The sequence below is a fragment of the Acetobacter sp. DsW_059 genome, from assembly GCF_002153695.1.
Classification (GTDB): Bacteria; Pseudomonadota; Alphaproteobacteria; order Acetobacterales; family Acetobacteraceae; genus Acetobacter; species Acetobacter thailandicus.
Genome location: NZ_JOPI01000005.1, coordinates 1 through 48,296, shown reverse-complemented (window position 1 = coordinate 48,296; position 48,296 = coordinate 1). Strand labels below are relative to the sequence as shown.

Below are 48,296 nucleotides of genomic sequence, written 5' to 3'. Positions count from 1 at the left end.
GCCGTGAAAGGGCGGTGTCCTAGGCCTCTAGACGAACGGGACTGGAGGCGTGAGTGCTCATCTATAGGTGTTTTTTTTTATGGTCAAGGTCTTATTTAAAAAAAGTGTTTTTTTGTCAGACCTGCAATGTTTTTGAATAAGAGAGAGAGACAGATGACAAAATTCATTAGCCCTTCATCTGCGGGAATTTTGTGTAAAGGCTTTGCTTTTTTATTGTTTGGTGGTGTTTTTGCTGCCGGTGATGTGCTGGCTCAGCCTGCCAGTGCGGCCTCTGCTCCTGTGGCGGCCAGGCCTTATCGCCAGTGTAACCTGACCGCCGGGCAACAGTCATTTTGTGGCGGGCTTTATTCCGGCACAGCCATCATCCGCTCTCAGGGAGCATACAGGAAATGTGACCTGAGCGTGGGGCAGGTGTCATTTTGTGGCGGGCCTTATACAGGCAGGGCCGTTATTCGTGAGCAGGGTATTTATCGTGAGTGTGACCTGAGCGTGGGGCAAAGGCTGTTTTGTCGTGCACCTTATACAGGTTACACGGTTACAGCCTCTGCGCCCTGAAGGTGCTTTAAAGAATATGCCGCCCAAACAGGCTGGCGGTCAGGTCGGTCAGCAGGTGCGCTGTTTTGCCTCTGACATCCAGAAAAGGGTTAAGCTCTGCCAGGTCGAGCGAGGTAACCAGCCCGCTGTCATGCAGAATTTCCATAATCAGATGGGCTTCGCGAAAAGTGATGCCACCGGGCACTACGGTGCCACCGCCTGGTGCGATTTCGGGGTCAAGAAAGTCAACATCCAGGCTGACATGTAAGCGTCCGCCGGCATGTTCCACCCGTTCAAGAAAATGGGTCAGTGGCCTGATCACACCGCTCTCATCCAGGGTGCGCATGTCAAAAACAGTGACACCAATATCACGTGCGTGGCGTTTCTCTTCCGGGTCAACGGAGCGGATGCCCATCATGTACATATTATGGGGGCCAACCGGTGCAGCAAGGGGAGGGAGCCCCTCAAACCCTGTCTGTCCGGTAAAATAGGCAACAGGTGTACCGTGCAGATTACCGCTGGTGGTGGTGTGCAGTGTGTGCAGGTCTGTATGCGCATCAAGCCAGAGCACAAACTGAGGCTGATTAAGCTCAGCAGCATGTTGCGCTATGCCTGCCACAGTGCCGGCAGACATGGAGTGGTCACCGCCCATAAAAACAGGCACATCGCATGTACGGGCCATCTGCAGGGCATGGCGGGTCAGGCTGCTGGTCCAGGCAACCATGTCGGGCAGATGATGCACAGCCGGGTTGGTGTGGTTAACGTTCTGGTACTGGTCGGGCTGGGCATCTCCCAGGTCAGTGACATCCCAGCCAAGCTGGCGCAGTGTGTCAGGCAGTCCGGCTGTGCGCAGGGCGGCAGGGCCCATAATACAGCCCTTACGGGAGGCACCGGTTTGCACGGGCACACCCAGAATATGGCATGTTTTCATAACTATTTTATCCCTTCGCACTATAGGGGTGAGGGGGGAGGCCGGGCTCCTTTGCGTGTCAGTGCACGCGCGTGGCTCTCTTGTTACTCTGGATTGTTTTACACGGGCAAGAGTTCGCGCTTCTGTATGTCTGAACTTTCAGGAGGGATGGGTATTTTCGTGTATAACCGTATGATTATTAATTAAAAAACAAATAATTCTTTAAAAAAATTATGATTTGACTAAATATAAATAAACTTATTCATATTTTTTATTGTGAGAGCGGTAAGGCATATGACCTCAGAAACTGTGTCATCTTCTGACGATTATGAAAAAACCATTGAGAATTATGATAATTTTTATCATAAACTACGTCAGCGTTATGATGGGCTAAGCCCGCGCCTGCGTCAGTTTGCTGATTTTGTTGTCAGCCACCCGGAAGAATTTGCCATGGGTACGGCTAAAGTCCTGTCTGAAACAGCGGGCGTGCAGCCTTCGACAATTGTAAGATTTGCACACGCTCTGGGCTTTGAAAGTTTTTCTGAGTTACATTCTGTTTTTAAAAAGTATTTTTTCCAGCGCAGCCTGCAGCATGAAGCCTGGGCAGCAGCGCTCAGGCGCTCAGATGGTCAGCCCGCGCGTGCTGGTAACCTGCTTGACGGGTTTTGCCGGGCGGCAGGTTTGTCACTCGATGCCGTGTGCAGGGAAACCCGGCCTGAACGGCTCGAGGCGGCAGCTGATATCCTGGCATCGGCCAGAGTGATTTATATTCTGGGGCTTAAAGAAAGCATGCCTGTGGCACGCCTGGTTGCATATTATTTTTCCGTCAGAGGGATAGCACATTGTCTGATCGGCCTCGAAAGCGGAATGGAGTATGATGCTATACGCCGTGCAGGCCCGGAAGATGCGGCTGTCGTGCTCTCTTTCTCGCCATATTTTGAGCAGACGACGGAGCTGAGCCAGCGGCTTGAAAGCTATGGGGTGAGCATGGTTGCGTTTACTGACAGGGCTGCCAGCCCCGTTATCCCTAAAACCGGTTTATGGTTCGAGTGCCGTGAAGCAGACCATCGGGGGTTTCGTTTTCATGCTTCCGCATTTTTACTGGGTGCGGTGTTAGCCTGTGCCGTGTCGGAGCGGCGGCGCCCCACGCCCGTCAGGCAGGAGGCACCATGACGGCCTGCCCCCCCGTACAGGGGGCAGGAGCGTGCTTGTAGCTTAATTTTTTACAGTCAGCCCGCGTGAAACCAGCATTGGCCCGATGTCAGGGTCTTTGCCGTAGAAGGCTTTAAACATGGGCTCATAATCCTGTGTATGACCGCGTGAGAGGATCATATCACGGAAGCGCTGCCCGTTTTCACGTGTCAGGCCACCATGTTTTACAAACCAGTCATAGCTGTCATCACACAGCATCTGCGTCCACAGATAGGCATAATACCCAGCTGAGTACCCGTTGCTCCAGATATGCAGGAAGTAGCTTGAACGATAACGCGGCGGGATATCCGTCGTGTTGAGGCCCATTTTGCTCAGAGCATTTTTCTCAAACACATCAACGTCCTGCCTGGGGGCGGAGGCATTCAGGCTGTGCCAGTCCAGGTCAAGTTCAGCAGCGGAGACGATTTCGCCCATTCTGTAACCGGCATCGAAAGAAGAGGATTCTTTCAGGCGTTTTACCAGGTCAGCAGGCATAGGCGCGCCGGTTTTATAATTAACGGCATAATGTGCCAGCACGGTTGGCTCCAGCGACCAGTGCTCATTGAACTGCGACGGGAACTCAACAAAGTCACGGGCTACCGCTGTGCCTGAAAGAATAGGGTAGGTCTGTGCCGCAAACAGCCCATGCAGTGCATGGCCAAATTCGTGGAACATGGTGACAACATCATCATAAGAGATGAGGGCAGGCTGACCTTTTTCAGGTTTTGCAAAATTGCCGACGTTATAAATAACTGGTTTTGTGCCCAGCAGTTTTGACTGGCCAACAAAATTCGACATCCATGCGCCGCCGTTTTTGTTGTCACGCTGGAAGTAGTCAAAATACATCAGCCCCAGTGGTGAGTTGTCTTTGTCAAACACTTCAAAGACCATCACATCAGGGTTATAAACCGGAATGTCGGTGCGGCGTTTAAAGGTGATGCCATAGAGCTTGTTAGCGGCAAAGAACACACCGTCAGTCAGCACGCGGTTCAGCTCAAAATAAGGCTTCAGCTGGCTCTCATCGAGGTGGAATTTCTCTTTACGCAGCCTGTCTGCATAATAAGACCAGTCCCATGGCTGGAGAGCAAAGCTGTCTTTGCCGTCTTTTTTGTTCTGCTGGTCAATAAAAGCCTGAAGGTCGGTGACTTCCTGTTTCTGCTTGGCAGCCAGGGCAGGCAGCATTTTGCTAATGAACTGATGGATCTGAGCTGGTGTGCTGGCCATCTGATCAGAAAGGATGTAGCTGGCATAGTCAGAATAACCAAACAGAGCCGCTTTCCGGGCGCGCAGCTGTGCAATGGTGGCAATAGTGTCGCGGGTGTCGTTTGCACCACCCTGCTCAGCGCGGGTCCATGAATGTTCAAACAATGCCTGACGTGTGGCGCGGTCATCCATAGAAGAGAAAATCGGCTGCTGTGTAGTGTTTTGCAGCGCGATAAGCCATTTACCATTCAGGTTGCGGCCGGCTGCTGCTGTTGCGGCCTGGTTCAGCGCGGCGTCATCAAGGCCAGCCAGAGCGGCTTTATCGGGCACAATAAGAGCTGCGGCTTTTGTGGCAGCCAGCAGTTTTTGCTGAAACTGTGTTTCGAGTTTTGAAAGCTGTGTGTTGAGTGCGCGCAGCTTTGCTTTTTCTTCATCAGTCAGTTTTGCACCTGAATGAATAAAAGCCTGGTAGTAAATGTTAATGACCTGTTTTTGTTCGGCATTCAGCCCCAGAGCATCCTGGCGGGCATGCAGAAACTGTACACGGGCAAACAAAGCGGGGTTCATATAAATGGCATCAGCGTGCGCTGAGAGCAGCGGTGCAATCGCTTCCTGCACTTTGTCCAGAGCCGGGTTGGTGTTTGCACTGTAAACACCATTGAAGGTTTCCTGCACACGGTCGAGCAGGCGGCCTGAGCGCTCGAGTGCAACAATGGTGTTGTCAAACGTTGCTGACTCAGGGTTCGTGGCAATTTTGTTAATTTCTGCGGCCTGCTCACTCATGCCCTGCATAAAAGCGGGCTGGTAGTCACTGTCTTTGATCTGGTCAAAGCGTGGAGCGTGATAAGGCAGAGTGCTTTCTGTCGCAAACGGATTGGTTGCGGGCAGTGCGTCAGCCAGCGCATGGGTGCTGCTGCCGGCAAGGCAGGTGGCTGTTGTCAGAGCATAAAGCCATGAGCGATTCTTAAGCATTATAACGTCCCGGCAGTATCTGTGCTTCAGCCAGAAGGCGAAAGCACATCAGGGTTGCAATGCATTCTGAGTTATGGGGCAGCGTGCGGGGTGTCAAGTAAAGTGCGGAGCCCCGAAAGGGGGAAGATTGGTAAAAAAAGCACAGTTGCTTGATTTTCTAAGGTTTTTTATGTGGCAGGGTGTGGCATATTTTTGTTGCCAATAAGCAACAATGAGGTCTTATATTTACAATAATGTCATTAAATTAATTTACTGTAATAAATAAAGTCAGCATGCTGATACCCGACCGGAATCGCTCTGTGCCGTGGATGCAGGATTCGTGCTGAAATGAATAAAACTGATGTAAAACGAATAAATTTATCCCGTTATTCTTTAATACTGTTGTCTGCTTTGCCTGCTCTGATGCCGTGGTGCTGGTCTGATATGGCCGAAGCTCAGAGCGAAGAGCGCCCGGCATCAGAGGTCCGGAGTCCGAAGAAGGCGGTGCAGCATAAAAAAGTCTATGCCAGTAAGGGGCATACGCAGCCACAGGGAGCTGCTCAGTCTGCCGCGGCTGCGGTTTCGTCCGGGGCGGAGGTTCCGTCTTCTGTCGTCAGGAAAGTGCAGCAGGATACTGTTCTTTCCGGCAGGAAGGAGACCGTCACGGTCACAGGTTCGCGCCTGCAAAAGGGGCGCCTGACCGACAATATGGCGTCAATGACACTTGGCGAAGATCAGATCAGGCATCGGGGCTACACCAATATTGGTATGGCCCTGATGACTGAAAACCCGAATTACAGCACACCGGCTAACAGCCCTGTGGGGGCAGCAGGAGGTGCTTTCGGTGCCGGGCAGACTTATGGTGATTTGCTGGGGCTGGGAGCTCAGCGCACGCTGACGCTGGTGAATGGCCGGCGTTTTGTATCATCCTCTACGGCTTCGCAGTTTAGTGCGGTACAGGGCTCCCCGGTTGACCTGGCAAACATCCCCACTTTGCTGATTAAAAAAGTTGATGTGGTCGTGGGTTCCGGCGGGCCGGTTTATGGGTCTGACGCTATTGCGGGTGTGCAGAACTTTATTCTGGATGATGATTATAAAGGCGTGAACCTGACCGGGCAGACCGGCTTTAGCCAGAAGGGTGATGGTATAGATTATCGTCTGGCGGGTAAGGCCGGTACTCATTTTGACCATGAGCGCGGCACAGTTGTGTTTGATGTTGAGTATAATCAGACCTTTGGCATGACAAATGCTGACAGGGCACGATGGGCCGGTACAAGCGATAAAAAACTGCAATATACGCGTAATCAGGCGGGTAACGGTTATGATCTGAGCCGCGGCAGCCGCGAGTATCTGCCGTTTACGCAAACCGGTGTGCCTGGCATGCTGGGTAATTATGGCGATTATCCTAACTATCAGGGAGTTGCGACGGGAAGCTCGATTACCAGCCAGGCCGGGCAGCCTCTTATTTTTAGTCAGGATGGCAGGTCGCTTGTGCCGCTCAGGCCCGGTACCCCGACGGGGGATGGATTTACGGCTGTCGGTAAAAAGGGGGAGATGAATGGTTTCCCGATAGGTAACTATGGAAATCTCTTAAATGACCAGCAGCGTCTGAACCTGACAACGCTCGGGCATTATGATTTTACCAGGCATCTGCGTTTTACTTATGAGGCCTGGTACGTCCACTCTTCAGTCGCGAATACGGCTTCGCAGCCTTATTACAACACTCAGATGTTCGATGATGTGTTTGACGGCCCCGGCCAGCCTAATGGCGCGATGGAGCTCAGCACGGATAATCCGTTTCTGACCTTCTGAGGTGAGAGAGATCCTCAGACAAAACCTGGCAAATGCTGGCTTGCCGACGGATAAATTCTACCTCTCCCGTGCCAGCACAGATTATTATAAAGGCAAATATACAACGACGACTGACCTGTTCCGGTTTGTGGGTGGCCTGCAGGGTGACTTTAATGCAGGTCACAGGCACTTTGACTGGAAGGGGAGTTTTGAATATGGCCAGTATCGTTCGCGCACAAAGCAGACAGAACTTCTTTTACAGAACTATCTTAATGCCCTGAACGCGCAGGTTGATGGCGCGGGTAATATTGTCTGTGCACCAGATTATACTAATGCAGCTTATCCGGCCTTTAGTCAGACCTGTGCGCCCCTTAATCCGTTTGGTTATGACCAGGCCTCCGGCGCAGCACGTGATTATATTCAGACCAGTGCGACGGCACGGTCTGTGAACCAGCAATGGGACCTGAATGCTGATGTGCGCAGCACAGTAATGAAGCTGCCAGCCGGTGACTGGACTTATGACTTTGGTTACGAACATCGCTTTGAGGAGACCAGCTTTAATCCTGGCGGATATTACCGCGGGCAGGAGATGGCAGACGGTACATACCAGTCATATGGGGCTAAAGTGGCAATGCAGAATGTGCAGGGCTCTTACCATACCAACGAGGTCTTTGCTGAAACACTCATCCCGCTTGTGTCGCCTCTTATGCATGTAAGGGGGGTTTATTCTCTTACGGCAACCGGTTCGGCCCGTTATGTCAATAACAGCATGACCGGTGGTTTCTGGGCCTATTCAGGCGGCGGCAGCTATGCGCCTGTGCGTGACATTGTGTTTCATGGAAACTATACGACTTCGTTTCGTGCCCCTTCAGTCTCTGAGTTGTTTCAGCCAATGGGAACAATTTATAGCAAAGGGACAGACCCGTGCGATGTCACCGCCATTAATTCGGGGCCTAACCCTGTGCAACGGCGTATGAACTGCACGAAAGCCGGTGTGCCTAAGGATTTTCAGTCAAATTTTAATAAATTTTCTGTCAGAGGGCAGTCTGGCGGAAACAAAAATCTTAAAAATGAAGAAGCTTCACAGTTTACTGTTGGTACATCTGTTCAGCCGCGCTGGGTCAGAGGGTTAAGTATTGGAGTTGATGTGTATGATGTGCGTGTAAAAAAGCAGATTGAATCACTCAGCCTGGAACAGATACTGGCAGCATGCTATGATTCTGCTTCTTATCCTGATAATAAATATTGCAATAGTTTTAGCAGAAACTCTGATTTTCAGATTAAAAATGGTTTTACTGCGGGTAACTACAATATTGGCACGCAGCATACACGTGCTATGCAGGTGCATGCCACGTATTACCTGCCTTTATCAAAACTTGGTCTGTCAGAAAATGCCGGTGCAGTGCAGACGACTGTGAATTATGCGCACAATATACGTCATACAGGTCAGATTTTAACCACACGCTATCAGTATCTGGGTGATTCATCTGATTTGCGGGATAATTTTACAGCCAGCTTTAACTATATGCGCGGGCCACTCTTCGCTCAGTGGCAGATGCAGTATTATGGTAAAGCCAAATATAAGCTCCAGGTGCCTGGAGGGCTCTACCCGCATAATACTATGAAACAGTATTTCACGTTTAATTTCACAACGGGATATACCTTCGCCAGGCATTACAATGTTAATTTTGTCATGAATAACGTGTTTAACGCCCGCCCTCAATATCCTTACCAGGGGGACACCAGTCGCTACTGGAATGCGATTCTGGGGCGCAACTTTCAGGTGCAGGCCGGGGTTGAGTTCTGATCTGATATCGAAATGACTTATCGTAAGAATGTGCATTTCAGCCAGTTTCTGGCTGTGATCGGGGTGTAACTGTGGCGTAAATGCAGCAGTGTTGCGAAGAAAAAAAGACATGTGCTGATTCTGCATCGACAACTGAGGCGATAATTTCATAATCGAAACCGTCTAACGAAGTTCATGAAGTTGTCATAATTTCCTGTTGCAGAGGTCTTTCTTCCATATGATTCAGATACCCCACCGAAAGTCACAGGTGCGGCGGTCGTTCAGACTGTTGTATGTCTTGCCGGTTTTCTCAGCCGGCTTTTCCCTCTCAGCCTCGTTCGCTTATGCACAAACAACTGGTGGAGCCGATACAACTGCGGCCGTTCATCATGTGAAGAAAAAAGCAACGCGTGCACGTAACGCCAGCACTGCTAAGGCATCATCTGCTCATCAGACCGCAGCGACCTCTGCCGGTCAGTCTAAGCAGGTTGCTACCAGCAAATCAGCAGTACGCGTCACCAATGCGAAAACGCTTGATCAGGCAACTGTTGCCGGTAGCACCGAAGCTGTAACTGTGACAGGTTCGTTCCTTAAGCAGGCGCGTCAGTTCAGCGCGAACCCTGTGCAGACCATTACTGCTAAAGAAATTCAGCAGACCGGTGTGACAAACGTTGGTGACTTCCTTCAGCGTATGCCATCAGTTGGTTCAGGCGGCACTGGCAACGCAGATACCAATGGTGGTGCGGGTATGTCCTGTACTGACATCCGTAACCTTGGTGGTAACCGTGTGCTGGTTCTGGTTGATGGCAAGCGTGTCACACAGAGCTCAACAGGCGTTGGTCAGTGCGTTGACATGAACTCCATCCCGGTGATGGCGATCAGCTCAATCGAAATTCTTAAAGATGGTGGTTCAGAGCTTTATGGTGCTGACGCAGTCTCCGGCGTTATCAACATTAAAATGAAGCATGACGTCAATACCGGTGGTGTGACCATGCGTGGCAGCCTCACGCAATATGGTGATAACCGTCAGTTTATGGCATCAGCTTATAAAGGCTGGAACTTCGACCATAACCGCGGCAACGTGACTATTTTTGGTCAGTTCAGCCATCAGGACGGTGTGAAGCAGTGGAACCGCAAATGGGCGCGTAACCCACAGGTTTCTAACACTTCCAGCGGTTCGCAGAGTTATGGTTCGGTTATCTCTACCAGCGGTACGTTTTTTAATGATGCAGGAAGCCCGGTTTTTAACGGTAATTCTGCCGGTGGTCTGACACCTTACAGCAGCTCCAGCCGTTATAACTATGCGCAGGACCAGTCACTCCTCAACGAGCTTGATAACTCAAGCCTGATGGGTGATGCACATTATGACTTTAACAAGCACTTCACGCTTTATTCTAACGTGATGTACAGTCATAAAACATCCTCAACGACAATGGCGCCTATGCCTGCTACAGGCAGCAACCCGCCTTCTACTCTGCCAAGCTCTATTGTTATTCCGAGCAATTACCCTGGTAACACCAGCGGTGAAGAGCTGCAGATGTACCGTCGTATGGATGAATTTGGCAAACGTAAAGCCGATACGTCAGTTGACGCACTGACCGCTATGGTTGGTGCAAAAGGCGATATTATCGCTGGCTGGAAGTACGATGCCTCCTTCACCTATGGTTCAACCATGGGCACAATGACGACATCAGGTGTGGGTAACTACGCAAAACTGCTTCAGGTCTGGGGTCTGTCTCCTGCAACACCAGGTGATTCCAACAGTTCGCTGGTTTATAACCCGAATGCCTGTGCCGGTGCCGCCGGCTGCTCGTTCTCGAGTGCGCTGGGTCCTCTCTCTCAGGAGGCTACAGCTTACGCCAACTATAAAGAGCACGATCACTATCATTATCAGCTGCGTGACACCAACGTACGTATTCACAACGACAACGTCGTGAAAATGCCGTATGCTCACGGTGGCAGCCTGGGTATTGCTCTTGGTATGGAGCACCGTAGTGAGCAGCTGAGCTATACCCCTGACCCGCTTATTCAGCAGGGTGGTACGCTGAGCAACACAATGGCTGCAACAGGTGGTGGCTTTAATGCCTCTGAAGCTTACCTTGAAGGTAACCTGACCCTGCTGCACAATGCGATGTTTGCTAAAAACCTGTCTATTGATGGTCAGGGTCGTTATTCAGGCTATAATACTTTTGGTAATACCTATAACTGGAAAGTTGGTATTAACTGGGCACCAACCCGTGATATCGCCTTCCGTGGTACACTGGGTACGTCTTTCCGTCAGCCAAACGTGTTTGAGCTCTATGGTGGTCAGTATATGAGCTATAATGGTGCTGCTGATCCGTGTGACTCATCGCAGATCACAACTTATGGTGCATTACAGCCAACCGTTATGGCAAACTGCATGAAGCATGGCATTAACCCTAAAAACTTTACAGCAGCAGGGGCAGGTCAGGTCGCAACCCTTATGGGGGGTAACACCAAGCTGCAGCCTGAGGTTGGCCGTACCTATACTTTTGGCGCAACCATGACACCACGCTGGGTTCCTGGCCTGATGACCAGCGTATCCTTCTGGCATTATCGTGTATCAAACATGATTACCTCACTGCCAACACAGTATATTCTTGATAGCTGCTACACGGGTACAGGCACATCAAACTGTGCAGCGATTAACCGTCTGAGCAACGGACAGATCAACTCTGTTTCAGCTTACAATATCAATGGCGGTGCTATGACCACCAGTGGTATTGACTGGGATCTGACATACCGCATCCGTCTGACCTGGGAAGACTCGCTGATTATTTCGAATAACTTCCAGAAACTGGTGAGCTACAAGCAGCAGCTGGTTCCGGGTGGCCCGAAATATGACTATAAAGGCACGATCACCTATCAGGCCGGGGGCACATCTAACCCGACCGTGCGTGATTATGCTTCCTTTACATGGCGTCATAACGACTTCAGCGTAACCTATATGCTGCAGTATATGAGCGGCATGCACTGGAACGACGGTTCAAACCGTATTTACAAATCACAGGGTTTTGGTCGTGTTAAAACACCAAACATGGTTCTTCAGGACCTGACCTTTAACTATAACTACAAGAAATGGGCATTCCAGTTCGAAGTTCAGAACCTTGCGAACAAACAGCCTCCGTTCCTTGTTAACACTTCTGATAACAGTAACGACTCAACATATGGTGGTTACTATGCAGGTCGTACCTTCCTGCTGCAGGCTGGCACAACCTTCTGATAAGATCTTCCTGATCTGAAACAGGCAGGGCCGCTGTTGAGACATCAACAGCGGCCCTTTTTGTATGAAAATAACCGGTTTTAATTCAGGTTTATAAAATCTGGCGCAGCTGAATAGTGCGGTCATCATCTGTTTTAAGGGTGAGGGTGCTGCCACTGGCCTGCCAGCTTGTCGCAGCCCGGAGCAGCCCGTTAAATATGTCAGCCCGCTGCATAATTGCGCCAGAGCAGGCCATGAGTGTATTCATGCCGCTTTGCTGGTGAATGATCCTGCCTTCTGGTCTGACAGTCATCCCCCCTGAGTAACGGTTGCACCCGTCAGAGCCAGAGACATCACCTGTGGCGTTGATGTTGAGGGTCGGGGTTTGCTGCACATCCGGGGCCATATCAGTTGTTGCATCTGTAAGGCTTGGCCGGTCGTTGCCTGCCGTAACAGGAGTGCCGTTTAATGCCGTAACAACCCAGCTTGTGCCGTTAATAATCGCTGCTCTGGCAGGGTCGCCACCGCAGCCATGATAAGTGCCCTGCGGTGTTTTTACGGTCACTGTCTCGCTGTAGGTCTGACCTGTTGTACTGTTTGTGCAGGTCTGAGGGGTCACATCAACTTTCATTTTTTTAGTGAGATAGGTTCTGTGCGCTGAATCGCTCTCATCCTCCGTCAGTGTTTTAATCTGTGTCGGTGCACCCTGCCGGTTAAAGGTGAGTGTGTTGCCAGAGAGCGTCAGGTGCCAGTCGGGCGAGGAGCCTGCTGCCTGATACACGTCATCTGAATTTTGTACGGACTGCGGCACTGCGGGAGAAGATTTATGAAATAAAGAGCATCCCCCTGTCAGGAGAGGCAGGCTCAGACTTAGTCCTCCCATAAGCATATGCCTGTAAGAGGTCGTGAAAACAGTTTTTGTTTTTCTGATCATGGTATTCGCTGTTTTGTTTCAGAATATGTTTTTTCAGAATAGTAGAGCGGAGAAGATAATGCCAGTTTGCATTACTTTTCCGGTTATTTAACCTCTCTGAGGAGGCTGAAATTTATAAAGGGCAGGCGATAATACAGACCTGCCCATAGTGATATTGTTTCAAATAGTTCCGCGCTAACACCAGCCCGGGCATGATAATGGCGTCACCTGTCAGTTACAGGTCGTCTTTGCTGCATAAAGCAATGTCAGAAGCCAGTTCATCAACACGGGCAGGGTCGGCATCCCACGCGAACATAAAGCGCGCGCCGCCACCAATGAAGGTATAAAAACGCCAGCCTCTGGCGCGGAGTTTTTCAAATAATATGTCTGACCCACGTACGAAGACACCATTGGCCTGCACCGGAAAAAGCAGATCAACACCGGGAAGAGCCTTTATCGCATCAGCCAGCTTTTGTGCGCAGGCATTGCCATGTGCCCCGTTGCGCAGCCAGGCGCCACTTTCGAGCATATGCACCCAGGGGGCTGACAGAAAACGCATTTTAGAGGCAAGCTGTCCGGCCTGTTTACAGCGATAGTCAAAGCCGTCTGCCAGGGCGGGGTCAAAGAAGACAACAGCCTCACCCACCATCATACCGTTTTTTGTGCCGCCAAAGCACAGCACATCCACACCGGCTTTCCAGGTTATGTCGGCCGGGCTGCACCTGAGAGAGGCACAGGCATTGGCAAAGCGTGAGCCGTCCATATGCAGGCGCAGGCCAAGCGCACGGCAGGTTTGTGAAATGGCGCGTATTTCGTCGGGTGTATAAATCTCGCCGGTTTCTGTGGGTTGCGTGATAGTGACAGCCCGCGGGCGGGGGTAGTGAATGTCAGAACGGCAGGTGGCCAGAGAGCGGATATCCTCAGGGGTGAGCTTTGCGCTGTCAGTGCGTGCGACCAGCAGCTTTGCCCCGCCGGAGAAGAATTCAGGTGCGCCACATTCGTCAGTTTCGACATGCGCGCATGAGGCACAGATCACGCTGTTGTAGGACTGGCATAAAGAAGCCAGAGCCAGCGAGTTTGCTGCCGTGCCGTTAAAAACGAAAAAGACCTCGCATTGTGTATCAAACAGCGTGCGAAAGGCCTGTGCGGCGCGTGCTGTCCATTCATCCTCACCATAAGCGACGAGAGAACCACTATTGGCCTGTTGCATAGCCTCCCATGCTTCAGGGCAGGCCCCGGCATAGTTATCACTGGCAAATTGCTGGGCCATAACGTGTGCTCCTTAATGTGATGGCGGTCATGGCCCTGTTTAGCACAGCAAACAGGTAGCAGGCAGAGGCAAAACAGTGCTTTACTCGTTTTGCCCGGGCAGAGCAGCCTGTCTGCCCTATAGAGAAGACGGAGCACAGTGTACATGCCGGTTACTCCCGCAGATGCCCTGATTATTGTTGATGTTCAGAACGATTTTCTGCGTGGCGGGGCGCTGGTCGTGCCAGGGGCTGAGCGTATTCTGCCCGTTATTAACCAGCTTACTGACATGCCTTTTCAGACTATTGTCACCACACAGGACTGGCACCCCGCAGACCACTGCTCTTTTCACAGCAGCGGGGGGCCATGGCCGCGCCACTGTGTGCAGGGCACATACGGGGCTGAGCTGTCTTCAGTGCTGCATACGCGCAGGGTGTCAGCCTTTTTCAGAAAAGGAACAATGCGGGACACTGACAGTTATTCAGCCTTCTCTGATGCCGGAGGCTATCACCCCACAGGGCTGAACGGCTTTTTGCATGAGCGTGGGGTAAAGCGGGTTTTTGTGTGCGGGCTGGCTTATGATGTCTGCGTGGCTGATACCGCCTGTGACGCCGCATTACTTGAGTTTGAGACCAGGGTTATTACCGATGCCTGCGCCAGCATTCAGCCCGAAACCGCCCGTCAGGCGACCAGCCGCCTGCACCAGCGTATGATAGGCCTGGTAACTACGCGTGATCTGAATATGAGAGCGTAAAAGCTGGCAGGTCAGTGCAACCGAGCCATACACTGTGTTCAGGGCGGGGCATAACCCGCATAGACGGGCGGGCTTATCCTGGTTAGAGTCTGCGTCAACCTGAACTTCACAAGGAGGCTCTCCAGATGATCTCACAGGACAAAATCTCCATTCCGGGGCTTGGTAAATCTGTCTCACGCGTTGCGCTTGGCACGTGGGCGATTGGCGGCTGGATGTGGGGCGGACCCGATGATGATAACGCGATACGCACCATTCACAGCGCGCTTGATGAGGGCATTGACCTGATCGACACCGCGCCGGTTTATGGCTTTGGGCACTCTGAAGAAGTGATTGGCCGTGCGCTTGAGGGCCGGCGTGACAAGGTGGTTATTGCCACCAAAGTGGGCCTGAACTGGAAAGATGAAAAACCTTTTCGTGACAGCAGCCCGGCGCGCATCCGCCAGGAGGTGGAAGACTCCCTGCGCCGCCTGAAAACTGATTATCTCGACATTTATCAGGTGCACTGGCCTGATGATAAAACCCCCGTTGCTGAGACGGCCAGCGTGCTGGCTGAACTGGTGAAGGAGGGGAAGGTGCGCACACTGGGCGTATCGAACTACTCAGTCGCACAAATTGAAACTTTCAGGCAGCATGCGCCACTTTCTGTTTTGCAGCCGCCCTATAACCTGTTTGAGCGTGATATTGAAAAAGATATTCTGCCTTACATGGTCGGGCACAAGCTGGTGGGCCTGGGTTACGGCCCGCTGTGTCGTGGGCTGCTGGCCGGTAAAATGACGGCTGAGACGACTTTCCCTGCGACTGACCTGCGTAGTGGTGACCCTAAATTCCAGGCACCGCGCTTTAAGCAGTATCTTGCAGCGGTTGAGCAGCTGCGCGCCCTGGCAGATAAACATGGTAAGTCTGTTATGGTGCTGGCTATTCGCTGGGTGCTTGACCAGGGGCCGCTCATTGCCCTGTGGGGGGCAAGAAAGCCTGCTCAGATCGAAGGGGTGGCCGATGTGTTTGGCTGGCACCTGAGTGAGGCAGACCGTGCGGAGATTGATCGTATTCTTAAAACAACAATCACTGACCCGGTCGGGCCTGAGTTTATGGCGCCACCTAACCGCTGATTACAGCATATGTCACAGTCTCTGCCCGCAGGGGCTGTGACATAGTGTGCTGGCAATGTCATCAGTATAAAATGTGATGACCTGAAATTTTACTTTATAAATGGATTTCGACTTTGCTTAGAGAGGATCCAAAAAAATCATTTTTATGGACAATAATACTTTTCTTTTCTTCTGGTATATAAATTAAATTCGTATTTAAATGAATAACAATTTTTTTTATGCGCCCTGAGAGGGAGGGTAATTTACTGAAGTAGGGGCTGGAAGGAAGAGTCAGATCTATAGAAATCTCAGAGTGTTCTATCCCGCCTGATACTTTGAACAGACTGCCGGTACTATTACATGTTAATTTTGATTTTATTTTATTGGTCAAATTAATTGAATCATTTTTAAACGCATATACCGGATCTAAAAAACATGACTTTCCACTTAATTCTATTGATTCATTAAAATTTTCATCATACGTATATATAAATAATTTGTTTGTCCCTTTCTATCCTTTACTTAATTAATTTATCCATATTTATTTATGTTATTTTTAATTTAATCAAGTAAAATATAATATGTAATTATAATGAATGTTTTTTTGAAGCGTAATGCAGCAGAGATACTGTGTCATGCGGGTTATATCTGTCATGCTTCTGTTACACTAAAAAAACTCTTATCCACAATCAGTTGAGGTGCTAGGGTGACCTCCCGGCCCTGCAGGGCAGTGGTGGATTAAGGTACCATGATTTTTGACTTTGAAAGTGACTTTGCAGGTTCTTTACGCTGCATTCCGATGATTGCCCGCCAGAAACTCGATATTGTAGCGATTAAAATGAGCCTTCGTCAGTGGAGCAGGCTTTCGCGTGAGGAGCGCGGTCAGCTGACCGAACAGCCCTGCACAACCCCGCAGCAGGTTGAGGCTTATCGTACGCTGGTGCTGCACCTTATTGCCACCAGAACTGATGAACCCGCTAAGCTGCTTGCTGCACAAAACCTTGCAGACTGGCAGCAGACCGTTCACGTGCCTGATGCCGTGCTGGCACAGGCCCACGCTGATAACGTGCCGCCGCCTGCGCTGAGTGTGTGGCAGAGCCTTACGCCGCTGCAGCGCTTTGCCCTGATTAAACTTGCACGATCACAGCATGAAAATGAGAATTTCGTACCCGCCATGAAAGAGTTCGGCATTCTCGCATAATTACCTGACTGCATCACTGACCGGTGGCATGTGTTACCGGCCTTTTTTGTCGTTTTCCAGCCACGCTGGTTCCTTCTGAGGAATTGTTATCATGAGCCAAGAGAAAGAAGCTCTCTTTAAACCCTATCACCATCCGGCGGGTGGCTGGGGGGCGGCCGGGGCGACGGCCAAAGTGCTTATGGAGCAGAGCGTGCTGGTTAAAGGCTCTCGCGGCTTGCTGGCGATGAACCAGCCTGGCGGGTTTAAATGCCCCAGCTGTGCTTTCCCTGACCCTGACGAGCGCAAAACACTCGAGTTTTGTGAAAACGGTGCCAAGGCACTGGCGCACGAGGCGACAAAGGCCCGCATCACGGCCGATTTTTTTGAAGAATTTACCGTCACGCAGCTGATGGAAAAAAGCGATTACTGGCTCGAAATGCAGGGGCGGCTTACTGAGCCCATGCGCTATGACGCTGCAACTGACAAATATGTGCCCGTCTCGTGGGATGATGCCTTTGCCATGATCGGCCGGCACCTCCGCTCGCTCGACAGCCCCGACCAGGCTGAGTTTTATACATCAGGCCGCACAGCTAACGAGACTGCGTTTCTCTACTCTATTTTTGTGCGCGAGTTCGGCACCAACAATTTCCCCGACTGCTCTAATATGTGCCATGAGCCAACAAGCCGTGGCCTGGCTCCGGCTCTGGGTGTGGGCAAGGGCACCATTGTCATGGCAGACTTTGAGCACGCCGAGGCTATTTTTGTCGTAGGGCAGAACACCGGCACCAACTCACCGCGTATGATGACCAATCTGGTTGAAGCCCGTAAGCGTGGCATCCCCATTGTGCTCATTAACCCGATGCCAGAGCGTGCGCTGATCCGCTTTACTGAGCCGCAGGATATGGTGAAGATGGCAACCATGGGATCAACCGCGATCTCGAACGAGTTTGTGCATGTGCGCATTGGCGGTGACCTTGCCATTTTCAAAGGCATTATGAAGGTTCTGTTTGAAGCTGATGCCCGCGGTGAAGACGCACTTGATAAAGAGTTTCTGGCAGAGCACACGCTGGGTCTTGAAGAGCTGCGTGCCGATGCGCTGAGTTATGACTGGGCTGATATTACCCGCATTGCTGGCGTTTCAGAGGAGCAGATCCGCAAACTTGCTGCTATTTACCAGAAATCTAACGCTACGATCATCTGTTATGGCATGGGCATTACCCAGCATCAGAAAGGTTCAAACCTTGTGCAGCAGGTCGCAAACCTGCTGATGCTGCGTGGCAATTTTGGTAAACCTGGTGCAGGCATTGCCCCTATACGTGGCCATTCCAACGTGCAGGGTGACCGCACTGTGGGTATTGATGAAAAACCCACTCAGGCCTATCTCGACAAAGTGCGCGATGTGTTTGGCTTTGAACCCCCGCGTGAGCATGGCCACCATGCTGTTGAATCGCTTGAGGCGATGGAGGCCGGCACCGCTAAGGTCTTTATTGGCATGGGTGGTAATTTTATTCGTGCGATGCCTGACACCGAGCGGTCATATGCGGCTATGTCGCGCCTGAACCTGACCGTTGGCATTACCACCAAGCTGAACCGCGGCCACCTGGTGCATGGTAAAGACGCGCTTATTCTGCCCGTTGTTTCTCGCTCTGAGCGGATTATCACCAGTGCGGGTGAGCAGTTCGTCACGATTGAAGATGCGATGTCAAATGTCACAGCTTCACGCGGGGTGTTTGACCCGGTCAGCCCGCAGGCTCTGCCAGAGACTGAAATTGTGTGCCGCATGGCTATGGCAACACTGCCTGAGTCCCGCCTGGACTGGGCGGCCTATCAGGAGGATTACTCCCTCATCCGCGATAAAATTGCGGCGGTTTACCCCGAGATTTATGCTGACTTTTCTGAGCGGATCAAACACCCTAAAGGCCTGCACCTTGACGTGGCACCCCGCCGCCGTGTGTGGAAAACAGAGACCGGTAAAGCCAATATCTTTGTGCTGCCCGGCCTTGAGGTGAATGATGTGGTGGCCGAACCTGGCATGCTGCGCCTGGCGACGATCCGCTCTCACGATCAGTATAACACCACGATCTATAGCAACAGCGACCGTTATCGTGGCGTGTATAATACCCGCATGGTGGTGTTTATGAACCGTGATGACATGAAAGAGCGTGGCCTGGCCAACGGGTCGGTCATTGCGCTTGAAACCTGCACGGAGGACGGATACCGCCGCCATGTTGATGGTCTGAGCGTGGTTGACTACCCCATGCCACGCGGGGCCATTGCCGGGTATTACCCTGAGCTGAACCCGCTTTTGCCACTTGAGTATTTTGATAAGGTGAGCGGTACCCCTGCCGCCAAGTCTATTCCCGTTCGGGTGGTGGTCAGTGCGGCTGAGGCCGAAGCCACTCCGATCAGGATCGCAGGTTAAATAAACAGCCTGCTATGGTGTGCTGCCTCCCGTTGCGTAAGGGGGCGGTTGCCAGGCGGTTAGTGTGTCACAGCATTCAAGGGCGGCCAGCGGGGCAGAGGTAAGATAAAGACTGTCAATCTGCGGGCGCAGGCGCGCTGCAAGTGTTTTAATATGGCGGGCAATATCGGTCAGGGTGGCGCAGTCTGTGCGTTCCTGCTGGCAATACCAGGCGTGTGTGCCCGGCAGCGGCGCCATGCGGGGCGCATCGTCGCAGACATGGCGAGAGAGAGACATAAGGCAACCTCCGGCACTGTAGAGAGGGGAGGGCTTTGTTCTGCCACTGACCAGCACAGACATGCGCAAAAAAAAGACCTGCACAGAGCCGGATTATAGTACATCCGGATATGCAGGTTTTTTTATTTCAGATCAGACAATATTAAAACTGACCCAGGCTGTAACGCTCAAGCCAGCGCGCATAGGACGGAGGTAAAACCCATGCGGCGCGGTCGGCCCGCAGGGCTTTTGCTGCGGCATATGTCCAGTGCGGGTTGGCAAGATGCGCCCGCCCGACAGAGACAAGATCAAGCCTCTCTTCAGCGACAGCCTGCTCAGCTACGGCAGGCACCTCAAAGCCCCATGCGGTGGTGACAGGTATGCCGGCTTCTTTACGCACACGCTCGGCATAAGGCGCCATAAAGCCAGGCCCCCAGGGGATGTGCACATCAGGGATAGTAAAGCCCATGCTGACACTGAGCAGATCAAGGCCTTCTTTTTTCAGGCGTTTGATCAGATACAGCGAGTTGGCAAATGTTTCCTCATTGCGGCCGTCAAATTCAATTACGCCAAAGCGGGCCGTCAGCGGCAGGTGCTCAGGCCAGACTTTTTTGACCTCAGCCAGAGTTTCAATCAGAAAACGGCAGCGGTTTTCAAGGCTGCCACCATAAGCATCGGTGCGCTGGTTGGTGTATTCTGAAAAAAAGCTCTGTGCCAGGTAGCCATGGGCAAAATGCAGCTCGATCCATTCAAACCCGGCTTCAAGGGCGCGGCGTGCGGCATCAGCAAACTGCTGCTTAACCGTTGCAATATCGTCAGTGGTCATTGCTTTGGGTGTGCGTGGCAGGTGCGCACCAAACGCAATGGCTGAAGGGGCAATGGTCTGCCAGCTGCGCGGGTCGCTTTCGGGAATATGGTCATCGCCTTCCCAGGGGATGTTCGCGCTGGCTTTGCGGCCTGCATGTGCGATCTGAATTCCAGGCACAGCCCCGCCGTCTTTAATGGCTTTTACAACGGGAACAAAGGCTTCTTTCTGTTCATCATTCCACAGGCCGAGGCAGCCCGGGGTGATACGCCCTTCAGGGGCAACAGCCGTGGCTTCAACGACCACAACGCCGGCTCCCCCCCGTGACAGTGCGCCATAATGAACATGGTGGCCGTCATTAGGTATGCCATCGGTGGCGATATACTGGCACATTGGTGGCACAGCCACGCGGTTGCGCAGGGTAATGTCTTTAAGCGTAAAAGGCTTTAGCAGGGCGGGAGAGGCCATAAGAAAAACTCCTCAATGTCATGTAACGTGGTAACGCCCTTAAGTTAGGTATTGCGCAGGCAACAATAAATGGCCTAATCGTTCGAACATAACGAACTGAAACGCAATCATGTCATCACCGCATTTTGCTGCACTCGAGGCTTTTGTGCAGGCTGCTGAAACCGGCAGTTTTAAAGAAGCAGGGCGCAGACTGGGTATTTCCTCCTCAGCTATCGGGCGCACTATCGCCCGCCTTGAAGCCGGGCTTGAGGTCAGGCTGTTTTATCGCTCAACACGGGCCATCGCCCTGACGGCTGAGGGCGAGAAGTTTCTGGTGCGCTGCCATCGTATTTTTGCTGAGTATGAAGCCGCACGTGAGGAGATGGGGGAGGTTACAACCGCACCGGTGGGGCGGCTGCGTGTGGGTTTTCCCAGTATGGGCACAGAGATGATGCATCATATTATCGCGTTTCAGAGCGAGTATCCTGAGATTGAGCTTGATCTCGACTTCAGTGACCGCCTGGTCAATGTGGTGGAGGAGGGGTTTGATGTCGTGATGCGTATTGGCACGGTGGAAGATTCACGCCTCAGAATGCGCCGTCTCAAGGGGTTCAGGCATCAGCTGGTGGCTACTCCGGCTTATATTGCCCGTTATGGCCACCCGCAGCAGGTCAGCGACCTGACAGCGCATCGCTGCCTGCGTTACCGCTACCCCACAACAGGCCGCCTTTCGCCCTGGACCTTTTTGCATAACGGGCAGAGCCTGCGCCCTGAGCTGCCACAGTCGGCAGTGGCCAATAATGTCAGCACGCTGCTGAGTATGGTGATGGGCGACCAGGGTATTGCCCTGCTGCCCGACCTGATTGTGAGTGAAAACCTCAAAGCAGGTAAGCTCACCGCTATTTTTGATGCCTGCGTTTATGACGAACGTGCGGTTAGTCTGCTATGGCCATCCAGCCGGCAGTATCTGCCTAAAGTGCGTGTTTTTGTGCAGTTTATGGCCAGTCGTCTGGAGCGTGAGCTGGCATAAAAAGGCCAGCCGCATTTTTCAGTTCACAGTTTGCGGGCAAACCACACAACCCGCCCCAGAATCTGCACCTGGTCGGCGGGCACATCATACGGGCTGAAACGCGGGTTTTCTGATTTAATACGCACCATCGGCTCTGATGTGCCATGGGCACGCTCAACCCATTTGCACACCACACCATCTCCGTCAAAAAGCACGAAAATACCCGGCTCGATAATAGATGTTTTGCGTGTATCGATCAGCACCATATCGCCATTATGCAGCACAGGGTCCATCGACTGGCCCTCAACCTCAATAACTCTGAGGTCAGCAGGGGCGGCATTCAGTGCACCACGAACAAATTCTTCTTCAAAAAATTTAGGGCGGCCAAGCAGCGTGTCTTCCACATAGCGGCCCCCGCCGGCTCCTGCCCGGACAGAAAGAAAAGGCACGGCTACATATCCTGGCGGGTTGAGGTCACTGGTAACAGCCGGCAGGTCAGGCTGGAGCACATACTCCGTCTCGCACCTGCTGCTTTCAGCTCGTTTCCCCCCGCTGCCGGGAAAAAGCAGGTCGCGCGCTGTGCAGCCAAGAATGGCGGCAACGCGTTCAAGCTTTTCTCCCCCGGGGTTGCGGGACTTACCTTTGAGAATATCACGAACATAAGTGTCTCCCACACCTGCATTTCTGGCCAGAGCTTTCTGTGTCAGGCCAAGCAGGCGCATGCGGCGTTCAAGTTCACTGGCAACGGACGAGCGTATCATGATGCTGACTATTTCATGTGGGTAAATGAAAAAGGGGAGAAAGGGAGATATCACATATTTCGGGCTTGACCAAATGTGATAGGTCACACTACTTATAAAACAAGCCTTCTGCCTGATTCGAGGAGAACGGCTTTTACGTTCATGACAGGGAAAACTGACAATGCACGCCATTCCTTCCTCTTCTGATTTATCAGGTATGCTTTCTGCAAAGCATAGGGAAAATTCATTAAAAAAAGATTTTCCTTTCAGAGGAGTATGTCGAAAAAGAAGGAAGCTTCCCTCTCATCATCCCAGGCAGTATGTGACAAAGCAGGATGTTAGTTTTTCTGCGTCCGGAGGTTGTGATGGGTCACCCCATAATGTGACAATTCCCCCTGCGGTTGTATCCTCCGACTCTGTACCGCCTGATGCCGCCAGCCGCATAGCTGCACGCTCATGCACGAGTGCTGCCCATGTGTGGCACATGGTGTCGCTGCGCCGTGCCGGTTTCTCTCTGCGTCAGATTGGCAGGCGCTCAGGGCGCTGTATGGAGGGCGTGCGCCAGGCCCTGATGCGCTACGAGCAGGCCCTGAGCGAACTGCGTGACCCTGCCTCTGAGGAGGAGGGCGAGGAGCTTATGATGTGCGGCATGTTTCGTGACCCTGAGCCGCTGCCTCCCGGCCACCCTGTGGCAATGCGCGGCCTGTGGCGCGGCCTTGAACACTGGAGGGATTTTGTATGAGCCGGCGCCGGTGGTCAAAATTCTGGTGGCAGGATTATGAGCAGGATGCCGCTTTGCGCCTGTGTTCGCTTGCTGCCCAGGGGTTATGGATGCGCCTGCTTTGCCTGATGCACGAGGCGGAGCCTTATGGCCATCTGTGCCTTAACGGGCAGCCTTTGCAGCCGCGGCAGCTTGCGGTGATGACGGGTGTAGCAGCCCGCCAGGTGGTGCGTTTAATGGCAGAACTTGGCCAGGCTGGTGTGTACAGCACCAGTGCTGAGGGCTGTGTGTTCAGCCGCCGTCTGGTGCGTGATCAGATTGCCTCTGAGCAGGGAACGGCCTGGGGGCGTACTGGTGGCAGCCCGGGATTAAAGCGCAGTGCAGGTCAGGCCAGGGGGTTAACCCCCCCGCATATCCCCCAAGAAGCAGAGGCAGAAGCAGAGACAGATTCTCCCTTCACTACGTTCGGGCCGGGGGGCGATGCCCGTGAGCATCTTTTTATCAAAGGGGTAGCTATTGTGCAGCGTATGACAGGGCGCCCTGAGCGTGCTGTGCGTGTGCTGGTGGGCCGGTGGCTCAAAGTGCTGCATGACGATGCCGCCACCCTGAGCAGTGTGCTGTGCGAGTGCAGCCGCTTTCGCCCGGCCGAACCCGTCGCCTGGATAGAGGGTGCCCTGCGCCGCCGGCTTGAAAGCACGGTGTATCAGGGTGCGGTACGCAGCGTTACAGGCCGTCAGCCTCATGTCGTGCGTATGGATGCCTGGCGCAATGTGCCTGATATGGAAGGAATATAGCACGATGGAAATGATGTCTGGCGCCTTTGCGCGGTCAGCTCATGGCGTGCTGTCAGAGCAGGCTGTGGTTGCTGGTTATCAGCCCCCCTGTGCTGCATTGCGTGCGGCTTTTGCTGTGTGCCTGGCTGGTACACCCGTGCTGCGGCGTGATCTCTCCCCTGCGCTTATGGCTGAGCTTGAGCATTATGCAGCCTGGCTGCAGGCCGCGCTGCAGCCCCCGTCAGAATTGCTGGTGGCAGCATGGCTTAAAAAACTGGGGGGGCTGGTGACAAACCCGCCAGGGGGTGACAGTGCTGCGGCCCGGTGTGCCGCAATTTTTGAGGTGTGTGGCGAGCTTGCCGCCGGTGTGTGGAACCGCTCAGCCCGCATGGCATGGGTGCGCCAGCCCCCGCGTAATGATTATTATGCCGGGGCACGCTGGCCCAGCCCCAGCGAGCTTTATACGCTGCTTGTACCGTTTGACACCGCCCTGCGCCGCGATGCGGAGGGCTGCCGGAAGCTGATGAAGTCTTTAAAAAATCACTGAAATTTAAATTATTTTTCTCATGAATAAGGAAAGATGATCATGCCTGTTCAGACCGGATTTGTGGCACGCACGGATGAGGTGAATGGCCCGACGGCGGAACGTCTGCAGCACTCTGATTTTATAACTACGTCTGCACCGGTGCGGGTGCTGCGCACTGTGCAGGCCTTGCTTCATGCCGGAGACATTACACAGTCAGCTGCTGATGCCGGAGAGAGATGGTATCAGAACTATGTATTCGGATACTGCAATTATACCGAATGGCCTGAAAATTTTCAGCGTGTTTCACTCACCCGTCATGACCAGGTGTCATGGCAGCTTTTGCGGGCTCAGGCTATGACACGGGTAACACTGGTGCGCGAGGCTCTGGGACTGTGCGCACACCAGCGCCTGCGTATGATGCTGGTTGACGAGCTGTCGTTTCGTGCAATGGGCAGCGCGCTGTTTCCTGCTTTGTCGGCCAGTTCTGCACAGCGCAAGGTAGCGGCACAATGTGCTTTGCTGCTTGAGCAGCTCGAAGCGTTTGAGGAAGTACAGCGTAAAGCTACGAAAGAGAGAAAGAGTAATTAAAAATAAAATTGAATTTAAATGAAGAATATATATAGTATTTCTAAAGTAGATAACACAGGAGTTTTTATGTCAGAAAAAAAAGAAAAAAATGAAGAAAAAACAAATACTTCAAAGGTGAATGTTTCTTCGTCGGCTTCGTCCTCAACACTTCAGGGGAAGCCTGTGAATTGTATAGGAACGGAAAATTTTAAGGAGGATATCGAACAGATAATACGGCAAAACAAATAAGTCAGTTGCATAATTACCGAGGGCAAGGGAAATAGTGATAAATAGCAAGTGATGAAAAATATAAAATAACACTGATAGCCAAAGCGCAAAGTGGTGCAGATGCAAGCAGTACCACTGCCAGGTTCTGACACCACTTTGCTTTTTTTGCTCCTTTTCTGCTTTTTGAAATACTTTCAAAATTAACCCTTAAAAGGTAATATTGTGCTTCAGCTAATGAAGATGTGAACATAGCAGGATTTTTAAAATCATCTTCTGTGGGTGAGGTTGCGCCCAGTGTTTGCGCCCATAGTCCGGCCGCGGCGCAGATTGCTGATGCAGTCCACATTGCAAAAGATATTATTAAGAATGGTATAATAAACAGTAAAAAAGTGGAGGGAGAATTTTTATCTGTTCCCTGGATGATGAAAAAGAGCGCGCCAATTGCAGAAAGAGAAAAAGTGGATGATTGCGTTAAAACAGAAGCGCTTTTTGTATAAACAGCCCTTGTTCCCTCAATCGATTGTTTGTTGGCATCTTTTGTTGTTTCGAGATAAATTTTAAGTATTTTATTTATTTCGTCTGTTTCATCAGGTTTGTATGAATTGAAATCTATCCTGGGCCATTTGTCCTCTGTTTTTTCATTTGAGCTCATTATGTTTCTCCTTTGCAGTATTTATAGAATCGAAATAATAAGAAAAAAACCTGTATATTAAATGGTTTTTATAAATTGTTTTTCTTTTAATAAAAAAATTGTCTGCGCGCGTGGTCAGGCTTATCTCTCAGGCATCATCACAAAAAAACTGCCTGACGCAGCAGGCTCTGCCCCGGTCAGGTGGCCGGGCCTGCACCGCTTTTTTCTTCTTTTTCAGGAGAGAACAGATGATATCATATTCTGCTTCCTGTGCAGGTCAGCTGGCTGTGGGGCATGTTGTGCTCTCGGCTGCAACCTGCTGGGTTATTACGCAAAAACGTGGCCAGTCTGTGTTGCTGTGCCCGGTGCTTGCAGCTCCGCTGACCCGCCACCGTGCTGACCTTATGCTGCCACCATCTGTTGTGCCGGTGCCAGGCTGTGGTGAGGGCGCGCTGATACGATGCCGCCCTGTATGGCGTAAGCATAGCCGGGGGCTGGTTAAAGTCGCATCGTTGCCGCAGGCTTTTATCAGTCATATGCAGGCTGCTCTCAGAACTGAGATACTGTGTCAGCATTCTGAAGATGAGTCAGGCAGGTCGCAGCCGCGGCCTTATATGCTTTCATCTTATAAAAAACACAAAAATTATATGACATTTTCATGAGGGATTATGCCCCGTAAGCCTGTAGTCAGAGCTCTGTTGCAGGGGGAGGCCCCGGCCGCGCCCGCACGGCGGCGCAGGGTGCGCTCGACCGAGACTCCGCTTGATATTTTTCTGCGCATTATGCGTGGCGATGACACTGTGACCGACCGCCAGTTTGAAGCTGCAAAAGTAGCGGCACCTTATGTGCACCCTAAACTGACCGGCATGTCGGTCAGCGCGGTGATGTGTAAAGGGGCAGAAGAATATTCAGATGAAGAGCTCACGCATCTTATACAGTCATGTGCGGCAGGCAGTTCGCGATGAGCTGACCAGCAGGGCAGAAGCCCGCGCAGGGCTTGAGGCATTTACACGTCGCACAATGGCTGGTTACCGGTGCGGGGCGCATCATCGTCTGTTATGTGCCAGACTTGATGCCGTTGCACGGGGTGAGATCACCCGGCTGATGGTGTTTATGCCTCCCCGGCATGGCAAATCTGAGCTGATAAGCAGGCGTTTTCCGGCGTGGTATCTGGGGCAGTACCCTGACAGGCAGGTGATCTGTGCGGCGTATAGCGCCACCCTCGCCCAGGACTTCGGGCGCACGGTGCGTAATCTTGTGGCTTCACCAGGGTTTACGGCATTGTTTCCCGCTGTCAGCCTGGCGGCAGACAGTGCAGCACGTGACACCTGGCATACTGCGGCGGGGGGCAGTTATACTGCAACCGGCACCGGAGGCGGGCTGACCGGGCGCGGTGCTCATCTTGCTCTGATTGATGACCCGGTAAAAGACCGTCAGGAGGCTGAAAGCCCCTTACGTCGTCAGGCTGTGTGGGAGTGGTATCGTTCAGTGTTGCGTACGCGGCTTATGCCGGGTGGTGCTATTGTGCTGGCCATGACCCGCTGGTCACCTGATGATCTGGCCGGGCGTTTGCTGGCTGATATGAAAAATGGCACGGGTGAGGCGTGGGAGGTGCTCTCGCTGCCCGCTATGGCGGAGGAGCAGGAAACCCCTGATGCGCTCGGGCGTCTGCCAGGTGCTGTGCTGTGGCCCGAGGCCTTTGCGCCTCAGGCGCTGCATGATCTGCGCCTGGCTGTGGGGGAGCGTGAGTGGAGTGCTCTTTACCAGCAGCGGCCAGTGCCGGCTGAGGGGCATTTGTTCAGCACAGCCCTGATGACGGTGCATGATGCTCTGCCAGCACAGGGGCAGAGCGTGCGGCGGTGGGATTTAGCTGCGACAACCCGCAACAGGTCTGACTGGACAGCGGGAGTGAAAATGACCCGCCTGCCAGATGGTCGCTATGCTGTGGCTGATGTTGTGCGCCTGCGCGGAGACCCCGCTCAGGTTGAGGCGGCTTTGCTGGCAACGGCCTCGCAGGATGGAGCGGCCACTGAGATTATTCTGCCCCAGGACCCCGGGCAGGCGGGTGTGGCACAGGTGCGTTATCTGGCCGGGCGCCTGGCGGGGTATCGGGTGCGGGCTGTGCGTGAAACGGGAGATAAAGCCACACGGGCGGCCCCTTTTGCCGCACAGGTCAATGCGGGCAATGTTCTTGTTCAGCGCGCCCCCTGGACTGCACATTTTTTAGAGGAGCTGTCGCTTTTTCCTGCCGGCGGGCATGATGACCAGGTGGATGCAGCTGCCGGGGCTTTTGCTGCTCTGGCTGGCACAGTCGCACTGCCTCAGTTCAGCCCTGCTTTCCTCTCTCATATCTGAAGGGGAGCAGGGCTGGGCAGCCTGGTGCTTACTGTGCGTGTTCGCCCCCGGCCTGTGCGGCCCCCTCACGCAGGGCGCGCTGGCGTTCTCTTTCCTCTTTACGGGCACGGTGCTTTTTGGCACGTACCTCAGCCATTTCGGCACCCAGATGCGCCTCGCCGCGCTGCTCTGCCAGGTGGGTCTGGCGTTCGCGCTCAGCATAGCGGGCACGCTGTTTGTCGGTTCTGTCTTTATGGCAGTGCGGGCAGCAGATGCCGGCCTCATAAAGCGGAGAGGCAAGGTCATCTTTATCCAGCGGGGCACGGCAGGCATGGCACAGAGTCAGGTTGCCTGGTTCAAGTCCGTGGCGCACGGTTACGCGCTGGTCAAACACAAAACATTCACCCTCCCACAGGCTTTCTTCCTGCGGCATGGTTTCAAGATATTTTAAAATGCCACCTTTGAGGTGATAGACCTCATCCAGGCCTTCAGCTTTGGCAAAGGCGGTTGATTTTTCGCAGCGAATTCCCCCGGTGCAGAACATGGCAATGCGTGGTTTGCGGCCTTCGGCCTCAAGGGCTTCGCGTTTGTCACGCAGCCACTGAGGAAACTCGCGAAAGGTTTTAATGTCAGGGTCAATCGCCCCTTTAAACGTGCCAACAGCCACCTCGTAGTCGTTGCGGGTGTCTATCAGCACGGTGTCGGGGTCACTGAGCAGGGCGTTCCATTCTTTCGGGTCGAGATAAGTACCGACTTCAGAGCGCGGGTCGAGGTCTGGCACACCCATCGTCACGATTTCAGCCTTGAGGCGCACTTTCATGCGCAGGAAGGGCATGGCGGGGGCACGTGAGAATTTGACTTCAATTTCGGCACAGCCTGGCAACGTGCGGATATGCGCTAAAACGGCTTCAATACCTTCGTCTGTGCCGGCAATAGTGCCGTTAATGCCTTCGCGTGCAAGCAGCAGAATACCTTTTACACCCTGCGCATCGCATACGGCGCGCAGGGGCGCACGCAGGGTCTCTGCATTTTCAAAAGGGGTAAAGCGGTAAAGAGCCGCGACACGAAAAGGGAGGGATTCGGTGTGAGTGTCGGGGGCAGAAGGTGTGTTCGTCATCATGACAGCATCCGGTATCAGGGATTGCAGTCCGGTTAGAGGCAGCACAGGCCGGTTTATCACCGCAATCACGCGTTTGTTATATCGTGGCCTGCCAGGCAGGTCAGGCCAGATTTACTCCCTGTTTTGCCGGTGCTGCAAGTGGCATGGGGAGAAGTTTTGGCCTGAAAGGCTATTTTTTCTTTATAAATGCGTTCAGTGATATTTTTTTTCATAATGCCTGATAAAAGATTTATAGAGTAGGTTATGCCAGTCATTTGAGTCGCTAAGGAATCAGCACGTGCAGGAACAGGACGAAGTTATTGCAGGGTACATCATTCAGCTTGAAGATGAGCAGGGTGAGTATTCATTCTGGACACTCCATAGTGAGTGGGACGCTGAGCTTGATGAAGCCAGACTTTATGAAAACGAAGAAGACGCCACTGAGCAGGCAGAAAGTCTGCAGCAGAAAGAAAGTGGTGTTGTAACAGTCGAGCCTGTTTTTGAAGGCGACGAAGAAGACTGGGACGACGTAGACGAAGCCTGAGGGCTTTTTATAGCAGGTCACAGCGTTAAGCCTTATCGGGGCTGATGCGCTGATAAAGGGTCATTCATGCCGGTTTCCCGCGGGGGCTGGTGTGAGTGGCCCTTTTTTTATTGGCCTGCGCCATGCCTCCATTATGCCAGCAAGGAAGAAAAAGGCTCATGTCGCGAGTGTTATCATCAGGGCCTGCCGGCTTTTCTCTTTCCCGTCTTATGGGGGGGCGCACAAAGGCTGCCTTGGCGGCCGGGCAGTCAGACAGGCGCGAGCCATATCTGGGCAGCGTGCCTCAGGCTGAACGCTTCAGGTCACAGCAGGGCAGGGGGCAGGGTGCTCCTTTCCCGCAGGATATGGCTCAGGCTCTGCGTGCTGCCGGGGGGCAGGCAGGTGCTGAACGCAGCGCCCTGTTTCGCCCCTATCAGCCGCCCGCAGGGGTGCGTGGCGGGGCAACACAGGCACATGACAGTGCTTTTTCCTCCTCCGCCATGCAGCCTGACTGGCTAACCCGCGCGCAGGCTGACGGCACGGCTTTTCCGGGGTATCCGGTACTGGCAGAGCTGGCACAGCGGGCAGAATACCGCCACATGGTGGAAGTGATCGCCACTGAGTCCACGCGGGAGTGGATTGCCTTTCATGCCCGTGGTGGCACTGACAAACATGCCCGCATTGCAGAGCTTGAAGCAGAATTTACCCGCCTCGAGGTCCGTCAGGCCCTGCGCAGCATGGCCGAGTATGACGGTTATTATGGCATGGGGCTGCTTTATGCTGATACGGGGCAGAGCATAAATGAAACACCGCTGCTGCTCAGACCTGAGACCTTTCGTAAAGGCATGCTGCGTGCCCTCAGGGCGGTAGAGCCTGTGTGGACGATGGCAGACAGCTACTCCACCACAAACCCGCTGAGTGCTGATTTTTATGCCCCCACACACTGGTGGGTGCAGGGGCAGCGTGTGCATAGCACGCGCCTGCTGCGGTTTGTTTCGCGCCAGGTGCCCGACCTGCTTAAACCGGCTTATAATTTTGGTGGTGTTTCATTAAGTCAGATGGCCCGCCCTTATGTTGAAAACTGGGTGCGTACCCGTCAGTCTGTCTCCGCCCTGCGCTGACCACCATCATGCATATGGCAATGCTCAGCCTGTGGGGTGAGACTGACCCCGATATCTCGTTCAGCTTTCGCAGCCTGTGGCAGATGGATGCCCGGACACAGGCCGATGTTGAAAAGACCCGCACCGAGATTGATGAGCGTAACATCCGGGCGGGTGTTGTGACCCCGGCAGAGGCCCGTCGCCGCACAGCGCATGACCCGTCAGGGCAGTATGCGGGTATTTCTGTCCCCCAGGGGTGATATGACATTACCCTTAAAGGAAAAAATCCTTTGACATATAAAGATATTTTTGACGAAGCCGGGGTGGCTGATCTGCCCCTGGCATGCGATGGCTCAGTGCGCCGTATTGATGATGACGGGCACCTGCACATTGCAAGCTGTATTTTGTCAGCAGCCGGTGTCAGCCCCTATTACGGGCGCGAAATTCCCGGTGCTGAGGCACTGGGGCTTGAGGCTGATAAAATTTATCAGGTGTTTCGCCCGCCGCAGGTTCTGGCGGCTGCGGCTGCCAGCATGGCGGGTAAGCCTGTGCTTATGCGCCATCAGCCTGTTTCTGCCCGCGATCACCCCGGCACGCTGACAGTGGGGGCCGTGGGCAGTTCAGTTGTGTTTTCGCCGCCCGGTCTGACCGGCAGCCTGACTATATGGGACAGCGCAGCCATCTCGGCCATTCTCAGCGGGCGGCAAAGGGCCGTTTCGGCCGGTTATCGCTATCGCGCCATTCAGCAGGCCGGCACCTTTGAGGGGCGGCCTTACACGCTGGTTATGGCCGATATCGTATTTAATCACCTGGCACTGGTGGCACGGCCACGCGTGGCTTCGGCGGTCATTGGTGACGCTTTGCCCACAGCGCCGGTGTCTTCCCTTTCTCCCGTGCAGGAGCCTTTGTCCTCTCCCATGACCAGTTCACATTCTGCGGTCAGTGCACCGCATGTATCAGACCGTTCTCAGCCTGCCAGCGGCGCTATGGATGCCGCTATAGAGCAGGCCGTGCGCCAGGCTGAAGCCGGTGCAGTGCGCCGCCTTGAGGCCCTGCATACTGCCCGCGAGGCTGTGCGCCCTTTTGTGGGTGATGTCGCGATGGACAGCGCAGGTGCTGTTTATGGCTTTGCCCTGCGTGAAAACGGGGTGGAAACTGACACGCTGCCAGAGGAGGCTTTTCAGCCTTTGTTTGAGCAGTTTGCGCGCCTTAGCGTGCAGGCACAGGCCTGCCGGGCCGGCCCGGTAATGGGCATGGACAGCGCAAAAATCGTGTCATTCCGTGAAGAGTTTGGTTTGTCCCGCATTATGGTGAAAGCATAACATATGTCTTTTCAAACACAGGTTTATGTCGAGCCGGCTCTGGCTGTGACAGGCGATTTTGCCTCTCTTAACCCTGCGGCGGTTTTCCCGGCGGGGGAGGGCGCACTGGTTGCGGCCCCGGCGGGCTGCACTGTGGGGGCTTTTGCCTGGGTGCAGGCCGATCAGCGTTCTGTCACCAATGCACCGCCATCAGGCTCTGCTGCTGCTCCTGATGGTTTTGTGCATCGTGATCTTACAGGTCAGATCAGTAATTTTGCTGACGAGGCCAGCCTGGTTATTCCCGGCGGGCTGCCCGTAACCCTGTTTACGGCAGGTGACTTCTGGGCTGTGACCTCAACCGCAGCCACACCGGGGCAGGCTGTTTTTGCCAGCACAACCACCGGGGCCGTGTCTGTTGCGCAGGCGGGCAGCACGGTAGATGGCGCTGTACAGACCCGCTTTTTCGCAGCATCGACCTGCAATGCAGGCGAGCTTGTTAAAATCTCAACATGGATTTCTGCTGTATGAGCGCTCTCACTCCCGAACTGGCTGAACTGAACCGCCTTGGCTTTATTATGCCAGAGGCCCGCGGTATGATCTCTGACAGCCTGCTGGCCACTGACCGCATGGCACTTGATGCGCAGCCTGCTCTCTCAACCACAGCTAATGCGGGCATCCCTGCTTTTATGAGCGCCTGGGTTGACCCGGCTCTGGTTAAAGTGGCGTTTGCGCCTGTACGCGGTGCCGAGATGCTGGGTGAGGTGCGCAAGGGTGACTGGGTTACCCGCACAGCAATCTTCCCCATGCTTGAAACAACCGGTCAGGTATCAGGTTATGGTGACCATAATGGTAATGGCCTGGTAGGGCTTAATCCCTCTTACCCTGAGCGTCAGTCTTATCATTATCAGGTCTTCCTCTCCTGGGGGGAGATGGAGCTTGCACTCGCAGGGCAGGCCCGCCTGCAATGGGTGGCCAGCCTGCGTGAGGCCGGGGCACTGAAACTGAATAAATTTCAGAACAAAACATATTTTTTTGGTGTTGAGGGGCTGAAAAACTACGGCTACCTCAATGACCCGCGCCTGCCAGCGGCCATTACCCCGGCTGTTAAGGCTGCCGGTGGCACAGAGTGGGAAAAAGCCACCGCGGAAGAACGGCAGGATGATGTGATTGCTCTGATTAACCGCCTGCGTGAGCAGACGGCAGGCCTGGTCACGACAGATACCCCCATGGTGCTGGCGCTCTCCCCCTCACGCATGGGGCTGCTTACCCGCCGCAACAGCTTTGGTAATTCTGCGGCAACCCTGTTGCAGGAAACCTATACCGGGCTGCGCTTTGTGCAGGCGGTGGAATATGGTGATGCAGCAGGCAGCACGGTGCAGACCCTTCAGATTATGGCTGAGCATGTTGATGGCCAGAAAACAGCTGAGGCCGCCTTTACCGAAAAACTGCGCACGCATGCCGTTGTTACCGAAGCCTCAGCCTGGCGGCAGAAGCTCTCTCAGGGCACATGGGGGGCTGTCATTTATATGCCGGCAGGCATAGCCACTATGACAGGCGTATAATATTTCCCTGATATCATAACGGTTTTTTCAGAGTGTAAGGAAAATGATTAATGGCAACAGCCACTACTGTCACCGTGGGCTGCAAGCTGCCCGGCGGCCTTGTTCTGCGCCTGCGTGATGTCACACATACACTGGCAGGGGCCAATACCTCCTCTGTCATTGGCGGGTATGGTCTGACCCGGCTGCCGGCTGATTTCTGGCAGGCCTGGGCAGAGGCTTATGCGCATTATCCTTTACTGCGCCAGGGGCTTATTTTTGCGCAGAGCACAGCTGAAAAAGGGGCTGCGCAGGCTCGTGAGCAGGCAGAGCTGCGCTCAGGGCTTGAAGCCGTTAATCCCCACACACCGGCACCGGGTATCAGCCCGGTCTGACCGCTGCTCAACCTGTCTGATGGAGTGTGACCAATGTCCGCCATGTCTGTTTTCTCTCCTGCGCAATGGCAGCAGCGTTATCCTGGCCTGTATGCCCGTGTCGGGGCTGAAGGGGTGCAGACCTGCCTGGCCTTTGCTGTGCAGTTACTGGCCCCCGGTGCGGTGCGTGACCCGGCACGGTATGCATATTTGCTGGGGCTGGTGGTTGCGCATCTGGCACAGCTTGGCTCTGGCAGTGATGCGCCGCCCTGTGCCGATGCCGCAGGGGGCGGTCAGCCAGCTCTTGTGGGGCGTGTCATCTCAGCGCGTATGGGCAGCGTGCAGGTTGAGGCTGATGCAGGCCCTGTTGCCGGCTCTCAGGGCTGGTGGCTGCAAACACCTTATGGTGCGGCTTTCTGGGCGGCAACGGCTTTTACCCGCACGGCCCGCTATGTGCCGGGCTGAAACACAGCCGCAGCAGATATTCTGTCGGGAGGAGTAACACTGAATGGTGCTGGTTTTTGAAAATAAACGGCAGATAAAGAATATATTGCAGGGCCTTGCCCGTGGTGCAGCTTCTGCCAGGCCGTCTGTCAGTGCGGGGTTTCTGCCCGGTGCCCGTTATCGCACCGCGACATCTGTCGCGACTGTTGCTGCCGTGCAGGAGTTCGGGGCGGTGATACATCATGCATCACACAGGCAGGGTCGTGGCTCTGCACAGCTGTTGCCGCCACGTCCGTTTATGCGCCCGGCTGTGCAGCAGAATGCCCTGCACTGGGCGGAGCAGATGCGCACCGGGCTGCGGAACAGTGTGCGTTCAGCCCGTGATGTAGCCCGTGCTGTTTACGCTCCGCAGCAGGTGTTAGAACAAACCGGGCAGGCTATGGCAGAGAGCATACGGCAAAGGATTGCCGCAGGCACAGTGCAGCCTGATGCCCCTGCGACCATTGCGCAGAAGCACAGCGCCACACCTCTGGTGAACACCGGCACGCTGCTCAGTGCTGTTGCGGTGCAGGTGCAGTTGTGATGATGCCTTCACTTTTTGCCATGGCAGCCGCAGCCACACATGCTGTGCTGCCCTGCATTGTGGCCACCCTGCGTATGTCAGATGGCTATGATACGCAGCCCGATGGCACAACCCGCCCGCGCTATAACGACGTGCTGGTGAGTGTGCGTATTCAGCCCGCCAGCGCGGCTGACCTCGCCCTGCGTGAGGGGCTTGGGCAAAATACGCTGACCCGCACAGTCTATATGCCAGGCGAGATCAAAGGTGTTGACCGTGCTCATCAGTTTGGTGGCGATCTTTTGCTGTTTGAGGGGGCGACATGGCTGGTCACCGGCCAGCCTGAATTATGGTCTGAAACACAGGGAGGGGTAAAGTGGTCGAGACTTCTGGTAACACGGCAGGAGCCGCCGTCTCAGAACCCGTAACATCACGTCTGTTTGTTGCATTACGTGCCTTTTGCCTTGAACTTTTGCCGCGTGGAACAGTAGTTTTACAAACACGGCAGAATAATACGCCGGTGCCTGATACCTCCTTTGTGCTGCTGAGTATCCTCAGCCGCCATGGGCTGACAACAGGTGCTCAGCATAATACGCCAGTGGCTGTAACACTGAGTATGCCTGAGGAATTTGTTGTTCAGGTCAGTCTTTTTGGTGATGCAGCTGCTGATAATGCCCGTATCCTGGCCACGGCTTTTCGTTCAGAATGGGCCTGCATGTTTTTTGACAGCCTGGCGCAGCAGACAAACATGGCTGAAAGTCAGGCCGGCACGCCCCTCTCTGCCGGAGGGTGGCTGCAACAGACACCTCCTGCTGTCAGTTCAGGGGGCACATTGCCCGACCTGCCAGTGCCTCTGGCTGTGCCTGATGCCGCACAGCGCCCGACACGGCTGGTACCGCTTTTCGCTGAAGAGATACGTCAGCTCGCTTTTGTTAATGGCGAGCAGCAATACGAACAGCACTGGGTGTTAACCCTGCATTGCCAGGCAACGTCTTCTCTTATTCTTCCACAAACCACGGCTTCTTCAGCCAGTATCACGCTGGCGAATACTGAGGCCCTCTCGCTGCGTGAGATTTCTGTATGACCCTTCCGGTAAGTTCCCTCGTTTCTGTTACACCCGGGGTTATCAGCCCCGGTGGCACAGTTAATCTGCTTAATGGCATGCTGCTTTCGGCTAATACAGCGCTCGATACGGGGGTAAATGTGTTTACCTCAGCCAGCGCAGTGGCACAGACCTGTGGCGCCTCAGGCGCAGAAGCGCAGATAGCGGGTGTATATTTCTCAGCCTATACCAATGCGCAGGACCTGCCCTCAAAGCTGTATATTTTTAAGCTGCCCCCAACCCCGGCAGAAAGTGATTATGGCACTTATCTCGATCAGGCTGCGGCTGCAGCACCTGACTGGGCTCCGTTTATGTTTGCAACGGAGCCTTCAGCAACAGCAAAAAATAAAATTCGGACATGGATGGCGGCAAATCCTAACCGCTACTGGGGTATTATTCCTGACTCTGATGAGACTATTCTGACAACCGGGGTAACATCCTCTTTCGGGGCGACTGTTAAAGCACAGAAGACACCGGGCCTGACCTGCCTGTGTAACACCGATGGCAGTGGTATTCTGGCCGCAGCCTTATGCCTTGGGTGGGCTGCAAGCCTTAACCCCCGGCGCACGGGCGGGCGCACCACACTGATGTTTCGTAATAACGGGGCTGTAACAGCGGCGGATATTACCCCTGCTCAGGCTGTTAACCTGCTTGCAAATGGTTACAGCTTTTATGGCAGCTACAAAACATCTGACAGCACCTTTAATTTTATCAATAACGGTGCTGTCAGTGGTGAGTTCGCCTGGGCTGACAGCTACATTAATCAGATATGGATGAATGCAGCTTTCCAGTCTGACCTGGTTACACTCCTCACCTCGGTTGGCCAGATTCCCTATACCACAAAAGGAGATTCTCTGATCTCGACCGCGGTGCAGAGCACGATAGATACCGCCGTATCATTCGGGGCTGTTCAGCCTAATGTCACGCTGTCAGCCAGTCAGGTGCAGACAGTTAATGCACAGGCAGGCCGCACGATTGATGATGTGCTCTCAACCCGTGGCTGGTACCTGCTGCCTGGTGCGTCAGCGGCGTCTGCCAGTGTGCGGGCCAGCCGCGGGGCTGTGGCCGGGCGTTTCTTCTACACAGATGGTGAGTCTGTGCAGTCCATCTCTCTGGCATCTGTCGAGGTTCAGTGAACATGTCTGATTATGATATTACAGCCGCTAACTCGGTTTTTACTATTACGGTGCCAGGGCTGTACAATGCCCCTGTAACCCTTGAAAATTATGCGGCTGACCGTGCATTTGAAACCGATGCCCGTGAGCTGGCAGAAACCGCGATGAGCATAGATGGCTACCTCAATGCCGGGTGGATCCCCAACCCGGTGATGCAGACTATCTCGCTCGCTGCGAATAGTGAGAGCGCTCTGGTATTTGAAGGGATTGCCATGGCGCAGGACTCCCGCCGGGGGCTTTATCGCCTTGGGGCTGAAATTCAGCTGCCTTCTATCGGGCGCAAATATACCATGGTGCGGGGCCTGCTGCGCTCACTTGTCAGTGTGCCGGGGGCGCGACGTGTGCTTGAGGCCCGGCATTTTGAAATTATGTGGGAGCGCGTGCTGCCAGCCGCCATTTAATAATTCTGCTTACTGATAAAACAGACTGTGCACAGAAAAGGTTTTGTTCAGCGCATGAAAACTCTGGATTATACGCATGCCCGCGAGGGCGCAGATAATGGCAAACAGTTTCATTTAACCCGGATGGATGCGTTTAGTGCTGACCAGTGGGCACGTCATTGCCTTCAGGCTGCAATAAGAGGTGGTGCCCGGGTAGGGGCCGATATGGCGCAAAGCGGTATGGCCGGGCTGGCCTCACTGGGGATAGAGATTTTTGGCTTTATGGATGAAGCTGACCTGGACAGGGCCCTTGAGCGGCTGATGCGCTGTGTCAGCCTGCGGCCAGACCCGTCAAACCCGTCTTTAAGCCGGCCTGTGCTTGCCTCAGATTTTGAAGAGCCGGAAACACTCGGCATAGTGCGCTCTGAGGTGTTTAAACTGCATGTGGGTTTTTTACTGGCCGCTGCACACCAGCTTTTCCCCGTTGTGGCGGCCCTTTTGTCAGAACCGGCACAGAGCCCGTCAGCTGCGTAAATCTTTCGGCTGCTCTGGCCGCTGTTATCGGCAGTGGTCTTGCAACATTGCATGAGCTGCAAACGGTTTATGACAGTGAAGACCTTTATCTTCTCCTTGAAATTACCTCTGTCAGAAACTGGAACAGCGCACAGGCCGCGGCAGAAGCACAGCGCCGCGTCGCCGGTGACACCCGCGCATTTTAGAGAAGGAAGACCATTGTGGCTGACACTGTGCTTGATGAGCTGGTTATTCGCCTGGGGCTTGATACATCTGCGCTTCAGGGCGGTGCCCGCACGGCCCTGAACACGCTTGATACGCTTGAGGCCCGCAGCCGCTCTGTTTCTGCCCATATGGCGGCTTCGCTCTCGCAGACACAGCGTGAGGTACTGGGCCTTATGGGGGTTATAACCGGTGGGCGCGGTCTTTCTGCAGTGCTCGGGCTGCCGGCGGATTCATCTTCCTCCTCTGCTGGCAGACGGGCAGGTCTCGGGGCCGCTGACAGGGGGCGTGTGTCACAGCCCTCTCTGGCTGCGTTTTACCGTGCCACACCCCCCGGGGCTGAAAGTGGTGTGTGGTCAGCTGGTTTGCCCCGCACACAGGCTTTTATGCCTCGTACACAGGTTTCTGCCCCGCAGGCTGAGAGAGAACGCCCGCGCGCGGCGGCAGTGCACACAGCGGCAGAGCGGCCGGTCAGGGTATTTGCCCCGGCTGGCAGGTCAGAGGCTGCACGCGTGCGCGGGCCGGATGTGGCGCAGCCCTCTCTCGTGCAGAATATTACTCATAATGTGCGCACCGGGAAGCAGCATGTGCTGATGGTGCGCCAGCTACCCCTGCCTCGGCCTGTGTCTCTGCCTGTGCAGAGTGCCCCGGCACGCGCAGAGCGTTCAGCCTCGGTAGTGCATGAGACGGAGGGAAATCATACGCTGACCGTGCTTTCAGGTGGGGCAGTTCACCCTGAGTATGCAGGCAGAGCAGAACAGAGAGGCCGCCCTGTCAGTATGATGACAGAGGGCCCGGCTCTTTCATCAGCTTATGGTCGTTCAGCTCCGCTGATGCAGGCGGCAACAGTGCCACCTGCGGCTCTGGCCACGCCGGCAGTGACCCGCAATACAACACATATCGGGCCGGTGACGATTTCGGCTCCCTCGGGCAACGCTGATGAGATCGCTCAGGCACTACAGCGCCTTGGCGAAGGCAGCAGTCAGACCCTTGCCGGGCTTTCAACACTGGGTTCTGTCTGATCTTTCTTTCTGGTACAGGGGTTTTTGATTTATGGTTATGTTCCCCGTTGCGTTACCTCAGGTCTGGTCTGTGCCCGAAACTGCGGGTGTACCGGCTTTGCGCGGGCGGTCTGCCTGGCAGGGTGTCAGGGCCGCGGCTTCTGTCACGGCAGGGCAGGTGCTCAATGACCTGCTGGTCAGCCAGAGTGCTGGTCAGTGGGGTATTTTTTCAGCCACAGGTGACAGGGTGCTCTCTGCTGCCCGTGTGATGTCTGTTGCAACAGACATCCGCAGCCGGGTGGCCACTGCTCCGCTCGAAGGGGGCGGGTTTATGTCTTACAGCAAGGTGGAGGAGCCCTGTATACACCGGGTGCAGATGGTGTGTGACGGCACCGAAACCGGGCTTGGGGCTATGTTGTCTGATATGGTGCTGCCAAAAGCGTTGCTTGATGCTGGTGGTGCCGGCGAGGTGTATGTACGTAAAGTGTTTTTTGAAACACTTGAAAGCCTGAAAAAAGATTTATCGCTTTATACGGTTATTACTCCTGAGCGAAAATACAGCCCGGTTAATGTCACGGGCTGTCGCTGGCTGCGTGACAGTCGCCACGGTATTACTATGCCGGTGGTCGAAATTACGTTGCAGGAGATACGCCAGGCAGCTGCTCCGTCGCTCACCTCATCGCGCATGCCAGAAGGGCAGTCCGTGCAGTATGGAGGCATGGTACCTGTCAGCACGATGTCCTCTTTCCCGCGTCAGAACTTTTTCTCCCGTCTGACAGGCGGACTTTCTGACACGCTCTCTGTGACGGATTTTATTTTATGAGCAGCGAACAGAATACGTCAGAACGCCTGGCAGAAAGCCTTACAAAAGCATCGGTTATTCCTCTTGAGGCTGTGCCGGCACAGATGCTGAAAGTTTCTTTGTCAGGCAGCATGATGCAGATAACCCTGCGCCAGCGCAGCACGGGGCTTTATGCCGATATATGGCTGGGGCAGACCGCTGTGCTCTCGGGCGTATTATGTCAGAACCTGACCTGGCTTGTGCGTGACCAGGCTGCCGGCCTGCCAGGTGATTTCACCTTTGTCGATACAAAGGGTTTGCAAAACCCCGACAGCACAGGCCTGGGCAGCCGTTTTATGCTGATGTATTATGAACGGTGGCCGTCATGACCGCTCTGGCTATGCTCAGCGCCGGGCAGAAAACAACCTTTGTGTCACGCGGGCTGGTGGTGACCTTTCGCATGGGCGGCAACGGGTTCGGGGCTGCGGGGCAGGATGTGGTCACACTTACCGGGCTGCGTGTCACGGCAGATATTGTGCAGGCCCGCTTTCCCGCCGCAGAAATCGCCACACTGCGTCTTGAGGGTGTGAATGCTGACCTGATGAACCGTCTGAGCCTGATGGTCCCTGATATTTTTTATCAGAGCATCAGCGAAGTTCTGATCGAGGTGCAGGAGGGGCAGAGCGTGCCGGTGCTGGTTTTTCGTGGCGGGGTAACCCTCGCTTACGCTGACTACCGCCAGGCGCCTGAGTGCGCTTTTATGGTGCAGGCTCTCTCAACGGCTTTGCCCAATGCTATGCCTGCCACACCAACGGCGTTTAAGGGGGCTGTGCAGGCGGCCACTTTATTGCAGACAATTGCACAAAAAGCCGGGCTGACATTTGTTAATCATGGTGTTGAAGCCACATTTTATAATCCGTACCTTGATGGCAGCCCGGGCCAGCAGATCGCCCGCTGCCTTGAGGCTGTGCCTGTGCGTGCCGGGCTGGGGCGGGGGCAGCTTTCTGTCTGGCCTTCTGAGGTTACAGGTGCCGGTACATCTGCGGCCTCTGCCGGGCAGCAGAGTGATGCAGCCGTAGCGGTTTCGGCCGCAACCGGGCTGGTGGGTTATCCCTCCTGGTCAGCAGGGGGGCTGTCAGCCCGTATGCTGTTTAGCGCACAAATTGGTTTTAACACGCTTATTGCGCTGCAAAGCCGGTATCAGCCAGCAGGCCAGGGCAATGTGTCAGAGGCAGAGAATGGCCCCGTTGGTTTGTGGCGCGTGATTAAAGCTCATCATTTTTTGCAAAGCGAAGTGCCCGGTGGTGGCTGGTTTACCGACATTATCGCGCAGGCGGTGCGTTAACGCAGTCATACCCTGCCTTTGCCTCCTTTTTCAGGATGGATGCTTTTTATGAGTTCTTCTCTCTCCTCCTCACTTTATCCGGTTTTTCATCGTGCTGATGCTGCGGCATCTGACTTTAATGCGCTTAATGCTGTTGTGGCACGTCTGCTCTCGACACGGCGCACCGTTATGCTGGTGCAGGTTTGTGCCGTGTCAGGCACAGGGCTGGAGCCGGTTGGTTTTGTTGATGTGCAGCCTATGGTGCACCAGCAAAATGCAGCAGGGCAGGTGACCCCTCATGGTGTGGTGTTTCAGGTGCCCTATTTTCGCCTGCAGGGCGGCATACGCGCGGTGATCACTGACCCGGTGGTGGGGGATATCGGCCTAGCACTGGTGGCAGACCGTGACAGTTTTAATGTTAAAACCGCACGGGCGGCGGCGGCACCAGGCTCTTTCAGGCAGCATAATATAGCCGATGCACTTTACCTGGGGGGTTTTCTCAATGCTGCCCCCCGGGAATATATCTGGATGAACGAAAGCGGTGTCAGCATCAAAACAGAAGGCACGTTTTCGGTAAATGCACAGAATGTCGAGATTACCGGCGGGGTGTCTGTCAAAGGTGACCTCAGTGTCTCGGGCGATGTGACCGGCCGGGGCATTTCTTTATCGCAGCATACGCATCCAGGTGTGCAGCCCGGGGCAGGGCAGACCGGCACACCGGTTGGTTAACCGTGTGCAGTATTATCTGCTGTTTTTATAAAATATCAGAGCATGACAGGAACTCATGACATGGATGAGGAAAGCACAACCGGTGCACTGTTGCTTGATGCAGCCACCTGGGACCTTGTGATTGATGCACAGGGCAACATTGCCCAGGCAGCGGCCCCTTATGCCATCGTGCAGAATGTGGCGTGTGCTGTCAGGGTTTTTCTGGGGGAGTGCTGGTACAACACGGCACTGGGCCTGCCCTATCTTGAGCATGTTCTGGGGCGCAGTCAGTCTGTTGCTCTTTTTCGTTCAGATGTCGAGCAGGTGGCCCGCACGGTGCAGGGTGTCTCGCGCGCGGTGTGCGTGCTGACTGACATAAGCCCGCAGCGCCGCCTCTCTGGCATTATTCAGCTCGCTCTTGAAGATGGAACCCGGACCAGTGTCAGCTTCTAGCACCACACAACAGACCAGTTATGGCACGACTTCGGTGCCAGCCCCCCGCCTGAGCAGCTCTGGCTTTGTTATGCCTCAGGAGGCAGAAGTGCTCGCCGGAGTTTTAGCTGATATTAATGCAGCTTTTGGTAACCAGCTCAGCCTGAGCCTTTCAACCCCGCAGGGGCAGCTTGCTGTGTCTATGACTGCCATTCTGGGCGATGCATATGACCAGTTCCTGGCTGTGGCCAATGGCGTTGACCCCGCGCGTGCCACAGGCCGTATGCAGGATGCTATCGGGCGGCTGTATTTTATGACCCGCCAGTCCGCAACAGCCACTGTTGTGGCGTGTGTATGTACGGGCACATCGGGCACGGTTATACCGCAGGGCAGCCTTGTCCAGGATACCTCTGGCAACAGATATGCCGCGAGTGCGGCTATTACACTTGATGAAACAGGCACTGCCACCGGTAATTTTGTCTGCACTGTAGCGGGCGAAACGGCCTGCCCGGCGCAGAGTATTCGCCTCAGCCAGGCGCTAAACGGCTGGGCAACGGTTACTAACCCTGTGGCAGGGGTTACGGGGCGCAACACAGAGGGGCGTATTGCTTTTGAGCGCCGCCGCCAGGTGTCTGTCTCGCTTAATTCAGTGGGGGTTAATAATGCTATTCAGGCCAGTGTGCAGGCTGTACCTGGCGTGCTTGACGCATATGTAACAGACAACAGCACCGGCAGTGCTGTAACGATAAAAGGGGTCACTCTGGCGGCGCATAGTGTTTATGTGTGTGTCAGTGGCGGCAGTGACGATGCTGTGGCCCGCGCTATTCTGAGCAAAAAGCCACCAGGTTGTGCCTATACCGGTACAACGCAGGTGCAGGTAAGCGATACAGATACAGCTTATAGCAAAGCGCCTGTTTATAACGTTAGTTTTCAGCGCGCAAAGCCGGTCGCTGTGTATGTAAATGTGAAACTTTCCTCCTCCCTTCAGGTGCCCGCTGATGTGCAGACCCAGGTGCGCAAGGCTGTTCTGGCTTCATTTCTGGGGCTTGATGGCGGCGCACGCGCAGGGATAGGCAGCGTCATTTATGCCAGTCGTTTTTACAGTTCTGTTGCGGCTCTGGGCAGCTGGGCACAGATTATCGATATTACAGCCGGCCCGACTGCTGACCCGACAGCTATCAGCATGGCACTCAGCATTGATCAGATCCCGGTGCTGGAAGCAAAAAATATCAGTGTGGAGCTGGCCTGATGCAACATTATGAACAGACCATTTTGTCGCAGTATGCGTGTTCTCCCTCACTGACCACGCTGATTGACGCCTGGAACCAGATGACAGACCCGCAGGCACTGGTGAACAGATGGTTTGATAATATCTGGAACATCGAAACCGCCCAGGGTTATGGCCTTGATGTCTGGGGGCGTATTGTGGGTGTCAGCCGGGTGCTGCGGGTGGCAACCGGCACGTTTTTAGGCTTTCTTGAAGCAAATGACCTGACGGAAGAACCTTTTAACACCGCCCCCTGGTATCAGGACTATGCTGCCACTGATAACCACCGTCTTTCTGACAGCGGATATCGCCAGCTTATTTATGCCAAAGCACTTGCGAATATCACCGATTGTTCGGTTTTCTCGCTCAATAAAATCCTCATGATGCTGTTTGCCGGCCAGGGTGATGCCTGGGTGGAGGAAAGCGGCATTATGGCCATGCGGTATGTTTTTAATTTTACCCCCACACCTCTGCAGATTTCTGTCATTCAGAATGCAGGTGTTCTGCCCCGCCCGGCTGGTGTGACGGTTTCTTATGCGATCAGAGAAGCAGGAGACGGAGCATGAAAAGTTTAGACGACAGGGCGCTCTTCAGTGAGCTGATTGCTGCTGGCGCGCAGGATGGTAACGTGGCTGATATTCCCGCCAGCCAGGCTGTGGCGGGGGATGGCACAGCGTCAGTTGCGCTGGGGTTTCCGCCTGAAACATTTGTTGCCCGCTCTGCCGGTGGTGTGCCGCCGCGCGGGCAGGATATGAACGGGTTTTTAAAATATATCTCTCAGGCCATACAGTTTTTACAGGCAACATCAGTCAGTGCATTTGATAGTGGTTTTGCTGCTAAAATTGGTGGTTACCCCATGGGGGCGGTGGTGGCGGGTATTACGCCAGGTGGTGTGTGGCGGTCGGTGGCAGATAATAATGTCAGCATACCAGGAACGATGGGCGCCGCCTGGGTGAATTTCTTTGGTGACTATGTTCAGAAAGCAGGGGACACCATAAGTGGTGCGCTGGCAGTTACAGGCACCCTGCGCTCGGACAGTAATGTGATCGTGGCAAACAGCCAGAGCAAAAGTGTGGTCAATATACGGGTAACCAATGAAGGCTATCTGTCTTTTGACCTGAACTCAGCTGACCAGACAAACCTTGCTTCTCTGCGGGTCTATCCCAGTGGTGAAATAACCAGCAGAAAAGGCATACTTGCCCTGACCTCTCAACTGCCTGACGAGGGGTCAACCGGCTCAGGCCGGTGGTATCAGATCGGGAATACCCTGGTGCAGAACTTCAGGGTGCCGGCTGTATATCGTGCAACGGGTGGTACGTATGTGGCCTTTCCCAAAGCGTTTTCAGACACGGATGATATTACTATACAGCTTACGACAGCGGCGGATAATAATATGGATGTCTGGGCGTTTAACCCCACGACCGCAGGGTTTTATATTAACATCCCTTCTAATTCGGCTTCATCAGGGCTGCCTGTGAGTGTCACAGCAACGGGGGCGGCCCGGTGACAGCACCTCTTCTCTCTCCGGGCTGGCGGCCTTCGCCTGCACGTATGATCAAGCTTGCCGCTGTGTCGGATTTGCGCCTGCGCGGGCTGGTGGCCTGTCAGGCGCAGTTATCATGGGCGCCAAAATCAGGTGCTGATAACCTTGATTTCTCGCTTGATGCATCGGGCTGGCTTAAAGGCACAGAGGACTATCTGGCCTGTGTTTCAGCCTGCGTGCCCACAGCCACCGGGCTGGAAACTGACCTCAGAGTGTTATGGGCAACGGTGATGAGCGGTCTGGCCTGCTTTTTTCTGGGGGGCGGCATACCCGGAACAGTGCAGACTGTTCAGCTCACGCTGGTCACACAGCAGGGGCGCAGGCTGACGTTGCCTGTGTCTGTTGCCATACGCACTGACAGTGCGGCGGCACCGTCTGTCTGTGTGCCTCATCTTGCTGATGGCACACCACTGCCACCCAATACGCTTTCGCTTCAGAACGATGTCGCGCTGACAACCAATGATGGAAAGCCCTACCTTATAGCCTGAAGGACACATAGTGCTCATGTCCGGGTCATCCTGCACGGTCGCCATCAAAAGTGGTGTGCCGCTTTCGTCGTTATCGGTTTATCCTCAGCCTGCCCCGACCGATCTCGTTTTTGGTATTTTTAACGGGCAGGGGCAGTTTGTTCCGCAAAGTCAGATATGGTCGGGGGCTGTTGCCACAACCGGTGGCAGGTTAAGCGGGGCTCTTCTCTCTGACCTCGTGCCCGCGCAGCCTGATGAGCTGGTTAATAAAGCCTATGTTGACCGGGTTACAAAGCAGGTGAATGCTGATGTTTCAGACCTGGTGTCACAGGCACAGGCGGCGGCAGATAAAGCAACTGAAGCCGCCGATGCCGCTGTTGAAAAACAAAAAGGCGCAGCAGGCGGGCTTGCTGCCTTATCAGGTGCGGGCAACCTGCTTTTGGGGGGTGTTGAGTGTTTTGGTGTCGCCCATGGCAACCTGCTGCTGCTGACTGACCTGCCAGGTGAAGACCCGGGAGTGCAAAACGCATTGTGGAACAATGGTGGCTATCTCTGTATTTCCCGGGGGGCATAACGCAGATGAGACAATTTAAATGGCCTGAAAGCCTTTATATCTGCCTGGCTGCTGCGGCTTTGGGCGGGGCAGCCAGTGCAGCACAGGCTCAGCCAGTTGCAACGGGGGCTTACACACCCACGCTGCCACCCGGAGGGCTTGACAGCCGCACCACACTGCCTGGCCTGTGGCAGAATGCGACTATTGCGCAGGTTGCGGGTATGGCAGCTGGCAGCGTGCAGAAAACTGAGAAAAACCAGGCTGATGGCGTTGCCGGGCTTGATGCCTCAGGTGCTGTCACGGTGCCTGTTACGGGCAATATTTCGCAGGCTTTTGTAAAGACAGCGCTGGAGGGTGCGTTAAGTCGTACTTTGTCAGCTTATCTGACAGAAAACCCGGGTGCGAAAGATTTTGGTATCGCTCTTGATGGCACAACAGATGATGTGCCTGCGCTTAAAGCCGCGGCAGCGGCTGTCTCAGCAGGGAGTATCATACGTGTGCCGGCGGGTAAGCTGCATATGGGCCAGGCGTTCACTGACGACCATTTTGTATTATGGCAGCTGAACGGCACAATGATGGATGATGGCGCGCCGGTGACGCAGATTGGTACTGACGTGATTGAGAGCACCCTGGAAGGTGGTAAATATTTTGCCCGCGGGCAGAGCCATGCTGATATGTCGCCTGTTATTCGTAAAGATATGGATATTACGCATACAGGCGGTACCCGGGGCTTTGTTATGAGCCTTGATAAAGATAACTGCACCCTTAAAAGCACAGGCGCTGACCTTGATGATTACATCTGGTGTCACTCTGTCGTGCTGACAAGTTCAGCCGCCGGGCTGGGGGAGCACGTGGCATCGGCTGCCTTTGCCCATCGTCCGTCAGATGCGTTGTCAGATAAGAAAGGCCGCCGTGCGCAGATATGGGCCGGATATGATGAAACCCGTGACGATACGGGTCAGTCGTCAGATGTTGCAGGCAGCCTTGTCGGCCGCGAGATAGATGTGTTTGCTAATGGTGACGATCCAAATGGCTGGCGCATTGGTTTGCAGCTTCAGGTTGCGGGGTCAGACCCCGCGGGCATACCGGGTAAAATTGGCAAAGGTATTGCCCTGGGCAATAATGACGGCACCAGCACATATGGTATTATGTTTGATGCAGCCGGGCGCTTTGACACAGCCGGGATTGACCTTTCGGCAAGCACACCGGTTAATGATGCCCCTGTGCTCAATATCGGGGCGAACCGTAATCTGTCATTTGCGGTCGACCATAAGCCGCACCTGCGTTTTGACTCTGCTTCTTACAGTCTGCAATATTTTTATGACACCAGTCGCCTGTTATCTGTTGGTCTGCGTGGTGATATCACAACAGCCATCAGTAATGGGGCAGATGGTATTGCATTCAGTCTTACAGGCGATGCGCTGATTGGCCTTAGTCTGGTTAATCTTAACGTGCCGGAGGCCCTGCGTTTTGGCAGCGGGCAGCAACTCTCGTGGGAGCCCACGGCAACTGTCAGCACCCGCTATCAGGATGGGAAGCTGACAGATAAGATGAGTGAAACTGTCAGTCGCACACTTGATGATTCCGGTAACGAGCGCATAACCGGCAGTAACCTGAACAGTGGTATGATCACAACCCTGACAAACGCAGATGCCAGTGC

Annotated in this window: 53 protein-coding genes and 1 pseudogene; 45 read left to right on the top strand and 9 right to left on the bottom strand. The window is 54.1% G+C overall.

Annotated elements, in window-relative coordinates:
- Nucleotides 1-153: 153 nt before the first annotated feature.
- Entirely contained in the window at nt 154-555 is a 402-nt protein-coding gene (locus HK25_RS01395; RefSeq protein ID WP_086554731.1) for a hypothetical protein, read from the top strand.
- Between the two features lie 7 nt (nt 556-562).
- On the opposite strand, the gene rocF is transcribed toward HK25_RS01395, so the two are convergent.
- Complete coding sequence (rocF, locus tag HK25_RS01390) at nt 563-1,465, bottom strand: arginase (RefSeq protein WP_086635059.1); 903 nt, start codon at nt 1,463-1,465, stop codon at nt 563-565.
- A 273-nt stretch (nt 1,466-1,738) separates the two neighbouring features.
- Here rocF and HK25_RS01385 point away from each other — a divergent pair, with 273 nt between their 5' ends.
- Complete coding sequence (locus HK25_RS01385) at nt 1,739-2,617, top strand: MurR/RpiR family transcriptional regulator (protein WP_086554733.1); 879 nt, start codon at nt 1,739-1,741, stop codon at nt 2,615-2,617.
- Between the two features lie 42 nt (nt 2,618-2,659).
- On the opposite strand, the gene HK25_RS01380 is transcribed toward HK25_RS01385, so the two are convergent.
- Nucleotides 2,660-4,810, bottom strand: a complete 2,151-nt coding sequence (locus tag HK25_RS01380) for a M3 family metallopeptidase (protein ID WP_086635058.1) — start codon at nt 4,808-4,810, stop codon at nt 2,660-2,662.
- Nucleotides 4,811-5,137: 327 nt separating this feature from the next.
- Between HK25_RS01380 and HK25_RS01375 the strand changes: the two genes are divergently transcribed.
- The 3 genes from HK25_RS01375 to HK25_RS01365 all read left to right on the top strand — a co-directional run bounded on the left by HK25_RS01375 (nt 5,138) and on the right by HK25_RS01365 (nt 11,610).
- Nucleotides 5,138-6,601, top strand: coding sequence for a TonB-dependent receptor plug domain-containing protein (locus HK25_RS01375; RefSeq protein ID WP_086635057.1), 1,464 nt, complete (start codon nt 5,138-5,140; stop codon nt 6,599-6,601).
- A 40-nt stretch (nt 6,602-6,641) separates the two neighbouring features.
- Nucleotides 6,642-8,387, top strand: coding sequence for a TonB-dependent receptor (locus tag HK25_RS01370; protein ID WP_143295949.1), 1,746 nt, complete (start codon nt 6,642-6,644; stop codon nt 8,385-8,387).
- 217 nt (nt 8,388-8,604) lie between these two features.
- Nucleotides 8,605-11,610 carry a TonB-dependent receptor domain-containing protein gene (locus HK25_RS01365; RefSeq protein WP_086635055.1) on the top strand — a complete coding sequence of 1,002 codons (3,006 nt, stop codon included), beginning with the start codon at nt 8,605-8,607 and terminating at the stop codon, nt 11,608-11,610.
- A 91-nt stretch (nt 11,611-11,701) separates the two neighbouring features.
- On the opposite strand, the gene HK25_RS01360 is transcribed toward HK25_RS01365, so the two are convergent.
- Nucleotides 11,702-12,523, bottom strand: a complete 822-nt coding sequence (locus tag HK25_RS01360; RefSeq protein WP_086635054.1) for an META domain-containing protein — start codon at nt 12,521-12,523, stop codon at nt 11,702-11,704.
- Between the two features lie 214 nt (nt 12,524-12,737).
- A complete protein-coding gene (locus HK25_RS01355) occupies nt 12,738-13,772 on the bottom strand; it encodes a low specificity L-threonine aldolase (RefSeq protein ID WP_086635053.1) in 1,035 nt (344 codons plus the stop codon).
- Between the two features lie 144 nt (nt 13,773-13,916).
- On the opposite strand from HK25_RS01355, the gene HK25_RS01350 reads away from it, so the two are divergent.
- The 4 genes from HK25_RS01350 to HK25_RS01335 all read left to right on the top strand — a co-directional run bounded on the left by HK25_RS01350 (nt 13,917) and on the right by HK25_RS01335 (nt 19,194).
- Entirely contained in the window at nt 13,917-14,504 is a 588-nt protein-coding gene (locus HK25_RS01350) for an isochorismatase family protein (protein ID WP_086635052.1), read from the top strand.
- A 125-nt stretch (nt 14,505-14,629) separates the two neighbouring features.
- Complete coding sequence (locus HK25_RS01345) at nt 14,630-15,613, top strand: aldo/keto reductase (protein ID WP_086554741.1); 984 nt, start codon at nt 14,630-14,632, stop codon at nt 15,611-15,613.
- 727 nt (nt 15,614-16,340) lie between these two features.
- On the top strand, nt 16,341-16,793 hold the full coding sequence (locus HK25_RS01340) for a nitrate reductase associated protein (protein WP_086554743.1): 453 nt from the start codon (nt 16,341-16,343) through the stop codon (nt 16,791-16,793).
- Nucleotides 16,794-16,884: 91 nt separating this feature from the next.
- Nucleotides 16,885-19,194, top strand: a complete 2,310-nt coding sequence (locus HK25_RS01335; protein ID WP_086635051.1) for an FdhF/YdeP family oxidoreductase — start codon at nt 16,885-16,887, stop codon at nt 19,192-19,194.
- 12 nt (nt 19,195-19,206) lie between these two features.
- Here HK25_RS01335 and HK25_RS01330 read toward each other — a convergent pair whose 3' ends face one another.
- Both HK25_RS01330 and HK25_RS01325 read right to left on the bottom strand, forming a co-directional pair.
- Nucleotides 19,207-19,470, bottom strand: coding sequence for a hypothetical protein (locus tag HK25_RS01330; protein WP_143295948.1), 264 nt, complete (start codon nt 19,468-19,470; stop codon nt 19,207-19,209).
- A gap of 142 nt (nt 19,471-19,612) precedes the next feature.
- Nucleotides 19,613-20,722: an NADH:flavin oxidoreductase/NADH oxidase gene (locus HK25_RS01325; RefSeq protein ID WP_086635049.1), complete on the bottom strand. Its 1,110-nt coding sequence runs from the start codon at nt 20,720-20,722 to the stop codon at nt 19,613-19,615.
- A gap of 109 nt (nt 20,723-20,831) precedes the next feature.
- On the opposite strand from HK25_RS01325, the gene HK25_RS01320 reads away from it, so the two are divergent.
- Nucleotides 20,832-21,731 carry a LysR family transcriptional regulator gene (locus HK25_RS01320; RefSeq protein ID WP_086635048.1) on the top strand — a complete coding sequence of 300 codons (900 nt, stop codon included), beginning with the start codon at nt 20,832-20,834 and terminating at the stop codon, nt 21,729-21,731.
- Nucleotides 21,732-21,754: 23 nt separating this feature from the next.
- Here HK25_RS01320 and HK25_RS01315 read toward each other — a convergent pair whose 3' ends face one another.
- Nucleotides 21,755-22,471: a LexA family transcriptional regulator gene (locus HK25_RS01315; protein WP_086554748.1), complete on the bottom strand. Its 717-nt coding sequence runs from the start codon at nt 22,469-22,471 to the stop codon at nt 21,755-21,757.
- 301 nt (nt 22,472-22,772) lie between these two features.
- On the opposite strand from HK25_RS01315, the gene HK25_RS01310 reads away from it, so the two are divergent.
- From HK25_RS01310 to HK25_RS12915, 5 genes are all read left to right on the top strand, one after another.
- Nucleotides 22,773-23,192: a hypothetical protein gene (locus HK25_RS01310; RefSeq protein WP_086635047.1), complete on the top strand. Its 420-nt coding sequence runs from the start codon at nt 22,773-22,775 to the stop codon at nt 23,190-23,192.
- Nucleotides 23,189-23,965, top strand: a complete 777-nt coding sequence (locus tag HK25_RS01305) for a winged helix-turn-helix domain-containing protein (protein ID WP_086635046.1) — start codon at nt 23,189-23,191, stop codon at nt 23,963-23,965. The genes HK25_RS01310 and HK25_RS01305 overlap by 4 nt, the downstream gene beginning before the upstream one ends.
- Nucleotides 23,966-23,969: 4 nt before the next feature.
- Nucleotides 23,970-24,491, top strand: a complete 522-nt coding sequence (locus tag HK25_RS01300; protein ID WP_086635045.1) for a hypothetical protein — start codon at nt 23,970-23,972, stop codon at nt 24,489-24,491.
- Between the two features lie 39 nt (nt 24,492-24,530).
- Complete coding sequence (locus tag HK25_RS01295; protein ID WP_233127573.1) at nt 24,531-25,058, top strand: hypothetical protein; 528 nt, start codon at nt 24,531-24,533, stop codon at nt 25,056-25,058.
- Between the two features lie 66 nt (nt 25,059-25,124).
- Complete coding sequence (locus tag HK25_RS12915; RefSeq protein WP_158092910.1) at nt 25,125-25,286, top strand: hypothetical protein; 162 nt, start codon at nt 25,125-25,127, stop codon at nt 25,284-25,286.
- A 13-nt stretch (nt 25,287-25,299) separates the two neighbouring features.
- Here HK25_RS12915 and HK25_RS01290 read toward each other — a convergent pair whose 3' ends face one another.
- Complete coding sequence (locus tag HK25_RS01290; RefSeq protein WP_086635044.1) at nt 25,300-25,917, bottom strand: hypothetical protein; 618 nt, start codon at nt 25,915-25,917, stop codon at nt 25,300-25,302.
- A gap of 227 nt (nt 25,918-26,144) precedes the next feature.
- On the opposite strand from HK25_RS01290, the gene HK25_RS01285 reads away from it, so the two are divergent.
- Genes HK25_RS01285 through terL form a run of 3 tightly spaced genes read left to right on the top strand, consistent with a single transcriptional unit; the run spans nt 26,145 to nt 28,251 of the window.
- Nucleotides 26,145-26,558 (top strand): hypothetical protein, encoded by a 414-nt coding sequence (locus tag HK25_RS01285; protein WP_143295947.1) that lies wholly within the window; start codon nt 26,145-26,147, stop codon nt 26,556-26,558.
- 6 nt (nt 26,559-26,564) lie between these two features.
- On the top strand, nt 26,565-26,861 hold the full coding sequence (locus HK25_RS13325; protein ID WP_233127571.1) for a hypothetical protein: 297 nt from the start codon (nt 26,565-26,567) through the stop codon (nt 26,859-26,861).
- Nucleotides 26,809-28,251 carry a phage terminase large subunit gene (gene terL, locus HK25_RS01275; protein ID WP_086635042.1) on the top strand — a complete coding sequence of 481 codons (1,443 nt, stop codon included), beginning with the start codon at nt 26,809-26,811 and terminating at the stop codon, nt 28,249-28,251. Before HK25_RS13325 ends, terL begins: the two co-directional genes overlap by 53 nt.
- Nucleotides 28,252-28,279: 28 nt before the next feature.
- Here the strand turns inward: terL and HK25_RS01270 are convergent, their stop codons facing one another.
- A complete protein-coding gene (locus HK25_RS01270) occupies nt 28,280-29,347 on the bottom strand; it encodes a rhodanese-related sulfurtransferase (protein WP_198945927.1) in 1,068 nt (355 codons plus the stop codon).
- A gap of 280 nt (nt 29,348-29,627) precedes the next feature.
- Here HK25_RS01270 and HK25_RS01265 point away from each other — a divergent pair, with 280 nt between their 5' ends.
- The 27 genes and pseudogenes from HK25_RS01265 to HK25_RS01145 all read left to right on the top strand — a co-directional run.
- Complete coding sequence (locus tag HK25_RS01265; RefSeq protein WP_086554754.1) at nt 29,628-29,873, top strand: hypothetical protein; 246 nt, start codon at nt 29,628-29,630, stop codon at nt 29,871-29,873.
- A gap of 158 nt (nt 29,874-30,031) precedes the next feature.
- Entirely contained in the window at nt 30,032-30,973 is a 942-nt protein-coding gene (locus HK25_RS01260) for an anti-CBASS protein Acb1 family protein (RefSeq protein WP_233127569.1), read from the top strand.
- Between the two features lie 8 nt (nt 30,974-30,981).
- Nucleotides 30,982-31,212: a DUF1073 domain-containing protein gene (locus tag HK25_RS13320; protein ID WP_233127568.1), complete on the top strand. Its 231-nt coding sequence runs from the start codon at nt 30,982-30,984 to the stop codon at nt 31,210-31,212.
- Nucleotides 31,213-31,242: 30 nt separating this feature from the next.
- On the top strand, nt 31,243-32,274 hold the full coding sequence (locus HK25_RS01255) for a DUF2213 domain-containing protein (RefSeq protein WP_086635041.1): 1,032 nt from the start codon (nt 31,243-31,245) through the stop codon (nt 32,272-32,274).
- A gap of 3 nt (nt 32,275-32,277) precedes the next feature.
- A complete protein-coding gene (locus tag HK25_RS01250) occupies nt 32,278-32,781 on the top strand; it encodes a hypothetical protein (RefSeq protein WP_086554756.1) in 504 nt (167 codons plus the stop codon).
- Nucleotides 32,778-33,815 (top strand): major capsid family protein, encoded by a 1,038-nt coding sequence (locus HK25_RS01245; protein ID WP_086635061.1) that lies wholly within the window; start codon nt 32,778-32,780, stop codon nt 33,813-33,815. Before HK25_RS01250 ends, HK25_RS01245 begins: the two co-directional genes overlap by 4 nt.
- A 50-nt stretch (nt 33,816-33,865) precedes the next feature.
- Nucleotides 33,866-34,186, top strand: a complete 321-nt coding sequence (locus HK25_RS01240; RefSeq protein ID WP_086635040.1) for a hypothetical protein — start codon at nt 33,866-33,868, stop codon at nt 34,184-34,186.
- A gap of 33 nt (nt 34,187-34,219) precedes the next feature.
- Nucleotides 34,220-34,630, top strand: a complete 411-nt coding sequence (locus HK25_RS01235; protein WP_233127566.1) for a DUF4054 domain-containing protein — start codon at nt 34,220-34,222, stop codon at nt 34,628-34,630.
- A 43-nt stretch (nt 34,631-34,673) separates the two neighbouring features.
- The gene (locus tag HK25_RS01230) at nt 34,674-35,192 is read left to right on the top strand and encodes a hypothetical protein (protein ID WP_086635039.1); all 519 of its coding nucleotides are present in this window, start codon (nt 34,674-34,676) and stop codon (nt 35,190-35,192) included.
- The gene (locus HK25_RS01225; RefSeq protein WP_233127565.1) at nt 35,192-35,596 is read left to right on the top strand and encodes a hypothetical protein; all 405 of its coding nucleotides are present in this window, start codon (nt 35,192-35,194) and stop codon (nt 35,594-35,596) included. The genes HK25_RS01230 and HK25_RS01225 overlap by 1 nt, the downstream gene beginning before the upstream one ends.
- Nucleotides 35,545-36,252, top strand: coding sequence for a hypothetical protein (locus HK25_RS01220; protein ID WP_086635038.1), 708 nt, complete (start codon nt 35,545-35,547; stop codon nt 36,250-36,252). The genes HK25_RS01225 and HK25_RS01220 overlap by 52 nt, the downstream gene beginning before the upstream one ends.
- A complete protein-coding gene (locus HK25_RS01215; protein ID WP_086635037.1) occupies nt 36,249-37,406 on the top strand; it encodes a DUF3383 family protein in 1,158 nt (385 codons plus the stop codon). The genes HK25_RS01220 and HK25_RS01215 overlap by 4 nt, the downstream gene beginning before the upstream one ends.
- Before the next feature lie 2 nt (nt 37,407-37,408).
- Nucleotides 37,409-37,846 (top strand): phage tail fiber protein, encoded by a 438-nt coding sequence (locus tag HK25_RS01210; protein WP_086554762.1) that lies wholly within the window; start codon nt 37,409-37,411, stop codon nt 37,844-37,846.
- 54 nt (nt 37,847-37,900) lie between these two features.
- Nucleotides 37,901-38,359: a hypothetical protein gene (locus HK25_RS01205; RefSeq protein WP_086554803.1), complete on the top strand. Its 459-nt coding sequence runs from the start codon at nt 37,901-37,903 to the stop codon at nt 38,357-38,359.
- Nucleotides 38,360-38,406: 47 nt separating this feature from the next.
- Entirely contained in the window at nt 38,407-38,544 is a 138-nt protein-coding gene (locus tag HK25_RS12910) for a hypothetical protein (RefSeq protein WP_158092797.1), read from the top strand.
- Nucleotides 38,545-38,559: 15 nt separating this feature from the next.
- The gene (locus HK25_RS01200; protein ID WP_086635036.1) at nt 38,560-39,582 is read left to right on the top strand and encodes a hypothetical protein; all 1,023 of its coding nucleotides are present in this window, start codon (nt 38,560-38,562) and stop codon (nt 39,580-39,582) included.
- A gap of 31 nt (nt 39,583-39,613) precedes the next feature.
- Entirely contained in the window at nt 39,614-40,384 is a 771-nt protein-coding gene (locus HK25_RS01195; protein ID WP_233127563.1) for a phage baseplate protein, read from the top strand.
- Nucleotides 40,381-40,731, top strand: coding sequence for a hypothetical protein (locus HK25_RS01190; RefSeq protein WP_086554764.1), 351 nt, complete (start codon nt 40,381-40,383; stop codon nt 40,729-40,731). Before HK25_RS01195 ends, HK25_RS01190 begins: the two co-directional genes overlap by 4 nt.
- Nucleotides 40,728-41,687: a hypothetical protein gene (locus HK25_RS01185; RefSeq protein ID WP_233127561.1), complete on the top strand. Its 960-nt coding sequence runs from the start codon at nt 40,728-40,730 to the stop codon at nt 41,685-41,687. The genes HK25_RS01190 and HK25_RS01185 overlap by 4 nt, the downstream gene beginning before the upstream one ends.
- 48 nt (nt 41,688-41,735) lie before the next feature.
- Nucleotides 41,736-42,395 (top strand): phage baseplate assembly protein, encoded by a 660-nt coding sequence (locus HK25_RS01180; protein ID WP_233127560.1) that lies wholly within the window; start codon nt 41,736-41,738, stop codon nt 42,393-42,395.
- 60 nt (nt 42,396-42,455) lie between these two features.
- The gene (locus HK25_RS01175; RefSeq protein WP_086554766.1) at nt 42,456-42,827 is read left to right on the top strand and encodes a hypothetical protein; all 372 of its coding nucleotides are present in this window, start codon (nt 42,456-42,458) and stop codon (nt 42,825-42,827) included.
- A 34-nt stretch (nt 42,828-42,861) separates the two neighbouring features.
- Nucleotides 42,862-44,055 carry a baseplate J/gp47 family protein gene (locus HK25_RS01170; RefSeq protein ID WP_369824722.1) on the top strand — a complete coding sequence of 398 codons (1,194 nt, stop codon included), beginning with the start codon at nt 42,862-42,864 and terminating at the stop codon, nt 44,053-44,055.
- Nucleotides 44,055-44,639: a DUF2612 domain-containing protein gene (locus tag HK25_RS01165; protein WP_086554768.1), complete on the top strand. Its 585-nt coding sequence runs from the start codon at nt 44,055-44,057 to the stop codon at nt 44,637-44,639. The genes HK25_RS01170 and HK25_RS01165 overlap by 1 nt, the downstream gene beginning before the upstream one ends.
- Nucleotides 44,636-45,580 carry a hypothetical protein gene (locus HK25_RS01160; RefSeq protein WP_086635033.1) on the top strand — a complete coding sequence of 315 codons (945 nt, stop codon included), beginning with the start codon at nt 44,636-44,638 and terminating at the stop codon, nt 45,578-45,580. The genes HK25_RS01165 and HK25_RS01160 overlap by 4 nt, the downstream gene beginning before the upstream one ends.
- Nucleotides 45,577-46,104: a hypothetical protein gene (locus tag HK25_RS01155; RefSeq protein ID WP_086635032.1), complete on the top strand. Its 528-nt coding sequence runs from the start codon at nt 45,577-45,579 to the stop codon at nt 46,102-46,104. The genes HK25_RS01160 and HK25_RS01155 overlap by 4 nt, the downstream gene beginning before the upstream one ends.
- 16 nt (nt 46,105-46,120) lie before the next feature.
- On the top strand, nt 46,121-46,657 hold the full coding sequence (locus HK25_RS01150; RefSeq protein WP_086635031.1) for a hypothetical protein: 537 nt from the start codon (nt 46,121-46,123) through the stop codon (nt 46,655-46,657).
- 5 nt (nt 46,658-46,662) lie between these two features.
- Nucleotides 46,663-48,296 (top strand): annotated as a pseudogene (locus HK25_RS01145) (hypothetical protein); the annotation flags it as partial.

Coding starts and splice junctions, on each gene's coding strand:
- HK25_RS12915 (WP_158092910.1), top strand. CDS start 25,125: ATGTCAGAAAAAAAAGAAAAAAATGAAGAAAAAACAAATACTTCAAAG.
- HK25_RS01205 (WP_086554803.1), top strand. CDS start 37,901: ATGAAAACTCTGGATTATACGCATGCCCGCGAGGGCGCAGATAATGGC.
- HK25_RS01375 (WP_086635057.1), top strand. CDS start 5,138: ATGAATAAAACTGATGTAAAACGAATAAATTTATCCCGTTATTCTTTA.
- HK25_RS01215 (WP_086635037.1), top strand. CDS start 36,249: ATGACCCTTCCGGTAAGTTCCCTCGTTTCTGTTACACCCGGGGTTATC.
- HK25_RS01300 (WP_086635045.1), top strand. CDS start 23,970: ATGGAAATGATGTCTGGCGCCTTTGCGCGGTCAGCTCATGGCGTGCTG.
- HK25_RS13325 (WP_233127571.1), top strand. CDS start 26,565: ATGCCCCGTAAGCCTGTAGTCAGAGCTCTGTTGCAGGGGGAGGCCCCG.
- HK25_RS01180 (WP_233127560.1), top strand. CDS start 41,736: ATGAGTTCTTCTCTCTCCTCCTCACTTTATCCGGTTTTTCATCGTGCT.
- HK25_RS01345 (WP_086554741.1), top strand. CDS start 14,630: ATGATCTCACAGGACAAAATCTCCATTCCGGGGCTTGGTAAATCTGTC.
- HK25_RS01160 (WP_086635033.1), top strand. CDS start 44,636: ATGAAAAGTTTAGACGACAGGGCGCTCTTCAGTGAGCTGATTGCTGCT.
- HK25_RS01360 (WP_086635054.1), bottom strand. CDS start 12,523: ATGATCAGAAAAACAAAAACTGTTTTCACGACCTCTTACAGGCATATG.
- HK25_RS01355 (WP_086635053.1), bottom strand. CDS start 13,772: ATGGCCCAGCAATTTGCCAGTGATAACTATGCCGGGGCCTGCCCTGAA.
- HK25_RS01320 (WP_086635048.1), top strand. CDS start 20,832: ATGTCATCACCGCATTTTGCTGCACTCGAGGCTTTTGTGCAGGCTGCT.
- HK25_RS01245 (WP_086635061.1), top strand. CDS start 32,778: ATGAGCGCTCTCACTCCCGAACTGGCTGAACTGAACCGCCTTGGCTTT.
- HK25_RS01305 (WP_086635046.1), top strand. CDS start 23,189: ATGAGCCGGCGCCGGTGGTCAAAATTCTGGTGGCAGGATTATGAGCAG.
- HK25_RS01210 (WP_086554762.1), top strand. CDS start 37,409: ATGTCTGATTATGATATTACAGCCGCTAACTCGGTTTTTACTATTACG.
- HK25_RS01295 (WP_233127573.1), top strand. CDS start 24,531: ATGCCTGTTCAGACCGGATTTGTGGCACGCACGGATGAGGTGAATGGC.
- HK25_RS01330 (WP_143295948.1), bottom strand. CDS start 19,470: ATGTCTCTCTCTCGCCATGTCTGCGACGATGCGCCCCGCATGGCGCCG.
- HK25_RS01175 (WP_086554766.1), top strand. CDS start 42,456: ATGGATGAGGAAAGCACAACCGGTGCACTGTTGCTTGATGCAGCCACC.
- rocF (WP_086635059.1), bottom strand. CDS start 1,465: ATGAAAACATGCCATATTCTGGGTGTGCCCGTGCAAACCGGTGCCTCC.
- HK25_RS01350 (WP_086635052.1), top strand. CDS start 13,917: ATGCCGGTTACTCCCGCAGATGCCCTGATTATTGTTGATGTTCAGAAC.
- HK25_RS01240 (WP_086635040.1), top strand. CDS start 33,866: ATGGCAACAGCCACTACTGTCACCGTGGGCTGCAAGCTGCCCGGCGGC.
- HK25_RS01270 (WP_198945927.1), bottom strand. CDS start 29,347: ATGACGAACACACCTTCTGCCCCCGACACTCACACCGAATCCCTCCCT.
- HK25_RS01225 (WP_233127565.1), top strand. CDS start 35,192: ATGATGCCTTCACTTTTTGCCATGGCAGCCGCAGCCACACATGCTGTG.
- HK25_RS01260 (WP_233127569.1), top strand. CDS start 30,032: ATGTCGCGAGTGTTATCATCAGGGCCTGCCGGCTTTTCTCTTTCCCGT.
- HK25_RS01195 (WP_233127563.1), top strand. CDS start 39,614: ATGGTTATGTTCCCCGTTGCGTTACCTCAGGTCTGGTCTGTGCCCGAA.
- HK25_RS01165 (WP_086554768.1), top strand. CDS start 44,055: ATGCAACATTATGAACAGACCATTTTGTCGCAGTATGCGTGTTCTCCC.
- HK25_RS01385 (WP_086554733.1), top strand. CDS start 1,739: ATGACCTCAGAAACTGTGTCATCTTCTGACGATTATGAAAAAACCATT.
- HK25_RS01380 (WP_086635058.1), bottom strand. CDS start 4,810: ATGCTTAAGAATCGCTCATGGCTTTATGCTCTGACAACAGCCACCTGC.
- HK25_RS13320 (WP_233127568.1), top strand. CDS start 30,982: ATGCATATGGCAATGCTCAGCCTGTGGGGTGAGACTGACCCCGATATC.
- HK25_RS01335 (WP_086635051.1), top strand. CDS start 16,885: ATGAGCCAAGAGAAAGAAGCTCTCTTTAAACCCTATCACCATCCGGCG.
- HK25_RS01230 (WP_086635039.1), top strand. CDS start 34,674: ATGGTGCTGGTTTTTGAAAATAAACGGCAGATAAAGAATATATTGCAG.
- HK25_RS01395 (WP_086554731.1), top strand. CDS start 154: ATGACAAAATTCATTAGCCCTTCATCTGCGGGAATTTTGTGTAAAGGC.
- terL (WP_086635042.1), top strand. CDS start 26,809: ATGAAGAGCTCACGCATCTTATACAGTCATGTGCGGCAGGCAGTTCGC.
- HK25_RS01235 (WP_233127566.1), top strand. CDS start 34,220: ATGTCCGCCATGTCTGTTTTCTCTCCTGCGCAATGGCAGCAGCGTTAT.
- HK25_RS01340 (WP_086554743.1), top strand. CDS start 16,341: ATGATTTTTGACTTTGAAAGTGACTTTGCAGGTTCTTTACGCTGCATT.
- HK25_RS01190 (WP_086554764.1), top strand. CDS start 40,381: ATGAGCAGCGAACAGAATACGTCAGAACGCCTGGCAGAAAGCCTTACA.
- HK25_RS01250 (WP_086554756.1), top strand. CDS start 32,278: ATGTCTTTTCAAACACAGGTTTATGTCGAGCCGGCTCTGGCTGTGACA.
- HK25_RS01365 (WP_086635055.1), top strand. CDS start 8,605: ATGATTCAGATACCCCACCGAAAGTCACAGGTGCGGCGGTCGTTCAGA.
- HK25_RS01315 (WP_086554748.1), bottom strand. CDS start 22,471: ATGATACGCTCGTCCGTTGCCAGTGAACTTGAACGCCGCATGCGCCTG.
- HK25_RS01150 (WP_086635031.1), top strand. CDS start 46,121: ATGTCCGGGTCATCCTGCACGGTCGCCATCAAAAGTGGTGTGCCGCTT.
- HK25_RS01290 (WP_086635044.1), bottom strand. CDS start 25,917: ATGAGCTCAAATGAAAAAACAGAGGACAAATGGCCCAGGATAGATTTC.
- HK25_RS01285 (WP_143295947.1), top strand. CDS start 26,145: ATGATATCATATTCTGCTTCCTGTGCAGGTCAGCTGGCTGTGGGGCAT.
- HK25_RS01325 (WP_086635049.1), bottom strand. CDS start 20,722: ATGGCCTCTCCCGCCCTGCTAAAGCCTTTTACGCTTAAAGACATTACC.
- HK25_RS01185 (WP_233127561.1), top strand. CDS start 40,728: ATGACCGCTCTGGCTATGCTCAGCGCCGGGCAGAAAACAACCTTTGTG.